Annotated in this window: 55 protein-coding genes and 1 tRNA gene (1 of these 56 cut by a window edge); 29 read left to right on the top strand and 27 right to left on the bottom strand. The window is 66.2% G+C overall.

What is annotated here, in order from left to right; all coding sequences use genetic code 11:
* The 10 genes from lapB to gyrA form a co-directional block, all read right to left on the bottom strand.
* Positions 1–124: the start of a lipopolysaccharide assembly protein LapB gene (lapB, locus tag JYP50_RS20235; RefSeq protein ID WP_206562381.1), read on the bottom strand. Its footprint begins 1091 nt before the window's first position; 124 of the gene's 1215 nt are visible here — the first part of the coding sequence; it begins with the start codon at positions 122–124; its stop codon lies beyond the left edge, outside the window.
* Positions 117–422, bottom strand: a complete 306-nt coding sequence (locus tag JYP50_RS20230; protein WP_206562380.1) for a LapA family protein — start codon at positions 420–422, stop codon at positions 117–119. The genes lapB and JYP50_RS20230 overlap by 8 nt, the downstream gene beginning before the upstream one ends.
* A gap of 229 nt (positions 423–651) precedes the next feature.
* Complete coding sequence (gene ihfB / locus JYP50_RS20225) at positions 652–948, bottom strand: integration host factor subunit beta (protein WP_206562379.1); 297 nt, start codon at positions 946–948, stop codon at positions 652–654.
* Positions 949–1115: 167 nt separating this feature from the next.
* Positions 1116–2792 (bottom strand): 30S ribosomal protein S1, encoded by a 1677-nt coding sequence (rpsA, locus tag JYP50_RS20220; RefSeq protein WP_206562378.1) that lies wholly within the window; start codon positions 2790–2792, stop codon positions 1116–1118.
* A 188-nt stretch (positions 2793–2980) separates the two neighbouring features.
* Positions 2981–3661, bottom strand: coding sequence for a (d)CMP kinase (gene cmk, locus JYP50_RS20215; RefSeq protein WP_206562377.1), 681 nt, complete (start codon positions 3659–3661; stop codon positions 2981–2983).
* Positions 3658–4962, bottom strand: a complete 1305-nt coding sequence (aroA, locus tag JYP50_RS20210) for a 3-phosphoshikimate 1-carboxyvinyltransferase (RefSeq protein WP_206562376.1) — start codon at positions 4960–4962, stop codon at positions 3658–3660. Before aroA ends, cmk begins: the two co-directional genes overlap by 4 nt.
* A gap of 26 nt (positions 4963–4988) precedes the next feature.
* Positions 4989–5894, bottom strand: coding sequence for a prephenate dehydrogenase/arogenate dehydrogenase family protein (locus JYP50_RS20205; RefSeq protein ID WP_206562375.1), 906 nt, complete (start codon positions 5892–5894; stop codon positions 4989–4991).
* A gap of 18 nt (positions 5895–5912) precedes the next feature.
* The gene (gene pheA / locus JYP50_RS20200) at positions 5913–7031 is read right to left on the bottom strand and encodes a prephenate dehydratase (protein ID WP_206562374.1); all 1119 of its coding nucleotides are present in this window, start codon (positions 7029–7031) and stop codon (positions 5913–5915) included.
* A gap of 84 nt (positions 7032–7115) precedes the next feature.
* Entirely contained in the window at positions 7116–8195 is a 1080-nt protein-coding gene (gene serC, locus JYP50_RS20195) for a 3-phosphoserine/phosphohydroxythreonine transaminase (protein ID WP_206562373.1), read from the bottom strand.
* 1 nt (position 8196) lies between these two features.
* Positions 8197–10758 carry a DNA gyrase subunit A gene (gyrA, locus tag JYP50_RS20190; RefSeq protein WP_206562372.1) on the bottom strand — a complete coding sequence of 854 codons (2562 nt, stop codon included), beginning with the start codon at positions 10756–10758 and terminating at the stop codon, positions 8197–8199.
* A 344-nt stretch (positions 10759–11102) separates the two neighbouring features.
* Here gyrA and JYP50_RS20185 point away from each other — a divergent pair, with 344 nt between their 5' ends.
* The 5 genes from JYP50_RS20185 to JYP50_RS20165 all read left to right on the top strand — a co-directional run bounded on the left by JYP50_RS20185 (position 11103) and on the right by JYP50_RS20165 (position 15555).
* A complete protein-coding gene (locus JYP50_RS20185) occupies positions 11103–12440 on the top strand; it encodes a TRZ/ATZ family hydrolase (RefSeq protein ID WP_206562371.1) in 1338 nt (445 codons plus the stop codon).
* Positions 12440–13204: a bifunctional 2-polyprenyl-6-hydroxyphenol methylase/3-demethylubiquinol 3-O-methyltransferase UbiG gene (gene ubiG / locus JYP50_RS20180; protein WP_206562398.1), complete on the top strand. Its 765-nt coding sequence runs from the start codon at positions 12440–12442 to the stop codon at positions 13202–13204. The genes JYP50_RS20185 and ubiG overlap by 1 nt, the downstream gene beginning before the upstream one ends.
* Positions 13201–13869: an HAD-IA family hydrolase gene (locus JYP50_RS20175; RefSeq protein ID WP_241263370.1), complete on the top strand. Its 669-nt coding sequence runs from the start codon at positions 13201–13203 to the stop codon at positions 13867–13869. The genes ubiG and JYP50_RS20175 overlap by 4 nt, the downstream gene beginning before the upstream one ends.
* A gap of 28 nt (positions 13870–13897) precedes the next feature.
* Positions 13898–14656: a YciK family oxidoreductase gene (locus tag JYP50_RS20170; RefSeq protein ID WP_206562370.1), complete on the top strand. Its 759-nt coding sequence runs from the start codon at positions 13898–13900 to the stop codon at positions 14654–14656.
* A gap of 125 nt (positions 14657–14781) precedes the next feature.
* Complete coding sequence (locus JYP50_RS20165; RefSeq protein ID WP_206562369.1) at positions 14782–15555, top strand: SDR family NAD(P)-dependent oxidoreductase; 774 nt, start codon at positions 14782–14784, stop codon at positions 15553–15555.
* Positions 15556–15640: 85 nt separating this feature from the next.
* Here JYP50_RS20165 and JYP50_RS20160 read toward each other — a convergent pair whose 3' ends face one another.
* The gene (locus tag JYP50_RS20160; RefSeq protein ID WP_347136882.1) at positions 15641–17344 is read right to left on the bottom strand and encodes an AMP-binding protein; all 1704 of its coding nucleotides are present in this window, start codon (positions 17342–17344) and stop codon (positions 15641–15643) included.
* 2 nt (positions 17345–17346) lie between these two features.
* On the bottom strand, positions 17347–18960 hold the full coding sequence (locus JYP50_RS20155) for an AMP-binding protein (RefSeq protein ID WP_206562367.1): 1614 nt from the start codon (positions 18958–18960) through the stop codon (positions 17347–17349).
* Positions 18961–19221: 261 nt separating this feature from the next.
* Here JYP50_RS20155 and JYP50_RS20150 point away from each other — a divergent pair.
* Positions 19222–19297, top strand: a tRNA-Thr gene (locus tag JYP50_RS20150).
* Positions 19298–19367: 70 nt separating this feature from the next.
* On the opposite strand, the gene JYP50_RS20145 is transcribed toward JYP50_RS20150, so the two are convergent.
* The 7 genes from JYP50_RS20145 to JYP50_RS20115 form a co-directional block, all read right to left on the bottom strand.
* A complete protein-coding gene (locus JYP50_RS20145; protein ID WP_206562366.1) occupies positions 19368–20675 on the bottom strand; it encodes a mechanosensitive ion channel family protein in 1308 nt (435 codons plus the stop codon).
* Positions 20676–20767: 92 nt separating this feature from the next.
* Entirely contained in the window at positions 20768–21358 is a 591-nt protein-coding gene (locus JYP50_RS20140) for a hypothetical protein (protein WP_347136879.1), read from the bottom strand.
* Between the two features lie 221 nt (positions 21359–21579).
* A complete protein-coding gene (gene rluB / locus JYP50_RS20135) occupies positions 21580–22485 on the bottom strand; it encodes a 23S rRNA pseudouridine(2605) synthase RluB (protein ID WP_206562365.1) in 906 nt (301 codons plus the stop codon).
* Between the two features lie 8 nt (positions 22486–22493).
* On the bottom strand, positions 22494–23429 hold the full coding sequence (scpB, locus tag JYP50_RS20130; protein ID WP_206562364.1) for an SMC-Scp complex subunit ScpB: 936 nt from the start codon (positions 23427–23429) through the stop codon (positions 22494–22496).
* A 2-nt stretch (positions 23430–23431) separates the two neighbouring features.
* On the bottom strand, positions 23432–24280 hold the full coding sequence (locus tag JYP50_RS20125; RefSeq protein WP_347136875.1) for a segregation and condensation protein A: 849 nt from the start codon (positions 24278–24280) through the stop codon (positions 23432–23434).
* 364 nt (positions 24281–24644) lie between these two features.
* A complete protein-coding gene (locus tag JYP50_RS20120) occupies positions 24645–25268 on the bottom strand; it encodes an L-threonylcarbamoyladenylate synthase (RefSeq protein WP_206562362.1) in 624 nt (207 codons plus the stop codon).
* Positions 25265–26122, bottom strand: a complete 858-nt coding sequence (locus tag JYP50_RS20115) for a PHP domain-containing protein (RefSeq protein ID WP_347136873.1) — start codon at positions 26120–26122, stop codon at positions 25265–25267. Before JYP50_RS20115 ends, JYP50_RS20120 begins: the two co-directional genes overlap by 4 nt.
* A 122-nt stretch (positions 26123–26244) precedes the next feature.
* Here JYP50_RS20115 and JYP50_RS20110 point away from each other — a divergent pair, with 122 nt between their 5' ends.
* The 6 genes from JYP50_RS20110 (at position 26245) to JYP50_RS20085 (ending at position 29952) form a co-directional block, all read left to right on the top strand.
* On the top strand, positions 26245–26880 hold the full coding sequence (locus tag JYP50_RS20110) for an inner membrane-spanning protein YciB (protein WP_206562361.1): 636 nt from the start codon (positions 26245–26247) through the stop codon (positions 26878–26880).
* A 13-nt stretch (positions 26881–26893) separates the two neighbouring features.
* Positions 26894–27193 (top strand): YciI family protein, encoded by a 300-nt coding sequence (locus JYP50_RS20105; RefSeq protein ID WP_206562360.1) that lies wholly within the window; start codon positions 26894–26896, stop codon positions 27191–27193.
* A 73-nt stretch (positions 27194–27266) separates the two neighbouring features.
* Positions 27267–27947, top strand: a complete 681-nt coding sequence (locus JYP50_RS20100; protein ID WP_241263369.1) for a TIGR04211 family SH3 domain-containing protein — start codon at positions 27267–27269, stop codon at positions 27945–27947.
* A gap of 46 nt (positions 27948–27993) precedes the next feature.
* Positions 27994–28566 carry a peptidylprolyl isomerase gene (locus tag JYP50_RS20095; RefSeq protein WP_206562359.1) on the top strand — a complete coding sequence of 191 codons (573 nt, stop codon included), beginning with the start codon at positions 27994–27996 and terminating at the stop codon, positions 28564–28566.
* Complete coding sequence (locus JYP50_RS20090; protein ID WP_206562358.1) at positions 28563–29330, top strand: pyridoxine 5'-phosphate synthase; 768 nt, start codon at positions 28563–28565, stop codon at positions 29328–29330. The genes JYP50_RS20095 and JYP50_RS20090 overlap by 4 nt, the downstream gene beginning before the upstream one ends.
* 55 nt (positions 29331–29385) lie before the next feature.
* Positions 29386–29952: a nuclear transport factor 2 family protein gene (locus tag JYP50_RS20085; protein ID WP_206562357.1), complete on the top strand. Its 567-nt coding sequence runs from the start codon at positions 29386–29388 to the stop codon at positions 29950–29952.
* Here the strand turns inward: JYP50_RS20085 and JYP50_RS20080 are convergent.
* Entirely contained in the window at positions 29918–30610 is a 693-nt protein-coding gene (locus tag JYP50_RS20080) for a 50S ribosomal protein L11 methyltransferase (RefSeq protein WP_206562356.1), read from the bottom strand. The genes JYP50_RS20085 and JYP50_RS20080 overlap by 35 nt on opposite strands.
* A gap of 99 nt (positions 30611–30709) precedes the next feature.
* Between JYP50_RS20080 and JYP50_RS20075 the strand changes: the two genes are divergently transcribed.
* Positions 30710–31375 carry a pseudouridine synthase gene (locus JYP50_RS20075; RefSeq protein WP_206562355.1) on the top strand — a complete coding sequence of 222 codons (666 nt, stop codon included), beginning with the start codon at positions 30710–30712 and terminating at the stop codon, positions 31373–31375.
* Here the strand turns inward: JYP50_RS20075 and JYP50_RS20070 are convergent, their stop codons facing one another.
* Positions 31376–32194 carry a sulfurtransferase gene (locus JYP50_RS20070; RefSeq protein WP_206562354.1) on the bottom strand — a complete coding sequence of 273 codons (819 nt, stop codon included), beginning with the start codon at positions 32192–32194 and terminating at the stop codon, positions 31376–31378.
* Positions 32195–32263: 69 nt separating this feature from the next.
* Here JYP50_RS20070 and JYP50_RS20065 point away from each other — a divergent pair, with 69 nt between their 5' ends.
* Entirely contained in the window at positions 32264–32767 is a 504-nt protein-coding gene (locus JYP50_RS20065) for a DUF2244 domain-containing protein (RefSeq protein ID WP_206562401.1), read from the top strand.
* A 108-nt stretch (positions 32768–32875) separates the two neighbouring features.
* Here JYP50_RS20065 and JYP50_RS20060 read toward each other — a convergent pair whose 3' ends face one another.
* Positions 32876–35263: an FAD-binding protein gene (locus JYP50_RS20060; RefSeq protein ID WP_206562353.1), complete on the bottom strand. Its 2388-nt coding sequence runs from the start codon at positions 35261–35263 to the stop codon at positions 32876–32878.
* 196 nt (positions 35264–35459) lie between these two features.
* Positions 35460–36560, bottom strand: a complete 1101-nt coding sequence (locus JYP50_RS20055) for an AraC family transcriptional regulator (RefSeq protein ID WP_206562352.1) — start codon at positions 36558–36560, stop codon at positions 35460–35462.
* A 201-nt stretch (positions 36561–36761) separates the two neighbouring features.
* Between JYP50_RS20055 and rimO the strand changes: the two genes are divergently transcribed.
* Positions 36762–38078, top strand: coding sequence for a 30S ribosomal protein S12 methylthiotransferase RimO (gene rimO, locus JYP50_RS20050; RefSeq protein ID WP_206562351.1), 1317 nt, complete (start codon positions 36762–36764; stop codon positions 38076–38078).
* A gap of 7 nt (positions 38079–38085) precedes the next feature.
* The gene (locus tag JYP50_RS20045) at positions 38086–38805 is read left to right on the top strand and encodes a 16S rRNA (uracil(1498)-N(3))-methyltransferase (RefSeq protein WP_206562350.1); all 720 of its coding nucleotides are present in this window, start codon (positions 38086–38088) and stop codon (positions 38803–38805) included.
* 18 nt (positions 38806–38823) lie between these two features.
* Here the strand turns inward: JYP50_RS20045 and JYP50_RS20040 are convergent, their stop codons facing one another.
* The gene (locus JYP50_RS20040; RefSeq protein ID WP_206562349.1) at positions 38824–41304 is read right to left on the bottom strand and encodes a TonB-dependent receptor; all 2481 of its coding nucleotides are present in this window, start codon (positions 41302–41304) and stop codon (positions 38824–38826) included.
* 283 nt (positions 41305–41587) lie between these two features.
* Between JYP50_RS20040 and JYP50_RS20035 the strand changes: the two genes are divergently transcribed.
* The 6 genes from JYP50_RS20035 to htpX all read left to right on the top strand — a co-directional run bounded on the left by JYP50_RS20035 (position 41588) and on the right by htpX (position 46779).
* Positions 41588–43591 (top strand): alkaline phosphatase D family protein, encoded by a 2004-nt coding sequence (locus JYP50_RS20035; protein ID WP_206562348.1) that lies wholly within the window; start codon positions 41588–41590, stop codon positions 43589–43591.
* A gap of 168 nt (positions 43592–43759) precedes the next feature.
* On the top strand, positions 43760–43942 hold the full coding sequence (locus JYP50_RS20030) for a hypothetical protein (RefSeq protein ID WP_206562347.1): 183 nt from the start codon (positions 43760–43762) through the stop codon (positions 43940–43942).
* A gap of 21 nt (positions 43943–43963) precedes the next feature.
* Positions 43964–44650, top strand: coding sequence for a VWA domain-containing protein (locus JYP50_RS20025; RefSeq protein WP_206562346.1), 687 nt, complete (start codon positions 43964–43966; stop codon positions 44648–44650).
* 8 nt (positions 44651–44658) lie between these two features.
* Positions 44659–45378 (top strand): molecular chaperone DnaJ, encoded by a 720-nt coding sequence (locus tag JYP50_RS20020; RefSeq protein ID WP_206562345.1) that lies wholly within the window; start codon positions 44659–44661, stop codon positions 45376–45378.
* A 93-nt stretch (positions 45379–45471) separates the two neighbouring features.
* On the top strand, positions 45472–45780 hold the full coding sequence (locus tag JYP50_RS20015) for a hypothetical protein (protein ID WP_206562344.1): 309 nt from the start codon (positions 45472–45474) through the stop codon (positions 45778–45780).
* 120 nt (positions 45781–45900) lie between these two features.
* Positions 45901–46779: a protease HtpX gene (gene htpX, locus JYP50_RS20010; protein ID WP_206562343.1), complete on the top strand. Its 879-nt coding sequence runs from the start codon at positions 45901–45903 to the stop codon at positions 46777–46779.
* 65 nt (positions 46780–46844) lie between these two features.
* Here the strand turns inward: htpX and JYP50_RS20005 are convergent, their stop codons facing one another.
* Entirely contained in the window at positions 46845–47555 is a 711-nt protein-coding gene (locus JYP50_RS20005) for a hypothetical protein (protein ID WP_206562342.1), read from the bottom strand.
* A 216-nt stretch (positions 47556–47771) separates the two neighbouring features.
* Here JYP50_RS20005 and JYP50_RS20000 point away from each other — a divergent pair, with 216 nt between their 5' ends.
* Both JYP50_RS20000 and JYP50_RS19995 read left to right on the top strand, forming a co-directional pair.
* Positions 47772–48500 (top strand): DUF1499 domain-containing protein, encoded by a 729-nt coding sequence (locus JYP50_RS20000; RefSeq protein WP_206562341.1) that lies wholly within the window; start codon positions 47772–47774, stop codon positions 48498–48500.
* Between the two features lie 8 nt (positions 48501–48508).
* Positions 48509–49564, top strand: coding sequence for a S1C family serine protease (locus JYP50_RS19995; RefSeq protein WP_241263368.1), 1056 nt, complete (start codon positions 48509–48511; stop codon positions 49562–49564).
* 36 nt (positions 49565–49600) lie between these two features.
* On the opposite strand, the gene JYP50_RS19990 is transcribed toward JYP50_RS19995, so the two are convergent.
* Positions 49601–50350 (bottom strand): SDR family NAD(P)-dependent oxidoreductase, encoded by a 750-nt coding sequence (locus tag JYP50_RS19990; RefSeq protein WP_206562339.1) that lies wholly within the window; start codon positions 50348–50350, stop codon positions 49601–49603.
* A 151-nt stretch (positions 50351–50501) separates the two neighbouring features.
* On the opposite strand from JYP50_RS19990, the gene JYP50_RS19985 reads away from it, so the two are divergent.
* The 4 genes from JYP50_RS19985 (at position 50502) to JYP50_RS19970 (ending at position 54370) form a co-directional block, all read left to right on the top strand.
* Positions 50502–51773 carry an acyl-CoA dehydrogenase family protein gene (locus JYP50_RS19985; protein WP_241263367.1) on the top strand — a complete coding sequence of 424 codons (1272 nt, stop codon included), beginning with the start codon at positions 50502–50504 and terminating at the stop codon, positions 51771–51773.
* A 20-nt stretch (positions 51774–51793) separates the two neighbouring features.
* Positions 51794–52933, top strand: coding sequence for an acyl-CoA dehydrogenase family protein (locus JYP50_RS19980; RefSeq protein WP_206562338.1), 1140 nt, complete (start codon positions 51794–51796; stop codon positions 52931–52933).
* Between the two features lie 42 nt (positions 52934–52975).
* Entirely contained in the window at positions 52976–53335 is a 360-nt protein-coding gene (locus JYP50_RS19975; RefSeq protein ID WP_206562337.1) for a nuclear transport factor 2 family protein, read from the top strand.
* 138 nt (positions 53336–53473) lie between these two features.
* The gene (locus JYP50_RS19970; protein WP_206562336.1) at positions 53474–54370 is read left to right on the top strand and encodes a tyrosine-protein phosphatase; all 897 of its coding nucleotides are present in this window, start codon (positions 53474–53476) and stop codon (positions 54368–54370) included.
* Between the two features lie 68 nt (positions 54371–54438).
* On the opposite strand, the gene JYP50_RS19965 is transcribed toward JYP50_RS19970, so the two are convergent.
* Positions 54439–54909, bottom strand: coding sequence for a Dps family protein (locus JYP50_RS19965; protein ID WP_206562335.1), 471 nt, complete (start codon positions 54907–54909; stop codon positions 54439–54441).
* A 153-nt stretch (positions 54910–55062) separates the two neighbouring features.
* Here JYP50_RS19965 and cls point away from each other — a divergent pair, with 153 nt between their 5' ends.
* Complete coding sequence (gene cls / locus JYP50_RS19960) at positions 55063–56502, top strand: cardiolipin synthase (RefSeq protein ID WP_206562334.1); 1440 nt, start codon at positions 55063–55065, stop codon at positions 56500–56502.
* Positions 56503–56830: the final 328 nt, after the last annotated feature.

The raw sequence follows: 56830 nt of genomic DNA, 5'->3' as shown, positions 1-56830 counted from the left end.
GGTAATACTGGCTGGGTAAATCTTTCGCGGCGCCCTGGGCCGGCACCGCGCGGCTGCGCCGCCCCATGTACCAGCCAATGCCGATGGCGGCAAACAGCAGGGCGAACAGCAGCAGGTCATTCACTGCCTGTGAGCCCCGCGGTGCGCAGGCGGTCCAGTTCGGCGTTGGCCTTTTGCAACTGGCGGCTGGTCGCGGAGCGGCCGGCGCGCAGTCGCAGGATGACAGCGCCCGAGGCGAGCATGCCGGCAACACCGCCGAGAGCGAAAGCGGACAAGACCCACAGGGCGAGGCTGTGGGACTCGAAAGTGTAAACCAGCAGATCCAGCGGCACGGGGTCGCGGTTCTGCAGCGCGAACAGTACCCCGGCGGCGAGCATGGCCAGGACGATCAGGAGGGAGAGGAGCTTGCGGAGCAGTTTCATGGTCTGGGGCCTGTTCGCATGTGTCGGGGGCGAAGGTGATACCCGTGTAGTCTCAGTTTTATCCGCCTGGCGGAGACCGAATGTATTCGGCCCCGCGGGAGTTGCGGCTGTGCCCGGCTGGCCGAATACATTCGACCCTACGGGAGCTTCGGTTGTGGCCCGGCTGGCCGAATGAATTCGGCCCTACGGGGGCTTCGTTCATGGCCCGGCTGGCCGAATGAATTCGGCCCTACAGTGCTCCTTGCAGGCCCAGGTTGACCCGCTCGCGCAACTCCTTGCCCGGCTTGAAGTGGGGCACGTACTTGCCGGTGAGCTCCACGGTATCGCCGGTTTTGGGGTTGCGGCCGCGGCGTGGCTCCCGGTAGTGCAGCGAAAAGCTGCCGAAACCGCGAATCTCGATGCGCTCGCCCACGGACAGCGCCTGCGACATGTGCTCCAGAATGGTCTTCACCGCCAGCTCGACATCCTTGGCGGAAAGCTGGGTCTGCTTGGCCGCTATGGTTTCAATCAGTTCGCTCTTGGTCATCCAGCCCCCTGCGCACGCGGTTCTTATCCACTGCCCGTCGATTGCAGGATATTGTGAACGCCTGGGACAATTTGCGCAAGTTGTTATTTTTTAACGAAAAAAGGGCCCCGAAGGGCCCTTTTTACAGAATCGGCGGCACGGCGGCCGCCTCAGGATCAGTGCATCGCTTAGGACTTTTCGCCCATCTGCGCCTTGATCAGGTCGCCAATGGTGCCCGGAGAGGTGGCCTCGTCCTGGTCCTTCAGGGACTTCACAGCTTCCTTCTCGTCGTCGTAGTCCTTGGCCTTCACGGACAGGGCAACGACACGGTTCTTGCGATCCACGGAGATGATCTTCGCCTCCACGGTGTCGCCAACTTTGAAGGAATTGCGGGCATCTTCCACGCGGTCGCGGCTGATATCGGAGGCTTTCAGTACGCCCTCGACGTCCTCGGCCAGCTTCACGATCACCGCCTTGGCCTCAACCTCGACCACTTCGCCGCTGACGATGGAGCCGCGATCATTCTCGGCCACATAGTCGGAGAAGGCGTCGCCGTCCAGCTGCTTGATACCCAGGGAGATGCGCTCGCGCTCCGGATCGATGGACAGGATGACGGTTTCGATCTCGTCGCCCTTCTTGTAGTTGCGCACCGCTTCCTCGCCAGCTTCGTTCCAGCTGATGTCGGACAGGTGCACCAGGCCATCGATATTGCCTTCCAGGCCGATGAAGATACCGAAGTCAGTGATCGACTTGATGCTGCCGGAGATCTTGTCGCCCTTGCTGTAAGTGGCGGCAAAAGCGTCCCAGGGGTTCTGCTGGCACTGCTTGATGCCCAGGGAGATGCGGCGACGGTCTTCGTCGATATCCAGCACCATCACCTCGACCTCGTCGCCCAGCTGGACAACCTTGGAGGGGTGGACGTTCTTGTTGGTCCAATCCATCTCGGACACGTGCACCAGGCCTTCCACGCCCTCTTCCAGCTCGGCGAAGCAGCCGTAGTCGGTGAGGTTGGTGACCCGCGCCATGACGCGGCTGCCTTCCGGGTAACGACCGGTGATTTCCACCCAGGGGTCCTCGCCCAGTTGCTTGAGACCCAGGGACACGCGGTTGCGCTCGCGGTCGAACTTGAGGACCTTGACTTCGATTTCCTGGCCCACTTCCACAATCTCGGAGGGGTGCTTGATACGCTTCCAGGCCATATCGGTAATGTGCAGGAGGCCGTCTACGCCACCCAGATCGACGAAGGCGCCGTAGTCGGTCAGGTTCTTCACGATACCCTTGATGGTCATGCCCTCTTGCAGGGCTTCCAGCAGGGCCTCGCGCTCTTCGCTGTTGGCCGCTTCCATCACGGCGCGGCGAGAGACGACCACGTTGTTGCGCTTCTGGTCCAGCTTGATGACCTTGAACTCCAGGTCCTTGCCTTCCAGGTGGGTGGTTTCGCGCACCGGGCGCACATCCACCAGGGAACCGGGCAAGAAGGCGCGGATGGAGTTGATGTCGACGGTAAAGCCACCTTTGACCTTGCCGTTGATAACACCGGTAACCACCTCTTCGGCCTCGTAAGCGGCTTCGAGCTCTTTCCAGGCCTCGGCGCGCTTGGCTTTCTCGCGGGACAGCTTGGTTTCACCGAAACCGTCTTCCACGGTTTCCAGTGCCACCTGTACTTCATCACCCACGCTCAGGGAACACTCCCCGGCAGCGTCGGTAAACTGGGCACGAGGAATCACGCCTTCGGACTTGAGGCCCGCGTGGACGGTGACCCACTCGTTGTCGATGTCGATAACGACGCCGGTGACAATGCTGCCCGGCTCCATCTCGACGGTTTTCAGACTCTCTTCAAAAAGTTCAGCGAAAGATTCGCTCATTCCACATTACCTGTAATAAAGTGATTGCGGTGGCGGGGCCATCGATCAATAACACAATCGCCGCGCTACCTGCTCCGTGCCGCCAGCCGGCCCGGGGTCAATGATCATTACCGTGCCCGGACCACTTCTGGGCCGGTCGCAGACACAGCTTACTGCTTCATCTAGAAGGAGATCGAGGCAAATAGCGGCTAAATAAGCCCTTTTGCCGCAACTTCCCTCATGGCCATCGCAAACACCTCCGCGACCGGAATCGCGGTGCTGTCGATCACGACGGCGTCCTCGGCGGGCAACAGGGGAGCGACCGGACGGCTTCTATCGCGCGCGTCCCGCTCCTCGATGTCCTCGAGAAGGCGCGGGAGACTAACATTTTCTCCCTTGGCTAGCAACTGATCATAGCGCCGCCGGGCGCGCTCCCCGGCCGAGGCGGTGAGGAAAAGCTTGAGCGGAGCGTCGGGAAACACCACGGTTCCCATGTCGCGACCGTCGGCCACCAGGCCCGGGGGCCGACGAAATTCCCGCTGGCGCTGCAACAGGGCCTCGCGCACCGCGGGAATCGCCGCCACGGTAGACGCGCCGCGCCCGCCCTCCTCGGTGCGGATGTCACGGCTGATATCGCAACCCTTGTAGGCCACCAGGATCTCGCCGCTGTCCGCGGCGCTAAAGCTCACCTCCAGGTGCCGCGCCACCGCGGCCACCGCCGCCTCGTCGCCCCAACTCACGCCCTCGATCAGGCAGGCCTGGCCGGTCACCCGGTACAGGGCGCCGCTGTCGAGAAAGTGCCAGCCCAGCCGCTCCGCCAGCATGTGGCTGAGCGTGCCCTTGCCGGCGCCGCTGGGGCCGTCGACGGTGATGACCGGGGCCGCTGTCATTCCGCCAGCGCCGAGACTTGCAGGCCCAGGCCGCGGGCCAGGGCGTCGAAGCCCGGAAAAGACGTGGCCACGTGATCGCAGTCGAGGATGCGGATCTCGCGCTCGGCGCGCAGCGCGGCGATGGCGAAGGACATGGCGATGCGATGGTCGAGGTAGGTGTGAATAACACCCCCGCCAAGGGTGCCGCCATCGATAATGATGCCGTCGTCGAGGATCTCGTTACGGATGCCCAGGGTGGTCAGGCCCTCGGCCATGGCGGCGATGCGATCGCTCTCCTTGACCCGCAGCTCCTCGGCGCCGCGCAACACGGTGCGGCCCTCGGCACAGGCGGCAGCGATGAACAGCGCCGGGAACTCATCGATCGCCAGCGGCACCTGGTCCGGGGGAATCTCAATGCCCTTGAGGGGCGCGTGACGCACGCGGATATCCGCCACCGGCTCGCCGCCCACTTCGCGCTCGTTCTTGAGGGTGATATCCGCGCCCATCAGGGTGAGGATGTTGAGCACGCCGATGCGGGTCGGATTGATGCCGACATGGGTAAGCAGCAGGTCGGAACCCGGAGCGATACTGGCGGCCACCAGGAAAAAGGCGGCCGAGGAAATGTCCGCGGGCACGTCGATATCGGCGGCCTTCAAGCTGCCGCCGCCGGCGAGGCTGATCACGCCGTTGTCGCTTTTCACTTCGTATCCAAAGCCCCGCAGCATGCGCTCGGTGTGATCGCGGGTGGGCGCCGGCTCGGTGACCGAGGTGCGCCCCGAGGCGTAGAGCCCCGCCAGCAGCAGGCAGGACTTCACCTGCGCCGAGGCCATGGGCAGGTCGTAGTGGATGCCTTGCAGCGCGTGGCCGCCGTGGATACGCAGCGGCGGGGTGCCCGCGTCGGCGCTGCTGATTTGCGCGCCCATGCGGGCCAGCGGGTCGATCACCCGCCCCATGGGCCGCTTGCACAGGGAGGCATCCCCGGTGAGCTCGCTGTCGAAGGCCTGGCCCGACAACAGGCCGCAGAGCAGGCGGATGGTGGTGCCCGAGTTGCCCAGGTCGATCGCGTGGGCGGGCGCCTTCAGCCCGTGCAGGCCGACACCCTCGATCGCCACCTCGCCGTCCTCGGGGCCGTCGATGCGCACCCCCATACCGCGAAAGGCCGCCACCGTGGCCAGGGCATCCTCGCCCTCCAGGAAACCGGTGACGTGGGTGGTGCCCTCGGCCAGCGCCCCGAGCATGATGGCGCGGTGGGAGATCGACTTATCTCCCGGTACCCGGGCCTCGCCGGTGATGGCGCCACCCGGCATCAGTTTGAATTCCATAGTTTCTCCCAGATCCCGCCGCGGGCTCAGTTGCGCTGTCGCGCCTCGAGCATGGCGGCAAATTCGTCCCGGGCGGCTTTCGCCCGGCTGAATGTCTGCAGCATGCCCTCGGCATCCTGCGTATCCACGGCCTTGCGCAGGGCCGCCAGGTGGCCGCTGAACTGGTCGATGGTGGCGAGGACCGCCTCGCGGTTGGCGATGGCGATATCCCGCCACATCACCGGGTCCGAGGACGCAATGCGGGTAAAGTCCCGAAAACCGCCGGCGGCGAAACGGAAGATATCGTCGCTCGCCGGGCTCTGGGCCAGGGCGTCCACCAGCGCATAGGCCAGCATGTGGGGCAGGTGGCTGGTGGCCGCCAGCACCGCGTCGTGACTGGCAACGCTCATATCCACCACCTCCGCGCCGGTGGCCAGCCACATGTCGCGCACCAGCTGCACGGCGGCGGGCTCGTTGTCCGCGTCGGGGGTCAGTATCACCCGGTGATTGCGGAACAGGTCGGCGCGCGAGGCCTCCACGCCACTGCGCTCGGATCCCGCGATCGGATGGCCGAGCACCAGGCGCGGCGGCATGCGCCCCCCCCACGCGCCTTGCGCGGCGCGCTGCAGGTTGCCCTTGACGCTGGCCACGTCGGTGATCACCGGCATCGCTTCCTCGCGGCCGGCGTACAGCGGCAAAATCCGCTCCAGCATGCCCGCGGCGACCAGGGTGGGGGTTGCCACCACCACCACGTCGGCGCCCTCGAGCGCGGCGTTCAGGTCCATGGTGTAGTCGTCGATGACCCCGAGTTCCACGCCGCGGGCCAGCGAAGCCTCCCGGTGACCGTGGCCGATGACCCGCGCGCTGAAGCCCCGGGCTTTGAGGGCCCGGGCCAGGGAGCCGCCGATCAGGCCGAGCCCCAGGATTACCGTGGTGTCGATACGCGCTGTCATAACAATCGATGCGGGCGCTTACAGAACCGCCCGGGGATAGGAGCCGAGGGGTTTGAGCAATATGGACTGCTCTTCGAGTTCGGAGACAATGGCACGGATATTGTCATCCTGCAAATGGCCCTCGAACTCAATAAAGAACACATAGGCCCACTTCTCGGTGCGCGAGGGCCGGGTATCGATCCGGGTCAGGCTCACGCCGGCCTTGCGGAAGGGGTCCAGCAGGCTGAACAGGGCCCCCGGCTTGTTGCGGCTGGAGACGATAATCGAGGTCTTGTCGCGGCCGCTGGGAGGCACCTCCTCGCGGCCCACCACCAGGAAGCGGGTGGTGTTGTCGGGGTAGTCCTCAATGTGCTCAGCCAGCTTGTCCAGCGCGTACAGCTCGGCGGCCATGTCCCCCGCCACCGCGGCGACGCCGGGAGTGCTGGCGGCGATGCGCGCCGCCTCGCCGTTGCTGCTCACCGCCTCGCGCTCGACATTGGGCCAGTGCAAATCGAGCCAGTTGCGGCATTGGGCCAGGGCCTGCTGGTGGGCGCAGATCTTGCGCACATCGCCCAGCTCGGTGCCCGGCCGCACCAGCAGGTGGTGCACAATGGCCATCTCCACCTCGCCCGAAATCTTCAGCGACGAATCCATGAAATTGTCGAGAGTGTGGCTGACCATGCCCTCGGTGGAATTCTCCACCGGCACCACGCCGTAGTTGCAGTCACCGGATTCCACCTGGGAGAACACCGCGTCGATGGTGTTCTGCGATACCGGAATGGCGGCGTGGCCAAAGTGCTTGATGGTGGCGGCCTGGGTGAAGGTCCCCTCGGGGCCCAGGTATGCCACTTGCAGCGGCTTTTCCAGCGCCAGGCAGGCGGACATGACCTCGCGGAAGATATGCGCGACGGTCTCCCCCGCCAGGGGGCCGGTGTTGCGATCCATAATGCGCTTGAGCACCTGGGCTTCCCGCTCCGGGCGGTAGTAAACCACCTCGGCCCCGGCCTCGCCCCGCTCCCGGGCCGCCCGCACCTCCTCCAGCTTGATGTCGGCCACGCGCTGGGCGCACTGCGCCCGGCGGTTGAGCAGCGCCTGGATTTCCTGGTCGATGGCGTCGATATCCGCCCGGACCTGTTCGAGAGTTCGCGTGTCAGCCATCTGCTTTCTACAAAACCGCTATGGTTGTTGCGCTTAATCCGGCTTCGGTGAGGCCAGCCCCGTTTCGCATACTTGCCAACGGCATCAGCCGTAACGCTGCTCGAAATCCTGCATAAAGGCGATCAGCGCGTCCACCGAGGCCTCGCTCACCGCGTTGTAAATGCTGGCGCGCATGCCGCCCACCGAGCGGTGACCCTTGAGGTTCAGCAGGTCCGCGCTCTCCGCCTCGGCCAGGAAGGTCTTGTCGAGGCTGTCGTCGGCCAGGGTAAAGGGCACGTTCATCAGCGAACGGCTGGCCAGCTCCACCGGATTGGCGTAGAAGCCGCTGCCGTCGATGGCCGCGTAGAGTTTTTCCGCCTTGCGGCGATTGATCGTCTCCATCGCCGCCAGGCCGCCCTGCGCCTTGAGCCAGTCGAACACCAGGCCGGCGAGATACAGGGCGTAGGTGGGCGGCGTGTTGTACATGGAGTCGTTGTCGGCCGCCACCTGCCAGTTGAGCATGGCCGGGCACAGCTCCGAGGCGCGGCCCAGCAGGTCGCGGCGCACGATGACCAGGGTCAGGCCGGCCGGGCCGATGTTCTTCTGCGCGCCGGCATAGATCGCGCCAAAGCGCGACACGTCGATGGGCCGGGACAGGATGGTGGAGGACATGTCCGCCACCAGCGGCGCGTCGACCTCGGGCACCCAGAAGTATTCCACCCCGCCGATGGTCTCGTTGGGGGTGTAGTGCAAGTAGGCCGCGTCCGCGCCCAGCTGCCAGCTTTCTTGCGCTGGAATGATGGAGAAATTGCTGTCCTCGGCGCTGGCGACCACATTCACTTCGGCGTAGCGCTTGCCCTCGGCGATGGCCTTCTTCGACCACTGCCCGGTGTTGACGTAGTCGGCGCTTCGCTTGTCGCCCAGCAGGTTCAGCGGTACCGCGGAAAACTGGGTGCTGGCGCCGCCCTGCAGGAACAGCACGGCGTAATCGTCGCCAATGCCCAGCAATTCGCGCAGGGCGGCTTCCGCGCGTTCGGCGATACCCACCACTTCCGGGCTGCGATGGCTCATTTCCATCACCGACAGGCCGGCGCCGTGCCAGTCGAGCATCTCCTCGCGGGCGGTTTGCAGGACCGACTCCGGCAGCGCTGCCGGGCCGGCGCAGAAATTGTGCTTGCGGCTCATTCTATTCCTCGTCCCCTTCGATCGCCGGCTCTTCCTCCGGCTCTTCAATCCGCTCGACCCCCACCAGGAACTCGCCGTCCCGGGTGCGGATCACGCGCACGCCCTGGGTGTTGCGGCCCAGCACGGACACTTCGTCCGCGCGGGTGCGCACCAGCGTGCCCATGTTGGAAATCAGCATCAGCTCGTCGCCGTCGAAGACCTGCACCGCCCCCACCATGCGACCGTTGCGCTCGGTGGTGGCCATGGCGATCAGGCCCTTGGTGCCGCGCCCCTTGGTGGGGAACTCGGTGACGTCGGTGCGCTTGCCGTAGCCGTGCTCGGAGGCGGTCAGCACGCGGCCGCCCTCCTGCGGGATGATCAGCGAAATCATCTTGTGGCCCTCGCCCAGGCGGATACCGCGCACGCCGCGGGCGGTGCGGCCCATGGCGCGCACGTCGTTCTCGCTGAAGCGCACCGCCTTGCCCTCGGTGGAAAACAGCATCACGTCGCTCTGGCCGTCGGTAATCGCGGTGCCCACCAGTACGTCGCCCTCTTCCAGCTCCAGGGCGCGCAGGCCCACGCTGCGGGGGCGGGAGAAGTCCGGCAGCGAAGTCTTCTTCACGGTGCCGTTGGCGGTAGCCATGAAGATGTAATAGCCCTCGGTGTATTCATGCACCGGCAGGATGGAGGTGACCCGCTCGCCGTCTTCCAGCGGCAGCAGGTTGACCATCGGCCGGCCGCGGGAGTTACGCCCCGCCAGCGGGATCTGGTAGACCTTGAGCCAGTACACCTTGCCCAGGTTGGAAAAACACAGAATATTGGCGTGGGTGCTGGCGATCAGCAGGTGCTCGACGAAGTCCTCGTCCTTCACCGCCAGGGCCGACTTGCCGGTACCGCCGCGGCGCTGGGCCTGGTAGTCCGACAGCGGCTGGGTCTTGGCGTAGCCGCCGTGGGAGATGGTCACCACCCGGTCTTCCTCGGTGATCAGATCCTCCACGGTCAGGTCGTGCTGGGAGGCGGTGATCTCGGTGAGGCGGTCGTCGCCGTACTCGGTGACGATCTCTTCCAGCTCCTCGCGGATCACCAGCTTCAGGCGGTCCGGATCGGCCAGGATCTCCAGGTAGTCGGCGATCTCCGCCAGTTTCTCCTGGTACTCGTTGAGCAGCTTTTCGTGCTCCAGGCCGGTGAGGCGGTGCAGGCGCAGATCGAGGATGGCCTGGGCCTGGGCCGGCGACAGGTAGTACTGCCCGTCGCGCAGGCCGTAGTGGGGCTCCAGGTCCTCGGGACGGCAGGCGTCGTCGCCGGCGCGCTCCAGCATGGCGTTGACGTCGCCCGGCGCCCAGGAACGGGCTATCAGCTGCTCCTTGGCTTCCGCCGAGCTCGGCGAGGCCTTGATCAACTCGATTACCGGGTCGATATTGGCCAGGGCGATCGCCAGGCCCTCGAGGATATGGCCGCGCTCCCGCGCCTTGCGCAGCAGGTAGACCGTGCGCCGGGTCACCACCTCGCGGCGGTGGCGGATAAAGGCTTCCAGCACCTGCTTGAGGTTGAGCACCTTGGGCTGGCCGTCCACCAGCGCCACCATATTGATGCCGAACACCGATTGCAGCTGGGTCTGGGCGTAAAGATTGTTGAGCACCACGTCGCCGATCTCGCCGCGGCGCAGCTCAATGACCACGCGCAGGCCGTCCTTGTCGGACTCGTCGCGCAGCTCGGTGATGCCCTCGATCTTCTTCTCCTTGACCAGCTCGGCAATGCGCTCAATCAGGCGCGCCTTGTTCAGCTGGTAGGGAATCTCGTGCACGATGATGATGTCACGGCCCCTTTTCTCGTCCGTGATCACCTCGGCCCGGGCGCGCACGTAGATGCGACCGCGGCCGGTGCGGTAGGCCTGGATGATGCCGGCGCGGCCGTTGATGATGGCGCCGGTGGGGAAGTCGGGGCCCGGGATGTGCTCCATCAGCTCATCCACGGTCAACTCGGGGTTGCCCAGCAGGGCCAGGCAGCCGCTGACCACCTCCCGGAGGTTGTGCGGCGGGATATTGGTGGCCATGCCCACCGCGATGCCGGAGGAGCCATTGACCAGCAGGTTGGGCACCCGCGTGGGCAGCACCTCGGGGATGCGCTCGGTACCGTCGTAGTTATCGACGAAGTCCACCGTCTCCTTGTCGAGATCCGCCAGCATGGCGTGGGAGATCTTGCGCATGCGGATTTCGGTGTAGCGCATGGCCGCGGCGTTGTCGCCGTCGATGGAACCGAAGTTGCCCTGGCCATCCACCAGCATGTAGCGCAGGGAGAAGGGCTGGGCCATGCGCACGATGGTGTCGTACACCGCGGAGTCGCCGTGGGGGTGGTATTTACCGATCACGTCACCGACCACGCGGGCCGATTTCTTGTAGGCCTTGTTCCAGTCGTTGTTCAGCTCGTTCATGGCGAACAGCACCCGGCGATGCACGGGTTTGAGGCCGTCGCGCACATCCGGCAGGGCGCGCCCGACGATCACGCTCATGGCATAGTCGAGGTACGACTGTTTCAGCTCGTCTTCAATATTGACGGGCAGGATTTCTTTGGCTAACTCACCCATTTACTGCGAATTCCTTCAGCGAAAGCAGGGGGCCTTATTGTTCGCCCGAGGCGGGATTACAGCGAATGTGGGCCTGCCCCCAAGGCGAAGCCGCACGCATCTAGAGCAAACCACTCGCCTATAAAACGAGCCGCACGCGCCTCGACACAAACCGCCGATTATACGGAAGAAGCGGAACTGCCGCCATGCTTTTGCCGATTTTGGCCGCCGTTCGGGCAGCCGGGGGCCTTTTGCGGTTATACTGGCGCGCGTACTGAAGCGGCGCCGAGAAGGCCGCCGCGATTGATCGTATTTTGAACAGACCGTGCCGACCCAGCCCGACTACAGCCAGGAAACCCGCACCGATGTCGCCGCCTGCCGAAACCGTGGACACCCTCATCCATCCCGGATGGATCATCCCGGTGAATCCCGCCGGGGAGGTGCTCACCGGCTACAGCCTCGCCATCCGCGGCGAGCATATCGCCGCCCTGCTGCCCCGGGAGGAAACCCGCCACTGGCAGGCCGATCGGGAGCTGGAACTGCCGGATCACGCGGTGCTGCCGGGCCTGGTCAATGCCCACGGCCACGCCGCGATGAGCCTGCTGCGCGGCTTTGCCGACGACCGGTCCCTGATGCCCTGGCTGCAGGAGGACATCTGGCCGGCGGAAGCGGCCCATGTCAGCGAACAGTTCGTGGCCGATGGCGCGGAGCTGGCAGTGGCGGAGATGATTCGCGGCGGCACCACCACCTTCAGCGACATGTATTTCTTTCCCGAGGCCACCGCCCGGGTGGTGCAGTCCAGTGGCATGCGCTGCCAGCTGGCGATTCCCATTATCGGTTTCCAGACCGCCTGGGCCCGCGACGCCCGGGAATGCATCAGCAAGGGGCTGGCGCTGCGGGACGAGCTCAAGCACCGCGAGCGCATCACCGTGGTGTTCGGCCCCCACGCCACCTATACCGTGCCGGAGCCGGACCTCGAACGGGTCGCCACCCTGGCGGCGGAACTGGACCTGCCGGTGCAAATCCACTTGCACGAAACCGCCGGCGAGGTACTGCAGGCGGTGGAGGAGCGCGGCGAGCGCCCCATCGACAGCCTGCAACGCCTGGGCCTGCTGGGCCCGCGCACCCAGTGCGTGCACATGACCGACCTGGGGGAGCAGGACATCGCCCTGCTGGCGGCAAGCGGCGCCCATGTGATCCACTGCCCGCAGTCGAACATGAAGCTAGCCTCGGGCTCCTGCCCGGTGGACAGGTTGCAGGCCGCCGGGGTCAACCTGGGCCTGGGCACCGACGGGGCGGCCAGCAACAACGGGCTCAACATGTTCCTTGAGATGCACACCGCCGCCCTGCTCGCCAAGCTGCGCAGCGGCGACGCCACCGCCCTGCCCGCCGCGTCGGCCCTACACATGGCCACCCTGGGCGGCGCCCGGGCGCTGGGCCTCGACGACCGCATCGGCAGCCTGGAAGCGGGCAAGCAGGCGGACCTCATCGCGGTGGACCTCGGCGGCCCCGAGACCCAACCGGTGTACAACCCGCTGTCACAGCTGGTCTACGCCTGCAACGGCAGCCAGGTCACCCACAGCTGGGTGGCCGGCCGCCCCCTGCTGGCCGAGCGCCAGCTCACCACCATTGACACGCGCGCCCTCAATGCCCGGGTTACCCGCTGGCAGGGCGCCATTGCCGGACACAGGACCACCGCATGATGAGCGAGAGCACGACCGCCGACGGCGCCGACACTGTCGATAGCCCTACCGACAACGCTAGCGACAGAAACGTCGACCCCCAGGAAATCGCCAAGTTCGAGGCCCTGGCCTCGCGCTGGTGGGATCGCGACAGCGAATTCCGCCCCCTGCACGAGATCAATCCGCTGCGGGCGAACTTCATCGACGAACTGTCGCCGGTGGCGGGCAAGCGCCTGGTGGATGTGGGCTGCGGCGGCGGCATTCTCGCCGAGGCCATGGCCCAGCGCGGAGCAAAGGTGACCGGCATCGACATGGGGGAGGCGCCGCTCGCGGTGGCGCGCATCCACCAGCTGGAGTCCGGGGTCGAGGTGGACTACCGCCAGTGCACCGCCGAAACCCTGGCCGCGGAGCAGCCCGGCGGTTTCGACGTCGTCTGCTGCCTGGAAATGCTCGAACACGTACCGGACCCGGCCTCGGTGGTGTCCGCCTGCGCCGAACTGGCCGCCCCCGGGGGCAACCTGTATTTCTCGACCATCAACCGCAACCCCAAGGCCTTCGCCTTCGCCATCGTCGGCGCGGAGTACATCCTCAAGCTCCTGCCCACCGGCACCCACGAATACAACAAGTTCATCAAACCCTCGGAGCTGGCCGGCTGGATACGCGACGCCGGCCTGCAGCTCCGGGAGATGACGGGGCTCACCTACAACCCCCTCAGCAAGCGCTACAAACTGCACCCCACCGACGTAACGGTGAACTACATGGTGCGCGCGGAGAAACCCGCATGATGGCCCGCAAACACCCTCTCCAAGCCGTTATCTTCGACCTCGACGGCACCCTCATCGACACCGCCAGCGAATTCGTGGTGGTGGTGCAGGCCCTGCGCGCCGAGCACGGCCTGGGACCGCTGCCCGAGGACCGCATCCGCGCCTCGGTGTCCAACGGTGCCCGCGCGCTGGTGGCCCTGGCCCTGGACATCACCGAGGACGCCCCGGAATTCGAGGACCGGCGCCAGCGCTTGCTGGCACTGTACAGCGAGGTGCTGGGCACCACCGCCGCGCCCTATCCCGGCATTACCGAGTTGCTGGGCGCGCTGGCCGAGCGCGGCATCGGCTGGGGCATCTCCACCAACAAACCCCGGGCCTACACCGCGCCCCTGCTGGAGGCCCTCGCCATTCGGCCCGCCGCCGGCAGCGTGGTGTGCCCCGACGACGTGGCCCAGCGCAAGCCCCACCCGGAATCGCTGTACCTGAACTGCCGGCAGCTGGACTGTAGCCCCGCGGGGGCCATCTACGTTGGCGACCACCGCCGGGACATCGAGGCCGGGCGCCGGGCCGGCATGCACACCATCGCCGCCCTCTACGGCTATATTGAGCCGGGCGACGACCCGGCCAGCTGGGGCGCGCACCAGAGCGTCGCACGCAGCGGCGACCTGCAAGCGCTGATTCTCTGAACCCGCCCTATCCGCAAGGACCACAGACATGAGCAGCACCATCAATCCCCGGGAATACCGGGCGCGGCCCGACCTGCTGGCGGGCAAGCACATCCTGGTCACCGGCGCCGGCGACGGCATTGGCCGCGTCGCGGCCCAGGCTTACGCCGCCCACGGCGCTACGGTCATCCTGCTGGGGCGCACCGTCGAGAAGCTGGAAGCGGTCTACGACGCCATCGAAGCCGCCGGCCATCCCCAGCCCGCCATTTTTCCAATGGATCTCGCCACCGCCGGCGAGGAGCAATGCCGCGAGCTGGCCGCGGCCCTGGAGGAGAACTTCGGCCACCTGGACGGCCTGCTGCACAACGCCAGCGTGCTGGGCGAGCGACGCCCCATCGAGAGCGCCACCTACAAGGCCTGGCAGGAAGTGATGCAGGTCAACGTGAACGCCCAGTTCCTGCTCACCCGCCACCTGCTGCCGCTGCTGCAGGCGGCGCCGACCGCCTCGATCGTCTTCACCTCTTCCGGTGTCGGCCGGCGCGGCAAGGCCTACTGGGGCGCCTACGCGGTATCCAAGTTCGCCACCGAAGGCCTGATGCAGGTACTGGCGGCGGAGCTGGAAAACACCTCCCGGGTACGCGTGAACAGCCTCAATCCCGGCGCCACCAACACCGCCATGCGCCGCTCGGCCTACCCGGCGGAAAACCCCACCGACAACCCCTCGGCGGAGGACATCATGCCCGTCTATCTCTACCTGATGGGAGCGGACAGCGCCGGCGTGCACGGCCAGGCGCTGGACGCGCAGTAAAGTACCGCCGCCACCGCGCCCCCGGCCGAAAACCCGGGCTCTGTCCGGGAGCCGACATTTTCAATGCAAGCAAGTGCCTATACTGTCTGGCCGGGTGAATCACCGAGCGATAGCAGGCAGGCACGATGGAAAACTTCAACAAAGCACTGGTTACCGGGTGCGGCCGCGGCATCGGCGCGGCCGTCGCCCGTGAATTGTCGGCACGATCAATCGAGCTGGTCGCCCTCAACCGCTCCCGGGAACCGCTGGAGGGGGTGATCGAGAGCCTGGGTGACTCCGCGCCGATCAGCCCCTACTACATCGATGTCACTGACTTTGAGGCGCTGGACTCCCTGCTCGGGGACATCTGCGACGCCCATCCCGATATCGACCTGGTTATTCTCAACGCCGGACTGGACCGGCCGCAGCGCATCGAGTCCTTTGACTGGCGCATCGCCCGGCAGCAGATCGACACCAACCTCACCGCCAACTACGTGTTCGCCGCGCGCCTGCTGCCCCGCCTGCTCGAGCGGGGCGCGGGGCGTTTTGCGGTAGTCTCCAGCCTGGGCTCCTACGCCGGCTGCCCCTATGAGCACGCCTACAACGCCAGCAAGGCGGGAGCGCGAATGCTAATCGACGGCCTGCGGGCGGAGTTGCTGCATACGCCGATCGGCGTCACCGGAATCTACCCGGGCTTCGTCGCCACCGAGATGATCGCCGGCAACGCCTTCGATTCCTCCTCGGCGATCGCGGTGGATGAGGCCGGACGACTCATCGTCGAGGGCCTGGCGCGGGGACAGGACGAAGTCACCTTCCCGGCGGAGATGGGCCAGTTGGTATCCCAGGTCGTGGCCATGCCGCCCCGCGAGCGGGCCGAAGTGGTGCGCAAACTGATGAGCAGCGAGTTCAATACAGCCTGAGAGGCTGCCACCAGCGGCTCGCAGACAGCATTCGCGAAAGCTCCAACGGAGGCTCCCGGCGCCATCCATACCGGGAGCGGTTCTGTCATGCGCTGTTATCGTGGCGGGACAACTCGTCCAGCATCTGCTCGCGCATGCGGAATTTCTGTATCTTGCCGGTCACCGTCATCGGGAACTCATCCACGAAACGCAGCACCGCCGGCACCTTGAAATGGGCGATGCGGTCGCGGCAATGCGCCAGCACCTCCTCCTCGGTGAGACTCTCGCCCTCCTTCAGGTGAATCCAGGCGCAAACCTGTTCGCCGTATTTTTCATCGGGGATACCGAACACCTGGGCATCCTGGACCTGTGGCAGGGTATAGAGAAACTCCTCGATTTCCCGGGGATAGATATTCTCACCCCCGCGGATGATCATGTCCTTGATGCGGCCGACAATGTCGACATAGCCATCGTCATCCATCACCCCCAGATCACCCGAATGTAGCCAGCCCTCGGCGTCGATGGTCTCCCGGGTGCGGGCGTCGTCGTCCCAGTAGTAGCGCATCACCGAATAACCCCGGGTACATATCTCGCCGCGCTCTCCCCGCGGCACCACCGCGCCGTCCTCCCCCACCAGCTTCACTTCCAGGTGAGGCCCCGCGCGGCCCACGGTATTGACCCGCTTGTCGAGGGGGTCGTCCACCGCGGTCATGTGGTTCACCGGACTGGTTTCGGTCTGGCCGTAGGCGATCAGGATGTCGCTCATGTGCATGCGCCCGATGACCTGCTTCATCACTTCCACCGGGCAGGGCGCCCCGGCCATGATGCCCGTGCGCAGCGACGACAGGTCATACCGCCCGAAATTGGGGCAGTCCAATTCGGCGATAAACATCGTGGGCACCCCGTGCAGCGCGGTACAGGCTTCCGCCTCCACCGCCGCCAGGGTCGCCTCCGGCTCGAAGGCCTCGGCAGGGAACACCGCGGCGCTGCCGTGGGTCACGCAGGCCAGGTTGCTCATTACCATGCCAAAGCAGTGATACAGCGGCACCGGGATACACAGCCGGTCTGCGGAAGTGAGCAACATGCCGTCGCCGACCACCTTGCCATTATTGAGGATATTGCGGTGGCTCAGGGTGGCGCCCTTGGGGTTGCCGGTAGTGCCGCTGGTGAACTGGATGTTAATGGGGTCGTCCGGCGACAGGCGGCCGGCGATGGCTTCCAGCTCGCGGTAGTGATCCTCGCCGCCCATGGCGCAGACCCCATCGAAATTAAACATACCGGGCGAGGGTTCGGCGCCCATGCGCACCACGACCTCCAGGTGCGGCAGGCGCGCGCAATCCACTCGCGAGCCCGCATCGGCGTCGCGCATCTCCGGCGCCAGCTTGTAGAGCATCTCCAGGTACTCGCTGGACTTGAAGCGCTCGGCGGTGACCAGCGCCCGGCACTGCACCTTGTTCAACGCGTACTCCAGCTCGTGCACCCGGTAGGCGGGATTGATGCACACCATGATCGCGCCGATACGCGCAGTGGCGAACTGGGTCAGGCACCACTCCACACAGTTTGGCGCCCAGATGCCCACCCGGTCCCCGGGCTCGACGCCCAGGGCCAACAGCCCGGTGGCCAGGCGGTCCACCTCCCGCAGGTATTCCCGATAGCTCCAGCGCACCCCCTGGTGGCGCACCACCAGGGCCAGCTGGTCGGGGTACCGTCGCGCGATGCGCTCGAGGCAGACGCCAATGGTTTCCTCAAGAAGCGGCTGGTCGCGGGGCCCCTCGGCCGCGCTGGGACGTGACGGTTCGGCCTTGCTCACGGTTATTCCCTCCATTCGGCGTCGCGCAACTCCACGCGACGGATCTTGCCGCTGACAGTCTTGGGCAGTTCCTCCACAAAAGCAATTTTACGCGGATACTTGTAGGGCGCGGTCACCCGCTTGACGTGATCCTTGATCTCCCGTTCCAGCTCGGGCCCCGCTTCATAGCCGCCAGCCAGCACGATAAAGGCCTTCACCACTTCGCCCCGGTCCGGATCGGGGCTGGCCACCACGGCCGACTCGATCACCGCCGGATGTTCCAGCAGCGCGCTCTCTACCTCGAAGGGGCCGATACGGTAACCGGCGGAGAGAATCACATCGTCGGCGCGACTGACAAACCAGAAGTAACCGTCCTCGTCACAACGCGCGCGATCACCGGTGATGTACCAGTCGCCGCGGAAGCAGGCCGCGGTTTTTTCCGGTTGCCCCCGGTACTCCTTGAACAGGCCCAGCGGCGGCGCCGGCTTCACCCGCACCGCGACGTCGCCCTCGGCACCCGGGGGCAGGGGATTACCGGCATCGTCGATCACCGCCAGCTCGATACCCGGCGACGGCTTGCCCATCGACCCGGGCCGGGCCGCGACGTCCAGCATGTTGCCGCACAGCAGGGTGGTTTCGGTCTGGCCATAGCCGTCGCGAATGGTCAGGCCCGTGGCCCGCCGCCAGCGCTCGATCACTTCCGGGTTGAGGGGCTCGCCGGCGCCCACGCAGCTGCGCAACTTGTCAAAGGCATAGTCCGCCAACGGCTGCTGTACAAACATCCGGTAGACCGTCGGCGCGCCGCAGAAGGAGGTAATGGGATAGCGCCCGAACATCGCCAGGCTGGCAGCCGGGTCGAAGCCGGAGGTGTGGTGCACGAACAGCGCCGCCCCGCGCAACCAGGGTGCGAAATAGCTGCTCCAGGCCGCCTTGGCCCAGCCGGTGTCACTGATGTTCCAGTGCAGGTCATCGTCCGAGAGGTCCAGCCAGTAGCGCCCGGTGGTTTCATGCCCCAGGGCGTAGAGGTGATTGTGAATGCACATCTTCGGGTAACCGGTGGTTCCCGAGGTGAAGTAACACAGGGCATCCTCTTCGGCGGCGGTGTCGACCGGGGTGAACGCCGCGGATGCCGAGACGCTCGCGCCATCGTAGTCAATCCAACCCTCGCGCGCCCCGCCCACCAGGATACGGCTGTGCAGGGTGTCGCAGTCTGCGGCCACGGCATCGACCTTGTCGGCGCAGGAGGCATCGGTAACCACGCAGACCGCCTCGGCGGCACCGACACGGTAGGCGATATCCTTGGCCGACAATTGCGTGGTGCCCGGCGCCGCCACCGCGCCCATCTTCAGGCAGGCCGTAACCACCTCCCACCAGGCCACCTGCCTGGTAAGCAGCACAACGACGCGATCACCCCGGCGGACGCCCGCCGCGGCCAGCATATTGGCGACTCGCGACGAGCGTTCGCTGAAGTGGTTGAAGTCCAGCTCACGCTCGGTGCCGCTGTCGTCAACCCAGAGCATGGCCCGCTGGCCGGGCCGTTCCCGCGCCAGCCGGTCGACGGTATCGCGGGCAAAATTATAGTGATCCGGGCGGTCCCAGGCGAACTCGCGCCGGGCCGATTCGTACTGCGCAGTCATGGTGGTTAGCATCTCCTAAGGCCCCGTCGGGACCGACCGGGGCAGTAAAACAGGCCTCGGGGGCACTAGCCACCCTACCTTGGTCGAAGGATACTCCCCTTGCGGTAACAGGCCATGAGCATTTTCCGTCATGCCTGCGCCCCGACCCAGCGCCGCCCCCAATTTGCGGAGTGTGGTGGATTGGGAAGCGGTGGCGGTTCGCGGCGGAAAACGGGGCAGGTGATTGACGCCGGTGTACAGTGCGGTAAACTTCGCGCCCATGCCGGCATAGCTCAGTTGGTAGAGCAGCGCATTCGTAATGCGAAGGTCGTAGGTTCAACTCCTATTGCCGGCACCATTTCCCAATGGGTCTATTCTGACCACATAGGTAGCCGTCTTTCCAATCGAAAGTCTTCCCCGCAGCAGCACTAGGCGGGCTGCTGCCCACCGTCCTGCTCCGGCTCGTCCGGCACAATCACCGAAGCGATTGCCGGGGCATTGCCGTCGCGCACCGCGCGATAGGCCGGCGAGGTGATCTCGATCTTATGGCCGTGGAACTCGTCCAGGATATTGGCGTGCAGCTCGGAGTAGATGCGCGGAAGCTCCCCGGACTTGCGGGTCCAGCCATTCACTTCGTACACCACGTAATTGTCTTCCAGGGACACCTGTAGCACGAAGGGTTCCGGATGGCTCGAAATGTCCCTGGTGCGCCGGGCGGCGCTAATCAATAGCTCGTTGACGGTCTGCCAGGGCACGTCGTAGCCGATGCTGATACAGCTGTGGACCAGCAGGCCGGTCTGCCCCATGTTCTTGCTGTAGTTGATGACGTTGTTGTTCAGCACCATGGAATTCGGAATGGACACGATCACGTTTTTCAGGGTCTGGATGCGGGTGACGAACGTGCTGCGCTCCACCACCCGGCCGCGGACATCCGACACCGTGACCTGGTCGCCCACCTGGAAGGCGCGGGTGTAGGTAAGGACCACCCCCGCCACCACGTTCGCCACCGCGGTGGTGGAACCGAGCGACACCAGCACCCCGACGAAGATCGAGATGCCCTGAAAGGCCGGGGAGCTGGACCCCGGCAGGTAGGGAAAAATAATCACCGCGGTAAGGGCGTAGATCAGCAGGCGGATCAGGCCGAAGCTGGTGTGGGCCCATTCGGGGTAGAAATTGCGGATGTGAATCCGGCGCCCGGCGATGCCGTCGAACACCAGGCCGATGATGCGGATGGTGTAGCGCGCCACCACCAGGATGACCGCGATCGTCACCAGATTGGGCAGGTAGGACACAAAGCCCGTCCACACGTACTCCAGGGCGTGATAGACCAGCAATATCAACTGCACCGCCAGGGACATGGTCCAGTCCGAGGTCAGCAGAACCCCAATCAGGGCGGCGACGCCCAGTACCAGCGACAGCAGCCAGCTGACCCCGCGCCAGACATTCAGCCAGAAGTGCTTCATCTCCTCGGCGGACACCAGGTCCTGCGCCTGCCAGCGCAGGGCCTTGAATCGGCCACTTGGAAGCTCTTCCAGAAAGTGCAGGCGCCGGCTGATCAGCAGGCGGGCAAGCAACAACAACAAGATCGAAATGCCGGCCAGCGACGCGGCAATCACCAGCCGCAGCAGGGGGTCGGTGTCGTCCAGGTGGGAAAAAAAAGCCAGTAGCGCCTCCGCCTCCGGCAGGGTATCGATCAAGGCCTCAACGGGCTGTTCGCCCACGGCAGGGTCTGGCATGGCGTTGTTGGCTTGTAGTTTTAATGAGGCCATCATAGCAGCCCCCCCGCGATGCGCCAGCCCGGCCGCCGCCGGTTATACGAGGTGAGGCACTAGCCGCCCTCGATCGCGGCCAGCGGCACCCGGTACTCCTCCGCGCCATCCACGATCACATGCCAGGTGTCACCGTACAGCTGCGCGTCGACCTGCCTGCCCTTGGTGGCATTCACGTAGTCGGCCATAAAGTTAAACGTAAATTCCTCGCCCCCGGGACTGGTCACCACGATCGAAGCCTGGCCGCCCTCCATGCGCAGAATACCCGCGGGGCAACTGGCCATATCGTCGCTGTCCAGGGTTCTGCAGGGCAGCAAAGTCGTGGCGTCGTAGTCCGCGGTAGTGTAGGGCTCCGTGGGATTATTGGCGTCCGCGACCTGATCGGCCTCACCGGCATCCCAGTAGACGTAGACCGATTCATGGGGAAACCGGAAGATCAGTCCCGCGCTACCGAGGCCGGACTGCCGGTACACCGCCCCGCCCTGCGCATCGCGAAAGTTACCGGGCGCATCGCCGACCGGCTCCAGGCGATGGACCACGCCATCCGCTCGCGAAATGGTGATATAACCCTGCCGTTGGGAAAACCGGCAGGGGCCGCTGTTGTCGCTGTGGTCCTCGCCCGCGGAATAAATATCACAGCGGGCGGCCACGCTATCGGCCAGGGCGGGCGGGACGATAGTCAGGATCGCTGCGGCTAAGAGCCACGCACCCGCGCGCGGGAGAACGGGTTCAGTCGGACGAATCATTGGACGATCTCCGGAGCAATCTCAGTAGCATACAGGCTACAGCGCACAATAATCACGGCGCCCCCTGGCAATCTGGCAAACCTCGAGCGGCGGACAACCGCCGCCGGGAGCAGCCCCTCCCCTACCTACCTGGCGCGCTTCCCGGGCTTGCTCTTTACGGGTTTACGGCCGGGCTTCTTGGCCACGCCCCGCCCCTCGCGCTTGCCGAACTGGCGCTCCATCTTTTCGCGCTCCTTGCCGGAGGCGCGGCGCACCTTCTTCTGGGGCAGGTCCGCCATGCGGTAGAGGCTCTTGATTTCCTTCGATTCCAGCTCGGTCCACTGGCCCTGCTTGACCCTGGAGGGAATGAACACCTCGCCGTAGCGCACCCGCTTGAGACGCGACACGGTCAGGCCCTGGGATTCCCACAGCCGGCGCACCTCGCGGTTGCGCCCCTCCATGATCACCACGTAGTACCAGTGGTTGATGCCGTCGCCGCCGCCGTCCTGGATATCGGTGAAACGCGCCACGCCGTCCTCCAGCATGACCCCCTCCAGCAGGGCATCGAGATGCTCCTGGCGGACATCGCCCATCACCCGCACCATGTACTCGCGCTCGATGTTGGAGGACGGGTGCATCAGGGCGTTGGCCAATTCGCCATCGGTGGTGAATAGCAGCAGGCCGGAGGTATTGAAATCGAGCCTGCCGATGGAAATCCAACGGCCCGACTTGAGCTTGGGCAGGCGCTCGAACACCGTGCGCCGGCCCTGGGGATCCTTGCGGCTGCACACCTCGCCGGTGGGCTTGTGGTAGAGAATGCAGCGGGTTTCCTCCGCGGGCGGGCGCTCCAGGGGCCTGCCATCGATGGCGATGCGCGCGCTGTCGTCCACCCGATCGCCGAGCCGGGCGGGCTTGCCGTTGACGGCGATGCGCCCTTCCTCGATCCAGCGCTCCATTTCCCGGCGGGAACCGAGGCCGGTGCGGGCCAGGACTTTTTGTAACTTCTCACCGCTCTTGTCGGCGGGGAGGTCCGGTTTGGCTTGTTTTGACATAGGCTGCATCAGGCGCGCTCGGGGTGGTCGTCACCGTCCCCGGCGCCGGCCGGGTCGGGGTTTGCCGCTGGCGGTTCGTCGCCATCGGTATCGGTATCGGTATCGGTATCGGCGTCGGGCGCCCCGGCCGGGATCACGGTTTCACCCGCCTGCGCCATGTCGTCCACGGCTGGCGCCGCCGGTTCGTCACCGTGGCGGTCCACGGCCGCGGCCCCGGGCCCGGTATCGGCGTTGTCACTATCCGGGTCGTCGCTGCCGGTGCCCGCGACAGCGCCTTCGACAGCCACGCCGACACCCTCAACATCGGTGCCACCGACCACCGCCAGGGCCTGTTGGGGCGAGGCCTCCGCTTCGGCTGGCGCATTGGCGGCCTCGGAGCCGACCGGGTCGGAGAAGCCCAGCTCGGCGTTGAGGGTTTCCAGGTCGCGGATCTCGGCCAGGGCGGGCAGCTGGTCCAGGTTCTTGAGGTTGAAATAGTCCAGGAACTGGCGGGTGGTGGCGTACATGGCGGGCCGCCCGGGTACGTCCCGATGCCCCACCACGCGAATCCACTCCCGCTCGTGCAGGGTCTTGATGATGTTGGAACTCACCGCCACGCCGCGAATTTCCTCGATCTCGCCCCGGGTAATGGGCTGGCGGTAGGCGATCAGGGCCAGGGTCTCCAACAGGGCGCGGGAATACCGCTGCGGCCGCTCGTGCCACAGCCGGGCCACCCAGGGGCTGAGGTTCTGCCGCACCTGGAAGCGGAACCCGCTGGCCACCTCCTGCAGCTCAAAGCCGCGCTCCTCGCAGCGCGTGGCGACCTCCGCCAGGGCCTCGCGGATGGCGGTGTTGTCCGGGCGCTCATGGTCCTCGAACAACTCGCCGATCTGGGCCACGGACAGGGCCCTGCCGGCGGCCAGCAGGGCGCCCTCGATAATCTGTACCAGGTTGACTTCCGACATGCTCACTCGGACCGGGCTTTCACGTGAATGGGCCCGAAGGGCTCGCTCTGTACGATTTCCACCAGGGACTCCTTGATCAATTCCATCACCGCCAGGAAGGTAACCACCACTCCCAGGCGCCCCTCGTCCGCGGAAAACAGCGCCACAAAGGGCACGAACTGGACACCGGACAGTTTCTCCAGCACCTCGGACATGCGCTCGCGAGTGGACAGCGCCTCGCGCTGGATGTGATGACTCTCGTACATGTCAGCCCGGCGCAGCACCTCGCCCAGGGCCAACAGCAGCTCGCGCATGTCCACTTCGGGGTCGGGCCGGGTGCGATTGAGGTCGGGGGGGTTGGCGCTCGCCACCCAGGTGTCGCGCTCCTGTCGCGGCAGCTCCTCGATGTCCTCGGCGGCCTTCTTGAAGCGCTCGTATTCCTGCAAACGGCGGATCAGCTGGGCTCGGGGATCCTCTTCCTCCTCGTCCACATCGGTGGAGCGCGGCAGCAGCATGCGCGACTTGATCTCCGCCAGCATGGCGGCCATAAGCAGGTACTCTGCCGCCAGCTCGAACTTCATGGCATCCATCAGGTCCACGTAGGCCATGTACTGTTCGGTGATCTTCGACACGTCGATCTCGAGGATATCGAGGTTCTGGCGGCGAATCAGGTAGAGCAGCAGGTCCAGCGGGCCCTCGAAGGCCTCGAGAAAGACCTCCAGCGCCTGGGGCGGGATATACAGGTCCTTGGGCAGCTCGGTAATCGCCTTGCCCATGACCACGGCGAATGGCATTTCGCCCTGCTGGGGCGCCTGGGCGCCGGGCTGCGGCGTCTCCTCCCCGGTCGGGGCCTGCGGATGGGTCTCGTTCACGCGTTCACCTGCCATATATTGGGGCGAGTATACCTGAACGCGGCGGGAATTTGGTCGAATGAATGACCCAAAAAGCGGGGCCGGCCCTCGACCCCACGCGGTCCGGGTGCATTCCCCCTGTAGGGCGGAATCCATTCCGCCGTGGTCGAATGAATTCGACCCTACACGGTCGGGGGGTATTCCCCTGTAGGGCGGAATTCATTCCGCCGTGGTCGAATGAATTCGACCCTACACGGTCGTGGGGGTATTCCCCTGTAGGGCGGAATTCATTCCGCCGTGGTCGAATGAATTCGACCCTACACGGTCGGGGGGGTATTCCCCTGTAGGGCGGAATTCATTCCGCCGTGGTCGAATGAATTCGACCCTACACCGCAAATGGCTCGGGGTCGCCCTTGCCCTGGCGCGTCACCACCGGCAGGTCGTCCGCCAGGTCCACCACCGTGGTGGGTTCCATGCCGCAGTAGCCGCCGTCAATCACCAGGTCCACCTGGTGTTCCAGTAACTCGCGAATGTCGTAGGGGTCGATCAGCGGGTATTCATCGCCGGGCATGATCAGGGTCACGCTCATCAGCGGGTAGCCCAGGTCCGCCAGCAGGGCCTGGGCGATGGCGTTGTCGGGCACCCGCAGGCCCACGGTCTTGCGCTTGGCGTGCATCAGTCGCCGCGGCACCTCGGAGGTGGCCCGCAGTATGAAAGTATAAGGCCCCGGCGTGGCGTGCTTGAGCAGGCGGTAAACCGTGTTGTCCACGCGCGCGTAGGTGGCAATTTCCGACAGGTCGCGGCACACCAGGGTGAAATTGTGGCGGTCGTCCAGCTGGCGGATACGCCGGATACGGTCCAGGGCCTGTTTGTCGCCGATGTGGCAGCCCAGGGCGTAGGCGGAGTCGGTGGGATAGACCACCACGCCACCGCCGCGGATGATATCCACCGCCTGGCTGATCAGCCGCGCCTGCGGGTTCTCCGGGTGGACCTGGAAAAACTGGCTCACAGCGCTGCCTCCCGGGAAGTCGCGGGGCCCTGCCAGCGCTCCCACACGCAGGGCAAACCCTCAGGCGCCCTGAACTCCACCCCGAGCTGCGGCCCGAAGGTGCTGTCGCGGTGGTAATCACTGCCGGCGGAAACCGCCAGGCAGCACTCCCGGGCGAGACGGCGCAGTTGCGCGGTCTGGTCCGGCGTCTGCCGGCCGTTGACCAGCTCCAGCGCGGTCCCCCCGGCGGCCCGGAAATCCGCCACCAGGCGGCGCAATTTACTGGCGGTCAGCTTGTACTTGAGGGGGTGGGCAACAATGGCGACGCCGCCCGCGGCCACGATCCAGCCGGTCACCTCCGCCAACTCCGGCCAGAACGCCTTCACGTCCCCCGGCTTGCCCTGGCCCAGGTATTTGTCGAAGGCCTCGCCAACCGTCGCCACATGCCCCTGGGCCAACATCCAGGCGGCGAAATGCGGCCGCCCCAGCTGGCTGTCCCCGGCCTCCGCCACGGCCCCGTCGAGGGCCCCGGGAAAGCCCAGTTTATCCAGCCGGCGGGCGATTTTGGCGCCGCGCTCGTGGCGGGCAGTGGCGAGACGCGCCAGGCCCTCGCGCATGGCGGGGTGCGCCACATCCATGCCCAGGCCGACGATATGCACGGTAACCCCGGACCAGCGACAGGAGAATTCGACCCCCGACACCAGGGTCAGGTCCTCGCCAAGGGCGGCGTCGCGCACCGCCAGGTAACCTTCCACGGTGTCGTGGTCGGTAATGGCAAAATAGCGGATATTGCGCGCCACCGCCCTGGCCAGCAGGTCGGCGGGGCTCAACTCCCCGTCAGAGGCGGTAGAATGGGTGTGGAAGTCAATCAGCACAGACCGTACACTCTCGTTCCCGATTATTCAGCGTTGCCGGTATCGGCTGCGGGGCGCCCACGGGGCGCGCCACGGCCGTGTAGAATGCGCATGGTAACACGCCGGAGCCCGCCACAAGCCCTATGAGACAACTCGCCGAATTTATTCCCATCGCCCTGTTCTTCATTGTCTACCAGATGAAGGGCGAGACCCTCGCCGTTGGCGACTGGAGCTATACCATCGACGGCATTTTCAGCGCCACCGCGGTGTTGATGATCGCCACCGTGCTGCAGGTGCTGCTCACCTGGGTGATCACCCGCACCCTGGAGCGCCGACTGCTGTGGCTGCTGCTGGCGGTGTGCGTGTTTGGCGGCGCCACCCTGGTCTTCCGCAACGAGGCCTTCATCCAGTGGAAGCCCACCATCTTCAACTGGGTGCTGGCGCTGGTGTTCGGGGGCTCACAATTCATCGGCGGCAAGAACCTCATGGAGCGCACCCTCGGCAGCCAGTTGCGCCTGCCGCACGCGGTGTGGGCCCGCCTCAACCTGCTGTGGGTGGCCAACTTCATTATTGTCGGCGCGCTCAACCTGGTGGTGGCCTACGGTTTCAGCGAGGAAGCCTGGGTGAGCTACAAACTCTACTCCGCCATCGGCTTCACCGTGGTACTGACCGTGATCACCGCGCTGATGATCGGGCCCCACCTGAAGGACCAGGACGACCCCGACCCGGCCGGCGGCGATGGCCGCGGCGAAGCCCGCGACAAAGCCACCAACAAATAACAGGAGCCACGCCATGTACTACGCCATCATCTGCGAGGATGTCGACAACAGCCTGGCCCTGCGCCAGCAGGCCCGCCCGGCCCACCTGGCGCGCATCCAGGCGCTGGTCGACGAGGGCCGCCTGTTGGTGGCCGGCCCCCACCCGGCCCTGGACACCGAGGAGCCCGGCGAGGCGGGCTTCACCGGCAGCCTGATCATCGCCGAGTTCGACAGCCTGGAGGACGCCACCACCTGGGCGGACACCGACCCCTACGTGGACGCCGGCGTGTTCCGCCACGTGGTGGTTAAACCCTACAAGCGGGTTCTGCCCTGAACCGCGGGCAAACCGTGTTATTCTAGGGGCCCACGGATTCGACCCAACCAACCGATCGATCAAGGAAACTGTCTTGCTTCGCATTACATCCCTTTTCGCGCTGCTGTATCTCGGCCTGGGCGCCGGCCTCGCCCTGGCCCAAGAGAACCGCTATATCAGTGACACCCAATACATCCCGCTGCGCAGCGGCGCGGGCAACGAGTACCGCATCGTGCACCGCGGCCTGCCCTCCGGCACCCGGCTGACGGTCCACGAGGAAAGCGCCGATGGCGAATGGGCCCGCATTACCACCGCCGGCGGTGACGAAGGCTGGCTGCGAGCCCAGTACCTGATGACGCAGGAGCCGGCCGAAAGCCGCCTGCGCCGTGTCCAGGCCCGCGCCGAGCAACTTGAGGCACAGAACCGGGAGCTCGGCGAGCAGGTGACGGCCCTGCAATCCGAACGCAGCGAACTGAGTACCCAGGTCAGCGATACCGGCAGCAACCTGACCCAGGTCACCGAGGAGCTGGCCCACCTGAAACAAATCTCCGGCAAGGCGGTCCAACTGGACGCGGACAATCGCCGGCTGGCCGAGGAATCCGAGAGCCTGCGGGCCGAAGTCGACACCCTGGAAGCGGAAAACCAGCGCCTGCAGGACAAGCTGCAGAGCAGCGCCTTTATCGACGGCGCCCTGGCGGTGTTACTGGGGGTGATCATCACCCTGGTGGTACCGCGGCTGTGGCCCAAACGCCGGCGCAGTTCCGGCTGGGCCTGAGCGACCCACCCACACTGACCGATTGAACGGCCCGAGGAAACCCGACATGCTGAGAGCCCTGACCCTCACCCTGACGCTATTGCTGGCGCCCTTCGCCGGCGCCGCCGAAAGCGGCCTGCCCAACCCCCAGGTGGTGATCAAGACCAGCCAGGGCAACATCACGCTGCGCCTGTTCCGGGACAAGGCACCGGTCACGGTGGAGAACTTCCTGAACTACGTGGAAGCCGGTCACTACGACGGCACCATCTTCCACCGGGTGATCCCCAACTTCATGATCCAGGGCGGCGGCTTCATGCCGGACATGAGCGAAAAAGAGACCGGCGAACCCATCGTCAACGAGTCGGGGAACCGCCTGCACAACATCCGCGGCAGCGTCGCCATGGCCCGCACCGCGGACCCGGACTCCGCCACCGCCCAGTTCTTCATCAACCAGCGCACCAACCTGCGCCTGGACTGGGCCCCCGGCCAACCCGGTTACACCGTGTTCGGCGAGGTCACCGACGGCATGAACGTGGTGGACTACATCGCCACCTCCCCGGTGGGGAATGTGGGCGGCCACAGCGACGTGCCGGTGGAGCCGATCATCATTCAAACCATCGAGCGCAAGAGCCTGCTGTGATCGCCCTCTCGGTCAACCTCAACAAAATCGCGCTGATCCGCAATTCCCGGGATACGCGCAACCCGGACATCCCCGCGCACGCACAGATGTGTATCGACGCGGGCGCGAACGGCATCACCGTCCACCCCCGCCCCGACCAGCGCCATATTCGCGCCAGCGATTGCTTTGACCTGGCGGCCATGCTCAACGTGGAATTCAACATCGAGGGCAACCCCATGGCCGGCCCGCGCAAGAGCGGGCGGGACGGGGTCGGCGACTACCCGGGCTTTATGGAACTGGTGCGCGAAATCAGGCCGGCCCAGTGCACACTGGTACCCGACGGTGATGCCCAGCTCACCTCCGACCACGGTTTCGACCTCAAGCGCGACGGCGACACCGTGGCGCCCCTGATCGCAGAACTCAAGTCGCTGGGGATCCGCACCAGCCTGTTCATGGACCCGGACGAGGAACAAATCCGGCTGGCGGCGCAAACCGGCGCCGACCGTATAGAACTCTATACCGAGTCCTACGCCCGCGCCTATGAGCGCCGGGACGATGTGGCTACCATACTCGGGCAATTCGCGCGCGCCGCGGAGGTGGCGGCGGAACAAGGGCTCGGCGTGAACGCCGGGCACGATCTGGACCTGCACAACCTGCCTGGTTTCGCCGCCGGGGTCCCCGGCCTGCTGGAAGTCTCCATCGGCCACGCCTTGACGGTGGACGCCCTGCGGATGGGCCTGGCGGTAACCGTCGCCGCCTACCAGCGCGCGCTCGGAAAAACATGAGCCGGCATCCCTAGACACATCGCAACGGGGCCGGACGCGACACAAGGAATACCCCATGTCCGACCCCTCCCCCCTGGACCCGCGCCTCGAGGCGCTGCTCGACAAACAGGCCATCACCGAACTGGTGTACGCCTATTGCAACGCCGCCGACCGCCACGACAACGACAAGATGCGCAGCCTCTATCACGAGGACGCCATCGACGAGCACGGCCAGTTTTTCCAGGGCCCGGCGATGGAATTCATCGATGCGCTGCCGGGCATCCAGGAAAACATGCTGATCCTGCACCACAATGTCACCACATTGAACATCGTGCTGGATGGCGATCGCGCGGAGGGCGAGGTGTATATCCTGGCTTTCCACCAAGTGGCGGTGGACGGCGGCGCCATGGACGTGCTGATTGGCGGACGCTACTTCGACAAATACGAAAAACGCGACGGCGTATGGAAATACACCCACCGCGCGGTGGTGGCCGACTGGGTAAAGGTGGACCCGGAAACCACGGTGGACCTCGAGCACCCGATGATCGAGGGCTCGCGTATCGGCACGCCGGGACAGGCGGACCCCTCCTACAGCTTTTTCGAGATCTTCAATTGGGGCAAGGGGCCGCACCAGTACCGGTAACCACTTCCCCCAGGTAGATGCGCACATCGCGAAAGGCCGCCGACTCGTCCAGGTCGGGCAGGGTGTGCGCCTCCCGGGCGGCGATCTGGCGGTAGCCCGGGGCGCGGAAGTCCTTGACCCTGGAGTCGGCCAGCAACACCCGGTCCGCGCGCAGCAGGAAGCGCTCCAGCCAGGCCAGGTTGGCCCTGTCGTAGAGTACATCCGCCACGATCAGCAGCTCGACCTCCCCCTTCACCGCATCAAAGTTATCGCAAAGCTCCAGGGACACCCCGTTCAGCGCGGCGTTGGCGGCGGTCGCCGCCAGGGCGTCGGGATCGATATCACAGGCCACCACCTCCCGCGCCCCGGCGAGCGCGGCGGCGATCGCCACCACCCCCGATCCACAGCCAAAGTCGAGCACCCGCTTGCCGCGCACCCAGTCCGGGTTCGCGAGCAACCAGTCCGCCAGCACCAGCCCCGAGGCCCAGCAAAAGACCCAGTACAGGGGGTTGTTCATCACACGCTGCACAGTGTCGGCATCGAGTTCGCCCTGGGGATAATCGGCGTTTAGCAATTGCAGCGACAGGGGCGCGGCAATGGGCAGCGGCGTGGTTTCCAGTCGAGCCGCGGGCAGGATGGCGCACAGGCGCCGCTGGAGCTGGGCGAGGGCTTCGTTCACAAGATGCTCGGTCTGTCTTCGGGGAGCGGCATTATCCGCGCCTGAGACCCGGCGCGCCAGGGTGGCCCGCCACGGGGAATCCCGCTAGCATAGCGCGCCATGTCCGACGCCCTGCCCCCCTACATCGTCCCCCACAGCCAGGAACCGATCCTCGTGCTGCACGAGGACGAGCACCTGTTGCTGGTGCGCAAGCCGGATTTACTGTTGAGCGTTCCCGGCCGCCACCCCTTGAACAAGGATTGCCTGATCACGCGCTTGCAGCGGGATTACCCCAGCGCCAGTATCGTGCACCGCCTGGACCTGGACACCTCGGGCATCATGATCATTCCCCTGACCCGCGAGTGCCACGCCCATATCAGCCGCCAGTTCCAGCAGCGCCGGGTGGAGAAGACCTACACCGCGGTGGTGTGGGGGGAGCCGGCGCGGGACAGCGGCGAAATCGACCTGCCCATCGCCTGCGACTGGGACAACCGTCCCCGGCAGCTGATCTGCCACGAGCGCGGCAAGCAGGCCCTCACCCGCTACCAGGTACTGGAGCGGCGGGGCGATCGCAGCCGCCTGGAGCTGTCGCCGGTGACCGGCCGCTCGCACCAGCTGCGCATCCACATGCGCGAACTGGGCCACCCCATCCTCGGCTGCGACATGTACGCCCACCCGGAGGCGCTGGCGATGGCCGATCGCTTGATGCTGCACGCCACCCGCATCGGTTTTGAACACCCCGCCACGGGTACCTGGCTGCGCGGCGAATCGCTCCCTGATTTTTAGTCAGAGGTAGCTACACCAGTCCGACCAGCTGCCCGGGTAGAGCCGTGGCTCGTGGTGACCCAGGCGGACCAGGGTGAACAGATTGACACAGGCGGTCACCCCCGAGCCGCAGTAGACCACCAGGGCCTCGGCCTCCAGCGCCTCCCCCCAGTGCTCGCGCAGGCCCTCGGCATCGCGCAGGGCTCCCGCCGCCGTGGTGGCGCCCTGCCAGGGACGGTTGAGCGCGCCGGGGATGTGTCCGGCCACCGGGTCGATGGGCTCCTCCAGGCCCTCGTAGCGGCGGGGTTCCCGCGAGTCGATCAGCCAGGCCCCGGCGGCCTGGGCCTCGCGCAGGCCGGCGATATCACAGCAGCCCGTCCAGTGGCCGACATCCGGCGCCTCGCAGGGATCGGGTTCGGGCACCAGGGTTTCCGGCTCTCCACCGGCCGCCAGCCAGGCGCTGTAACCGCCGTCCAGCAGCCGCGGCGGCCGGTAGCCCAGGCTGCGCATCATCCACCACAGCCGCGCGGCGAAGGCAAAGCCGTTGTCGTCATAGGCGACAACCTCGCTGCCCCGATGGATGCCCAGGCCCGCCAGGGTCGCGGCGAAGCGCGCCGGCTCGGGCAGCGGGTGACGGCCGCCGTGCTCGGCCGGCGGCGCCGACAGGTCCCTGCCCAAATCGAGGTAGAACGCCCCGGGAACATGACCCGCGTCGTAGGCTGCGCGGCCCGCGTCCGGATCCGCCAGCGAGTAGCGGCAGTCCACCACCAGGGCCCGCGCCAGGGCCTCCCTGTCATCCGGGGCCACCAGCGACGCCTGCGCCTCAAGACTGTCAACCATGACGGATACCTCCTGCTCCAATGCCGTAAGTCAGCTAAACTTAACAGGAAATGTCACCGGAAGCGCCCCGTGGTTACCTCCCGCCGACACAAGCACCGATTGACCATCGTCGCCAGGCCCAATCACTCGGCCAGCTGGCGCGCGAACAAACTGGTGCTGCTGGTGCTGGCCGTGCCCTCCCTCGGCATCGCCACCGGTTTCGCGCTGGCGGGGGCCTGGCCCATCCTGCCCATCGCGGGGCTGGAACTCGCGGCCCTGGGCGGCGCGCTCTACCTGGTGAACTGGAAGCTGCAGTACCGGCACATCATCACCTTCGACGACGAGCGGGTGCGGATCGAAAAGGGCTACTACCTGCCCCGGCAGAGCTGGCAGTTTCCCCGCGAGAACACCGGGATCAGCGTCGACCGCGAGCGCCACCCCTGGGAGGGGCCCGGCATCTGCCTGCACAGCCGCAGCGAGCGCGTGCCGGTGGGGGACTTCCTCAATCGCGACGACTGCCTGGCGCTACTCACCCTGCTGCGCGGGGAATTGCGCGTGCGCGGCCACGGCGACCGGCTGGAGCGCCTGTTTTAGGACCCGCCCGGGGCGGGCCACTATCCAGTCGTGGAATTGACGCGCCGGTATTGCCCGGCGCGGTCGACGCACTCCCTTGCGCGCCCCCGCCGGGCAACACCGCCGGCGTCAAAAACTGCCGGTATCCGGCTTGGCGATAAAATCGTTCTGGTCGAGGGCCTGCACCGGCTCGCAATCGCTGTCGCCGCCAAAACACCAGCTGGGGTGGGACACGAAGCTGTTGGAGACATTGGCGTTGTGGTGCCGGTTGTAGAGGTCGTAGCGATAGCTCTGCCCGGCCACCATGTCCACGCAGCCGGCGGGGCGGCGGGGGCTGGCGTTGTAGCCGACTTCCGCCACCTGCGACTTGTTGATCCACACCGAGGAACAGCTGTTGCGGCCGGTGACGATGGTGGTACCGGGACTGCCGTTGTCGGTGCCGAAGCAGTAGCGCCCCGTGGCCGGCGCCACGAACTCGGCGGAGAACATCACCTCCCAGGAACGGTTCCAGTTGCCCGCGTTGCCGCCCCAGGCCGGGTTCCAGTTGAAGGTGGCGGCGGTGTAGGTGTGATTTTCCGAGGCGTAGTCCCAGCCGGCGCGCATGTTCTGCGCCTGCTCGGCGCCGAAGTTGCCTTTCATTTCATTCCAGTCGTCGGCGTTGCCGCAGCTGCCGTCGGCGAAGAAACCGTCGCCCCAGCCGAGATCGTCGATGCGCGCGTACATACCCGAGAAGTTGTTGGGGTGCTTGTCGGCGCAGTCGCTGATGCCGTCGCCATCGCTGTCCAGGCCGGCGCAGGCGCCGTAGTAGGCCTGGGCGAAGTCGCCGCCTTCCTGGGGCGACACGAAACCGGCGTCCCGGGTGAAGGTGTTGCTGAACACGCCGTAGGGGTCGAGCTGGGCAATCGCCTGGTTAAAAGTATTGCGCTCCGGGGCGTTGCGCGCCTGCAGGGCGGGCAACTGGAACACCCACTCGTCGTTCTTGCCCCAGTGCGGCCAGTAGTCAAAGTTCTCCACCAGGTGGGTCACGATCTCCCGGTAGGGGGTGTTGACGTGCGCCTCGAGCCCGGCCTCGTCCAGGCCGTAGCCCCAGTACTCCACGAACTCCAGGTGCACCATGCGCTCGCCGTCGACAATACCGTTGCGGGCGTGGTTGCCGGAGATCAACAGGCCGTCGTCGGCGTTGTCGAAGCGCATGATGGTGCCGATCAGGGGCTGGCAGATGCCGTCCCGGTTGTAGATGCTGTTGAGGTACTGCACCGCGTCCTGGATCTGGCTGAAGGGCATGGCGCCCTCGTATTCGAGCTGGGAGAAGCTGGGCTGGTTATCCAGGAATTTCTCCGGCTGCAGGGTGATCATGCGGTGGGAGGGCCCGGTGAGCACCGTGTGCCGCGAGGCCACCGGCGACAGCGGTTCCGGGCCCTCGGTGATCACCAGCGGCGGCTGGTCGCGGTACAGCGCCAGTCGTGTGTTCTCGATGCTGCACTGCTGGCCCTGGTTGCACATGGCGAACTGCAAGCCAGGCACCGCGAAGGTGGTTTCAATGCCCGACAGGTTGGGCGTAAACAGCTGGTTTTGCGCATAGGGGCTGTCCACCGGGTTGGCGGTGCGGCTGCCGCACAGCAACTGCACCTCGTCCTGCCCCGGGAACCAGGTGAGGAACACGTAATCACAGCCGGCCACCGCGGCGTCCACCCCGCCATCGGCGACGAAGCTGGTTTCATCCACGTAGCGCACTTCCATGGCGATATTGAACTGCGGCTCCAGTTTCAGGCGCGCCCGCGCCACATAGCCCAGCAGGCCGAGGTTGGTTTTCAGCGCCGACCACAGCTGGGGATCGCTCACGCCGGTCGTGCCCTCCGAGTAGGTGGCAAGGGCGCCGTCGGGGCCAACCACGTCCAGCGCCACGACGGCCGAGGAAATGGTGGAGGAGGACTGCAGCGAGGAGCCGTGGGCGCCGGTGGCGATGGCGCCGCCCACGCTGATGCCGCCGAAACCGGTGGCGCCGAAGCCGTGGCTGAAGCCCTGGGCCGCGAGGTTTTCCTGCAAGTCGTTGATCTCCACCCCCGCCTCCACATTCACCGTGTGGCTGTAAGCCTCGAAGCTCTCGACGGGGCCGATCGCGTTGAGGTGGGTGGAGCGAATCACCGCCGAATTGCCGTCGCCGCAGATGATGCTGGTGGCGGAGTGGCTGGTCCCGGCGGGCTTGACCTTGAGGCCGGAGCTCACCACCGCGCGCACATCCTCCTGCAGCTCGGCCACCGACAGCGGCTCGTAGATCGGTGCCGGCGCGCAGGCCATGCCCTGGGTGTAATAGGCCATTACCTGGCTGCCCGGATCGGCGCAATCCTCGGGGCAGTTCAGCGCGTTTTCGCCGAGCTCCGCGTCGCAATCGTTGTTGCGGCAGGAGGACGCCAGGGTCGACAGCGCGGGGCAGGATTGCGCCTGGGTCTCGGCGGCTACCAGCCAGAGGCTGAACAGCGCCGCCATCCAGGGGAAGTGTGCCAGGGGTGATCGCATGGTCTCGGTCTCCTTGCGCCCACGCGCCGGCGGTGCGCCGGAGCGGGAGCGTGTCGTTATTGTTGTTGGCCGCCCATCCCCACGGACAGGTGCCAGGCACCTTCCACCATAGCGCGCGAGGCGTCCCGGTCAATCGCAAAAATACAACTCATCCAATTGATTTATATAGATTTTTTGAAAAGACTCCGGCCGGGTGTCAATTCCAGACAGGCATCCCGGGCACGCTGTCCGCTTTCGATACCCGGGCCCCGCCGCCGGCGCGCCAGCGCCGCCGCCACTCCTGGGGCGTGAATCCGGTCCAGCGGCGCACCGCGCGGCGGAAATTGGACGGGGAGTCAAAGCCCAGGTCCCGGGCCACGGTGTTGACGCTGCGCCCCGGGTCCCGCAACTGCAGCAGGGCGCGATCGCGCGCCACCTCGTCCTTGAGCTGCTGGAAATTGCTGGACTCGTCCCGCAGGCGGCGGTGCAGCGTGCGCTCGTGGCAACCCAGCGCCCGGGCCACCTCCGCCATCGACGGCGCCGGCCCCGCGCACTCGGCCAACATGCGCCGCACCCGGGCAGCCATGGGCTCGCCGCGGTCGAACTCCGCCAGCAGCTCCCGACACACCCGCTCGCAGGCCCGGGCGGTGATCTCGTCGGAATTGGGCAGCGCCCGGGCGAGGATGCCGGTATCGAACACCAGTTCGGTGGTGGCCGCGGCAAAGCGGACCGGGCAGCCGAACAGTTGCGGGTAGCGCGCGCCGTAGTCGGGCTCGGGGTAGGCCAGGCGCAGTTCCAGCAGCTGGGTCTGGCTGCCCACCAGCGCGTGATTGAAGCGCAGGAACCCGGCCAGCAGCATTTCCAGGAAGAAGCGGCGGCCGGTTGTACCGGGCAGGGCCTCGTCAATGCGGATCAGCCCCCGCCCCTGCTCGTGGTGCAGGCTCATGCGCGCCATGGTGCCGTAGTACAGGCGCTGGAAGGTCAGCGCCAGATTGACCGCCTGCAGATCGGTGGCGGCGCTCAGCATCGCGTAGCCGATCGGCCCGTACTCGGTCACCCCCGCCGCCTCGCCGTAGCACAGCCCGAGATCGGCGCGGCCGCTCTGCGCCACTGCGTTCTCGTAGACCCGCAACAGCGCACCGGCATCCACCACACGGGGATCGTCGCCGCCGTCCACGTCGGACGCGGTCAAACCGCTGCCGCGCAGCAACACCGGCGCATCCAGCCCCAGGCTTTCCAGGTGGCGCAATGTCGCGCCGACGCGGCTGGCGAAGATACAGTAACCCGTGCCAACCGCGGCGCGCCGGCCCTCAGTCATGGCATCCCTCACCCGGGTATCCCCCGCTGTTATTGTTGTGAGGCCACTATAGCAGCCGCGCCGACGGCCCCGCAGCGGTCAGCCGCCCCCCGCCGCCAGGCCGCAAGCCGTGGTTCAGCGAGCAATACCGCTACAGACAGTGGCAGCCGCGGCCGGTATAATTCGCGCCCCTTTTCCGGCTCAAATCCCGCAGGTTATCCCATGTCCAGCAACAAGGTTGGCTTTGTCAGTCTCGGCTGCCCCAAGGCCCTGGTCGATTCCGAACGCATCCTCACCCAGCTCAAGCTGGACGGCTACGACATCGTGCCCAGCTACCAGGACGCGGAGCTGGTGGTGGTCAACACCTGCGGCTTTATCGACAGCGCCAAGCAGGAATCCCTGGACGCCATCGGCGAGGCCCTGAGCGAGAACGGCAAGGTGATCGTCACCGGCTGCATGGGCAAGGGCGACGACGCCGCGGCCATCCGCGCGCTGCACCCCAAGGTACTGAGCGTCACCGGCCCGGCCGCCTACGAGGAGGTGGTGGGCGCGGTGCACCAGTACGTGCCCCACACCCCGGTGCACGACCCCTACGTGGACCTGGTGCCGCCCCAGGGCGTGAAGCTGACCCCCCGCCACTACGCCTACCTGAAAATCTCCGAGGGCTGCAATCACCGCTGTTCCTTCTGCATCATCCCCAGTATGCGCGGCGACCTGGTAAGCCGGCCCATCGGCGATGTGATGGAAGAGGCGGAGCGGCTGGTGAAGGCCGGCGTGCGCGAGCTGCTGGTGATCTCCCAGGACACCAGCGCCTACGGCGTGGACTTGAAATACCGCACCGGCTTCTGGAACGGCCGGCCGCTGAAGACGCGCATGCAGGAACTGTGCGAGGCGCTGGGCGAGTTCGGCGTGTGGGTGCGCCTGCACTACGTCTACCCCTACCCCCACGTCGACAATGTGATCCCGCTAATGGCCGAGGGCAAAATCCTGCCCTACCTCGACATCCCCTTCCAGCACGGCAGCCCGGCGGTGCTCAAGCGCATGAAGCGCCCCGCCGCCGCGGAAAAGGTGCTGGACCGCATCCAGCACTGGCGCGGCATCTGCCCAGACCTCACCCTGCGCAGCACCTTCATCGTCGGCTTTCCCGGCGAGACCGAACAGGATTTCGAGATCCTGCTCGACTTCCTGCGCGAGGCGCAACTGGACCGGGTGGGCTGTTTCCAGTACTCCCCGGTAACCGGCGCCGCCGCCAACGACCTGCCGGATCCGGTGCCGGAAGAGGTGAAGCAGGAGCGCTGGGAACGCTTCATGGCCCTGCAACAGCAGATCAGCGCCGACAAACTGCAGGCCAAGGTGGGCAAGACCATTGAAATCCTGATTGACGAAGTCGACGCCGAGGGCGCCGTGGGGCGCTCCACCGCGGATGCGCCGGAGATCGACGGCAAGGTCTACCTCGACGGCATCACCGATCTGCAGCCCGGCGATTTCGTGGAGGCGGAAGTCACCGCCGCCGACGAGTACGACCTCTGGGCGGGCTAGGCAGCTCTTGAACCTGCTGCTGTTCACCGCCGACGACCTGCTGGCCCCCGGCCGCCTGGCGGTCAGCGACCGCCGCCTGCAACACCTGCATACGGTGCACCGCGCCCGGCCCGGCGACACGGTGCGGGTGGGAGAAACCGGAGGCTTGATGGGCCAGGGCGTACTGGTCGAACTGGACCGCCAGCGCGCGGTGATCGAATTCAGCCTCGACACCCCGCCGCCCGCCAAACTGCCGGTCACCCTGCTGCTGGCCCTGCCGCGGCCGAAAATGCTGCGGCGCATCCTGCGCAGTGCCGCCGAGTTCGGCGTCGAATCCCTGGTCCTGATCAACAGCTACCGGGTGGAGAAAAGCTACTGGCAGACGCCGGTGCTACAGCCCGGCACCGTACGCGACTACCTGCTGCAGGGGCTGGAGCAGGCCCGCGACACGGTACTGCCGGCGGTGCACCTGGAACCGCGCTTCAAGCCCTTCGTCGAAGACCGCCTGCCGGCGCTGCTGGCCGGCCGGCGGGCATTACTGGCACACCCCCGGGACGACGCCCCCCTGCCCCCGACAGACAACCGGGACGCGCTGGTGGTGGCCATCGGCCCCGAGGGCGGTTTCATTCCCTACGAGGTGGAAAAACTGCTCGATAGCGGCTTCGAGGCGGTCGCCCTGGGCCCCCGCATCCTGCGGGTGGAAAACGCGGTCAGCAGCGTATTGGGCCGGCTACTGCCGGCCCCATAGTCCCCCGAATTCCCATAATTAGAAGCGGTACTCCAGCTCCGCGCCGTACATCCGCGGGGGCGCGTAGGCCACGCCGCCCACGCCTTCGGATTCCACCAGGGCGGTGCCGCCGACAATGTACTCCTCGTCGGTCAGGTTGGTGCCGTAGAGGGAACCCACCCAGCGCTCGTCATTGGAAATCCAGGTTAGCCGGGCGCTCAGTTCAAACTGCTCGTCCTCGAACCACAGTCCGGATTCGCAGCTGGTGGCGTCGAAGCAGAAGTCCATGTCCAGCTTCCAGCTGGCCTGCACCCGCGGCATAAACACGCCAACACCGGTTTCCAGGGTGTACTGGGCCGCCAGCATGTAGGTCTGCTCCGCCAGGCGGGGCAGGTTCTCGTCCGAGCGATCCTTCGGGCAGGCATCCACCTCCAACAGGGTCAGGTTGGCCCGGGTACAACCGGGCGGCGGCGGCACGGTGGTATCCGCTACCTGAAGCTGGGTATCGTCGAACTCCTGGATGTCGCCATCGGCCAGGGTCATATTGAAGGTGACCAGCAGGTTCCGGGTGGCAAGCCAGGTGGTTTCCAGTTCCAGGCCATCGATGCTGGACTTGGCGGCATTGATGGTCGCCCCGGTGGGGGAGTTGGTTTGGGGATTGATCACCAGCGTGGTCAGCTGGCGGTTGGTGTAGTCGGTGGAGAACAGCGCGCCGTTGATCCGCAGGCGCCGCTCGAGCAGGTCCAGCTTGAAGCCCAGTTCCCAGTTCTCCACCTCCTCGGGCTCGAACTCCTCCAGATCACCGGTGGGCGCCTCGGACAAACCGCCGGAGAGGAAGCCCTCGCTGTAGGTCAGGTACAGGCTGCCCTGGTCGATCCAGTCGGACTCGCCCATCAGGTACTGCAGGCTGGCCATCGGGGTCACGTCACTGTTGTCCGTCTTGCCGCGCGCACGGTCCGTAACGACCATGTCGAAATCGGGATTGTACTCAAAGGAGGGGCGCTGAACGGAAAACAGGCCGCCGCCAAGGGCCACCACCGGACCGCCATTGGCGTCCAGTGTGGCCGGATCCAGATTCCAGTTTACCCGCTCCAGCTCGCGCTCCTCGTCGGTGTAGCGCAGCCCCAGGGTAGCCCGCCAGTTGTCGTTGAACTCCCACTCCACCTGGCTGAAGGCCGCCCAGGCCGAGTTATCCGCCGCCAGGCCCGTGGCGGTGGCATTGAGGAAAAACAGGTTGCCGATCGCGGGATCGAAAGGGCCGAGGTAGTTCAGGTTGATCCGCCCCTGGGTTTCCTCGCTAAACCAGTACAGGCCGGTGACATACTGCAGGCGCTCGTCGAAAGCGCTGCCCACCAGCTGTAGCTCCTGGCTGTACTGGTCGGTTTCCGCCGGGCCGCTCAAGCTCGGGTGCACGCTGTTGGTGCGGTGCAGGAAGGGTACGCCAATATGATCGAGTTCATCGTTTTGCGAGGCCTCGGTGTAGCGCCAGGCGGTAATGCTTTTCAGGCTGAGGCTGTCATTGATCGCCCATTCCGCGGTCAGCGAGGCGCCCTTGTTCTCCGACTCGTAGTCGCCGCCGAGGTCGGAGATCACCGTGTTGCCATCCCCCGCTTCCGCGGCTTCCTGGCAGTGTTCGTCCACGGTCTTGCCGGTGGCCGGCACAATTGCCAGGGTGTTAAAGACCGCGGCCTGCCAGCCCTCCACACTCGGCACCAGCTGGCATTTCTGCGGGCGCATGGTCTGGTCGGTCTTGGCCCAGTTCAGGTTCAGGTCCAGGGTGAGGTCGTCGGTGGGCACGAAACGGGTCTGCCAGACCAGGCTCTGGCGATCCTCGTCCATGTAGTTCTCGCCATCGAACAGGTTATCGATGTAGCCGTCGCGGGAGCGGGCGACGCCGGACAGGCGGGTCCACAGCGTATCGGTCACGGGGACATTGACCACGAAATCGCCGTCCAGGCGATCCAGGTTGCCCACCCGCATGCCGACGGAGCCCTCGAACACGTCGGTGGGCTTGTTGGTGGTGAACACCAGGGCGCCGCCGGTGGTGTTCTTGCCGAACAGGGTGCCCTGGGGACCACGCAGCACCTGCACCGACTGCACATCGTTGAGATCCAGCAGCGCACCGTCCGGCCGCCCCACGTACACCTCGTCGATATAAATGCCCACCCCCGAGTCTATATTGGCGCCGGAGTTGCGCTGCCCCACGCCGCGGATATAGACGTTGGCCAGCGGCGCATTGCCATTGGCGCTGGCGACATCGATGCTCGGGGCGATCTGGTTGAGGTCCGCCAGGTTGCGCACCCCGGCGTCGCGCAGCGCCGAGGCGTCGAGGGCAGTGACCGCCACCGGTGTTTCCTGCAGGCTCTCGGCGCGCTTGCGCGCGGTGACCACGACCTCCTCCAGCACCAGGTCCTGCGCGCCGGCGGGCGTGACCTGAAGGGCGGAGGCCACCGCCGCCGCAAGCAATACACAGGGCCTGGGCGCGAACAGGGACTTGGGGATACACGGTAAAACGGGCATGGCACACCTCGACGTTATCGTTATGTTTCGCTGTACGCGGTGCACGGCAAATGCCGCACCGCCACAGCTTCGGTAATTGCCTGCCCACATTAGAACCAGTTTCCACAGCGGCAACAAGACTCAAACCCGCCCGCTACCGGGACCACCGCAAATGATCATGCTAACGATCCAGACTGGTTCAACTATCGCAACCGAGCGGCGACGCCGCGATTCCCCGCCCGGCGTTTCAATCCCCGGGCCGCTGGGATACATTAGCGATTAAAGTTCCTGCACGGCGCGCACTATGCCCCTCTCCCGACGCCAATTGCTGGCACTGATGTCCAGCGGTACCTTTGTTGTCAGCACCCGCGGGCTGGCCGCGCCTTTTGCGCCGGCACCGGCCGCGGCCCTGCCGCTGCGCTTTCCCCAGGGCGTTGCCTCGGCCGACCCGAGGCCCGACGCGGTGATGCTGTGGACGCGCGCGGTACCCCCCGCCGGCGAGTCCCGCGCGGAGGTGCAGCTTCAAGTGGCCACCGCGGCGGACTTCGCCAATCCACTACTGGTATCGACGCTGGCGGCCAGCGCCGACAACGACTACACCTTGCGCGCCTACGTCGATGGCCTGCAGCCGGATACCCGCTACTACTACCGCTTCCTCGGCGCCGACGCCACGGTCTCGCGCGTGGGACGCACGCGCACCGCGCCGGAACCCGGCCAGCCGCGGCGGGTTCGCGTGGCTTTCGCCAGTTGCCAGAACTATGAACAGGGCTACTACGGCGCGTGGGCGCGCATGCTCGCCGACGACGAGGCGGCAGCGCCCGACCAGCAGATTGATTTCGTGCTACACCTGGGCGATTTCATCTACGAGCGCAGCTGGCACAAACGCCTGGACGGCTCACCCAACCCACGCGTACTGCCCCCCTTCCCCGATGGCAAGCACGGCGAGGACAACCGCCATGCGGTTTCCCTGGCGGACTATCGCCATCTCTACCGCACCTACCTGAGCGACCCCTGGCTGCAGGCCGCCCGCGCGCGCTGGCCCTTTGTGAGCACCTGGGACGATCACGAGTTCAGCGACGACAACTTCCAGAGCTACAGTTCCTATCACCACCAACCAAAGCTGGAGGCCCAGCGCAAACTCGCCGCCAACCGCGCCTGGTTCGAGTATGTTCCCAGTGTGCTGGACCAACTCGACGGCCAGCCCGCCCACGACCTGCGGCCCACCGAATTCACCGGCGACGAACAGACCGACAACCAGCGCGCCCGGGACAGCCTGCGCATCTACCGTCGCTTGCGCTGGGGCAGGCACCTCGATCTGTTGCTGACCGACGCCCGCAGCTACCGCAGCCCGCCCTGCCTGGAATCCGGCATGGCGGAAAAGCTGGGGCTGCCGATGAATACGGTACCGCTGATCGCTATCGCCGATGGCGGCAGCGGCTACGACGGCGGCCAGCCACCGGCCCGACTGCCCTACGGCGACGGCGCCACCCCCAACCCCGCCATGGCGCGCCCTCCCGGCACCTGCCTGGGAGCCGAACAGCGGGACTGGCTGCTCGCCAGCGCCAGGGATTCCAGCGCCACCTGGAAACTCTGGGGGAACTCCATCCCCCTGCTGCCACTGCGCGTCGACCTGTCCAGTGTCCCCTTCACCGACTACGAGGACAGCGTGTTCAGTATCGACGCCTGGCAGGGCTACCCGGGCGAGGCGACGCGAATTGTCAATGCCTTGCAACAGGCCGGCGTCACCGGGCTGGTGTCCCTCTCGGGAGACCACCACATGCACGGCGCCGGGCTCATCCACGCCGATGGGCACGACCCCGCGGCAGCACCGGTGATCGCCGATTTCAGCTGCGCCGGCATCAGCTCCTCCTCCCTGTACGACAACGTCCACGCCATCGCCGGCGAGGACCATCCCGATTTTGCCGCACTGGTCGAGGCCAGCCACGACGGCCGCACCTTCCCCAACTGGAACATGACCCTGCTGCAGGGCGTACTCGCCGCCTACAGCTTCCACCGCACCGGCAGCCCGCGCCTGGCGCGGTGGCTCGGCCCCAATGCCGCCAACCCCGGCCTGGCCTTCGTTGACAGCACCGCCCACGGCTATGGCATCGCCGAGTTCAGCGCGGAACAACTGCGGGTATCGCTGGTTTGTGTCGCGGAGGTGGACCGCACCTTCGAGGTGGCGCCGCCGGCGCGCTACACCGCGCGTTTCACCCTGCCGCTGTGGCGGGCCGGGGAGCCGCCCCGCCTGCAGGGCCCGGATTTCCTCGGCGAGCCCCCCTTTCCCTTTTCACCCACGAGCGGGTAAGCTGGCTAAAAATCCGGCGGCAACGCGAACTTCCGCTATCACAGCGCTGTCACAATCAGGTACTAGGCTGGTACTGCGACGGCCGCCCGCCCCCGGCGGGCCAGGATAGAGCCACCGCGGCGCGACTTGCGCGCTGCGGGCACGGAAGAAAAGACAACAGGAAACCCCATGAACACAGGTAACAGATCATTTGACGCCACCGAGCTGTGCAGCCGCAAGCTGTGGCAGCTGGTGAACAACCGCGAACACGCCATCGGCGAGCGCGAATTGCGGCAGGCCGTGCACGAGCTGACCGAGCGCCGCCACTACCTCCAGGAATTGCAGCAAATCGGCAAACTGGGGCAGCACTAGCCAAGGCAACACCCAGTTCCCATGGCCCGCCCCCCCTCGCGCCGCGCCAGTTCCGCCGACATCACCCGCTTCCTCGGCGCCAGTCGCGCCATCAGCCAGGTCGCCCGGCACCAGCCGCGCCTGCTGTTCGCCATCGACGCCACCGCCAGCCGCCAACCCACCTGGGACACCGCCAGCCACCTGCAGCAGCAGATGTTCCGCTCTACCCGGGATATCGCCACCCTGTCCGTCCAGTTGTGCTACTACCGGGGCTTCGGCGAATTCTTCGCCAGCCCCTGGCTGAACGACAGCCAGGCCCTGGCGAAGCTGATGGCCGGGGTATACTGCGAGGGCGGACATACGCAGATCGCCCGCCTGCTGCGCCACGCCCTGGAGGAACACCGGCGCAACCCGCTGCGGGCGCTGGTGTTCATCGGCGATGCCATGGAGGAGAGCCCCGACGCCCTGTGCCAACTGGCGGGGGAATGCGGCCTGCGCCAGCTGCCCCTGTTCCTGTTCCAGGAGGGTGATATCGTCCCGGTACGGGAAACCTTCCAGCGCATGGCGCGCCTTGCCGGCGGCGCCTGGGCCCGGTTTGACAGCGCCAGCGCGCACACCCTGGCCGAGTTGCTCGGCGCGGTGGCCCGCTACGCCAGCGGCGGCCGCAAGGCGCTGGAAAACAATCCCTCACAGAGTGCTAAACTGCTGCTCCAGCAACTCAAACCCTGAGGAAACCGGTGTCCCGTCTTCTCCTACTGCTGGCCATCGCGGCCGTCGTCTACATCCTTTACCAGCGCGCACGCAACCAGCCGCCCCACAAGCGCCGGGCCGAGTACATCAAGCTGGGGCTGGCGGTGGCCGTGGTGGTGGTCATCGGCCTCACCCTGACCGGCCGCATGCACTGGGTGGGAGCGGCGCTGACCGGCCTGCTGGTGGCCATGCGCCAGCTACTGCCCACCCTGGTGCGGCTGTTCCCGATGCTGTCGTCGCTGAAATCACGCGCCGGCCAGGGCGGGCCCCAGCAATCCACGGTGGAAACCGAGGTGCTGCGCATGCGCCTCGACCACGGCAACGGCAACCTCAGCGGCGACGTGCTCAAGGGGCCGTACCAGGACTGGTACCTCGATGAAATGGACCGCGACCAGCTGGACGAGCTGATGGCCTACTGCCAACAGCAGGACGCCGACTCGGCCCAGTTGCTGCAGGGCTACATGGAGCAGCGCTTTCCGGGCGGGGCTGGCGACACCGGCACCGGGCAGCAGCAAGGGAATGGCGGAAGCGATGGCGGCATGAACCGCCGCGAGGCCCTGTCCATCCTGGGCCTCGACGAGAGCGCCAGCGACGACGACATCGTCGCCGCCCACCGCACCCTGATGCAGAAGCTGCACCCCGACCGCGGCGGCAGCGGCTACCTGGCGGCCAAGATCAACGAGGCCAAGGACTTCCTGCTGGGATAGTCCCGGGCGGGTGGAGCGCACCGCCTGACAGGCCGTGCGATTGCACGTAAACTGCCCGCCGCACATTTATCGACAGGAGCACAGCATTCCACCATGAGCGACGTGTTTGTCATCCGCAACCAGCATGGACACTACTGGGGCAAAAGCAAGGCCTGGGTCGACGGCTCCGACCCGCGCGCGGTGCTGCGCGTGAAGCACCAGGACGAGGGCATCAACACCCTGGTCGAACTCAGCGCCAAGGACGTGACGCTGCGCGGCGAAGTGATGCCAGCCGAACTGGGCCCCAAGGGCGAGCCAGTGCTGGAGGTCAGCGACACTCCCCTGCCCCAACCCGTCGCGGAAGCTGACGGCGGGGCCGACGCTGGCGACAGCGACAGCGCCGCCAGGGGTGCCGAAGCGTAGCCCGGCAATCATTTCCCGCGAAAGGCGCCCGCAGGCGGGCACTTGAAAAAGCCCCCAATGGCGTCATATTCAATGGATCACAAGGCCCGCGAACGGGCGTCATAAGGTAGCAAACCAGCGATGAGAATCCTGCTTTTCCTGGCAACCAATATCGCGGTGCTGGTTCTGGTCAGCATCGTGTTCAACCTGCTCGGCCTGGAGGGCATCCTGGCCGCCAACGGGGTGGACCTGAATCTCGGGCCGCTGCTGGTGTTCTGCGCCCTGTTCGGTTTCGGCGGCTCGCTGATCTCGCTGTTCCTGTCCAAGTGGATGGCCAAGCGCGGCACCGGCACCTACATCATCGAACAGCCCCGCAACCGCGAGGAACAATGGCTGGTGGACACCGTGGCCCAACTGGCCGGGGAAGCGGGAATCGGCATGCCCGAAGTGGGCATCTTCCCCTCCGAGGCGGCCAATGCCTTCGCCACCGGCTGGAACCGCAACGACGCCCTGGTGGCGGTGAGCGCGGGCCTGTTGCAACGCTTTCGCCCCGAGGAGGTGCGCGCGGTGCTGGCCCACGAGATCGGCCACGTCGCCAATGGCGACATGGTCACCCTGACCCTGATCCAGGGCGTGGTGAACACCTTCGTGATGTTCCTGGCCCGTATTATCGGCCACACCGTGGACCGGGTGGTGTTCAAGACCGAACGCGGCTACGGCATCGGCTACTACGCGGTAACCATCGTGACCGAAATCGTACTCGGCTTCCTGGCCAGCATGATCGTGTTCTGGTTCTCGCGCTGGCGCGAGTACCGCGCGGACCACGCCGGCGGGCAACTGGCGGGCAACGCGGCCATGATCGCCGCCCTGCAGCGCCTGCGCGCGGAACAGGGGCTGCCCCAGGACCTGCCCGGGGAGCTGACCGCCTTCGGCATCACCGAGAAGATGAAAGAGGGCCTGTCCAACCTGTTCCGCTCCCACCCGCCGCTGGAAGACCGGATTCGCGCGCTGGGCGGTTAACCTCATACAGCGCCCGGCCGCCACAAGCCGGCCGGGCGCTGTGCTCAGTCGTCGGCCCGCAGCAGTCACCCGCCGAACACGTACTCGCTCATCGGTATCACGTCGATCCGGTCGAAGTCGATAAAGCGGGCGCAGCTGTCCATCATCGCCTTGACCCGCGCGGCCAGCTCGGTGTCGTCCGCGGCGCCGTAGAAGGCGTGGTCGGAGGTCATCGCGGCCGCGGGGAAGTTTTCCTCCACTATCGCCGCGGGCACCGCGGGCACCGCGTCGTCGCCACGCAGTACCCGCACCACCACATTCTGGCGATAGCCGAAGGTGCCCTGGGTGTCGATGGCCACCCGGGTGTGGCTGCCCTGCCAGACCGACAGCCACTCGTCGCGGCCCAGGCGCGGTGGAATCTCCAGAAATACCACCTGGCACATCCCCGGCACGCGTCCGTCGGCGGCCGGCGGCTGCGTGGTATTGACGATGGGCTCCGCCTCGGTGACCAGCAGGGTGTGGAAGTCCTCGCAGGCAGCGGCGAGCAGGGCCTCCTGGTCCGCGCGCTCGCCGCCGTTATCCAGCCACAGCGACAACACCGCCTGCGGTAGCGGCTCGCGGCGCGCCACCCGCTTGCCCGCCGCCGCGGCCACCGCGCCATCGGCCACCGTCAGGCGCACCGCCCGGGTGCCCGGCAGGGCCCGCAGGGCGGGAATGGTCTCCCCCAGCAGCCGGTCGCGCAGCGCGTCCCCATCGGTCCCCGCCCGCGCCCACAGGGGATAAACCAGTTTTTCCATGTCGCCTCCTCGATCCGCTCACAAACCACGCCCGCCATCGCCGCGACGACCGTCGCGCGGCGGGGCCAGTGCCCGAGTAGAACAGCTGGTCGGCGCAAGCTCAATCGGCCCGAAGGGATCGCCCGTCGCTGGCGAGTACTGTTGAACCATTCACGCAACGGCGCTGTCCCTGTACATGACGCCGCTCTGGTACAGTGGGGCGAGGAGGAACAGGCGATGAACACAACAGCGCGCAGTCCCGCGGGACTGACATGGTTGCGCGGCGCGGCGATCGCCGCCCTGCTCACCCTCCCGGCCTCGGTACTCGTGGTACGACTCGGCTGGTGGCAGCCGGGCCTGCTGCTCTACGCCGCCGCCTGCCTGGTATCGGTGGCGGCGCTGGCCCTGGCGGTGATCGCCGGCCTGTTGCCGCGACTGCGGCGACATCGCGGCGCCCTGCTGACCCCGGTCCTCGCGGCGCTACCGGGCAGCGTGCTGCTCGCCACGGTGCTGGCGGGGCGCGGGGATCATCCGCCCATCCACGATATCAGCACCGATCTGACGCGACCGCCGGTGTTCTCCCACGCGCCGGCCCTGCGCGGCCGCGAGGCCAACTCCCTCGAACCCAACCCGCAAACCCACGCGGCCCAACGTGCCGCCTATGCCGATATCCAGCCACTGCGCAGCTCGCTGGCCCCGGAGGCCGCCTATGCGCGGGCCGTGACGACCGCCGAGCAGCTGGGCTGGGAGGTGGTCTATCAGGCCCCCCGAAAGGGCGAGCTTGAAGCCGTGGCAACCACCCCCATTATGGGTTTCAAGGATGACGTGGCGATTCGCCTTCGCCCGTCCGGGGACGGCGGCACGCGGGTGGACCTGCGCTCCGTGTCCCGGGTCGGGGTCGGTGACCTCGGCGCCAACGCGGCGCGAATCCGCGCGTTTATCGAGCAGTATTCACAAGGAGAATGACAAACACCATGCGCACCCTGTTCAGCCTATTCGCACTGCTGGCGGCCCTGCTGGGCCCGGCGTCCACCCTCGCCGCGCCGGACTACCTGAGCTTCGCCACCGAGGACGAGGCCAACAGCACTGAAATCTTCAGCAAGGCCAGCCCCGCGGTGGTCTACGTCACCAACAAGGCCCTGCGCCGGGACTTTTTCTCGCTGGACATCCATGAAATTCCGCGCGGCTCCGGCAGCGGCTTCGTGTGGGACGACAGCGGGCTGATCGTCACCAATTTCCACGTGATCGCCGGCGCCCACCGGCTGACCGTTACCCTCCAGGACCAGAGCGAGCACGACGCCGAGGTGGTGGGCATCGCCCCGGAAAAAGACCTCGCGGTGCTGCGCATCACCGACCCGCCGAAGGACCTGGTCACCCTGCCCCTGGGCGACTCCTCGGAGTTGACCGTGGGCCGCAAGGTGCTCGCCATCGGCAACCCCTTCGGCCTGGACACCACCCTCACCACCGGCGTGGTCAGCGCCCTCGGCCGCGAGATCAAGGCGCCCAGCAACCGCACCATCCGCGGCGTGATCCAGACCGACGCCGCGATCAATCCGGGCAATTCCGGCGGCCCCCTGCTCAACTCCCTGGGCCAGCTGGTGGGGGTGAACACCGCCATCTACAGCCCCAGCGGGGCCAGCGCCGGCATCGGCTTCGCAATCCCGGTCAATACGGTGCGCGACGTGGTGCCGCAACTGATCGCCTACGGGCGCATGCAGCGCCCGGTAATGGGCCTGGAACTGGCCAGCGATCGCTGGATTCGCCGCTACCGCATCGACGGCGTGCCAGTGGTCCGGGTATTCCCGGGACTGCCGGCGGCGGAGGCCGGGATCAGCGGCGCCTACCGCAACAGCCGCGGGGAGGTCGTACTGGGGGATATCATCACCCGCATCGATGATCGGGAAATCGACAGCAACGACGACTTCCTGAGCGTGTTGGAAAAGCACCAGCCCGGCGATCGCCTGGAGGTGGAGCTGCGCCGGGGGCGCGACACCCGCAGCGCCACGGTGGTACTCACGGAACCACAGTAAGGGACCCCACACCCCTGCCGGGGCAATAGGGCCCGGTCAGGACAGGGTGCCGCCGTCCACCCGCACATCCTCGCCGGTGATGTGAATCGCGTCCTCGGAAGCGAGCATGGCGATCACCCCGGCGATGGCCTCCGGCCCCTTGGGGCCGGACAGGGACATGATGCGGGGCATGAGTTCGAAATCCATGGTGTCGGGCCAGTCGATGCCCTCGGTCATTCCCGAATTGATATCCCCCGGGCAAACGCAATTGGCGCGCACGCCCTGCTTGGCGAAATCCACCGCGATACTGCGGGTCATGGCGAGCACCCCACCCTTGCTGGCGCAATAGGCGGCGCCACAGGGCAGGCCCGACAGCGCCGCCGTGGAGGCGGCATTGACGATACTGCCGCCGGTTTTCACCAGGTGGGGCAGCGCCTCGCGGCACAGCAGCATGGTGCCGGTGAGGTTGATATCCAGCACCCGCCGCCATTGCGCCAGCTCGATCTCGCGGGCGTCGTCGAAACGCAGTATGCCCGCCATGTTGATCAGCGCGTACAGGCTGCCGTAGTGCTCGATACAGGCTTCGACGCAGGCGATCACCTGCGCCTCGTCACTGACGTCACAGGCATGGGCGGTAGCGGTGCCTCCGGCCTCGGCGATTTCGGCAACGGTCGCCGCCAGGGTCCCGGCATCCAGGTCGACGCAGAACAGCGAGCCACCCTCGGCGGCAATACGCAGGGCGCTGCCCTTGCCGATACCGCTGCCGGCTCCGGTCACCAGTACCACCTTGTCTTCGAATCGGCCCATCGCGCACTCCTTTTTATGATTATTCACTCCCGGCAGCATGCGCCCGCCCGCCATAGGGGTCAACGCGGCCCGGTTCGCGGCACTGTACCGCGCCCCGCCAATTGCCCGCGCGGGCCCCGCCTGTGCTGTATTGTCACCAGCGGTGACTGATATGGTCATTGCCTCGGCGGGGGCGGCCGTTAAGCTGGCCCGGATCGACGACCGTCCCCAACAACCCGAGCAGGAGACCCTCCGCGTGCAAGACCTGGAACAGTTTCGCCTGGAAGTGCGCCAGTGGCTGCAGGACAACTGCCCCGAGAGCCAGCGCCAACCCGCCACCCCGGAAGAACAGTACTGGGGGGGCCGCGGCGGCCACTTCCCCAGCGACGACGCCCGGCTGTGGTTCGAACACATGCGCGATCGCGGCTGGACCGCCCCGGAATGGCCCGAGGCCTACGGTGGCGGCGGCCTGGACCCGCGGCAGGCGCGGGTGCTCAAGGAGGAGATGAAGCGCATCCAGGCCCGCACCCCGCTGTACAGCCTGGGGGTGTGGATGCTGGGTCCGGCCCTGCTGGAGTTCGGCAACGAAGCGCAAAAACAGCGGCATATCCGCGCCATCGTCAACGGTGAAATTCGCTGGTGCCAGGGCTACTCGGAACCGGGCTCGGGCTCGGACCTCGCCAGCCTGCAGACCCGGGCCGAGGACAGGGGCGATCACTACCTGGTCAACGGCAGCAAGATCTGGACGACCTCCGCCGACAAATCCGACTGGATATTCTGCCTGGTGCGCACCGATCCCGCGGCCAAGAAACAGGAGGGCATCAGCTTCCTGCTGATCGACATGGCGAGCCCGGGGGTCAGCGTGACCCCGATCGAACTGATCAGCGGCGAATCCGAGTTCTGCCAAACCTTCTTCGACAACGTCAAGGTACCCAAGGAAAACCTGGTCGGCGAACTGAACCAGGGCTGGAGCATCGCCAAGGCGCTGCTGGTCCACGAACGCAAGCTCATGTCCGAACTGGGCAGCGACTCGCCCCGCCAGCAGGTGGCCCCCACCGCCGCAGCCAGGGAATACCTGGCCTTCGACAACGGCCGTATCGCCGACGCGCAACTGCGCTCGGACCTGGTGGACTACGACATGCAGATGCACGCCATCGGCCTGACCCACTTCCGCTGCTTCGAGGAAAAAGCCGCCGGCGTGCAGAGTCCGGCGCCGCTGGTGATGAAATACCTGGGGACGGAGGCGGAAAAGGTCAAAAGCGAGTTGCTGCTGGCCATCATGGGCAGTCGCGGTCTCGGCTGGGAGGGCGACGAATTTACCGCCGCGGAACTCGATACCCTGCGACTGTGGGCCATGTCCAAGGCCATGACCATCGCCGGCGGCACCTCCGAGGTTCAGCTCAACGTGATCGCCAAGAACGTACTGCGGTTACCCCAATCCTGAGCCCAACAGAGGTAGAAAACATGGCACTTGTCTTGAATGAAGAACAGCGACTGCTCAGGGATACCGCCCGCGAGTTCCTGGACCAGCGGGCCCCGGTGGCGGCGCTGCGTAAACTGCGCGACAGCCGCGACGCCACCGGCTACGACCCGGCCCTGTGGCGGGACATGGCGGAGCTGGGCTGGGCCAGCATTATCCTGCCGGAACAGTACGGAGGCCTCGAGTTTGGCTTCACCGGGCTCGGCGTGGTGCTTGAGGAATGCGGCCGGAGCCTGAGCGCCTCGCCCTTGTTCGCCACCGCCGTGGTGGGCGCCTCGGCAATCCTGTTGGGGGGCAGCGAGGCGCAGAAGGCGGCCCTGCTGCCATCGCTGGCGGCGGGCGATACCACCCTCGCCCTGGCGCTGGAGGAAACTCATCACCACCGCCCCCACCATATCGCCGCCACGCTGGAGCGCGGCGACAACGGCTACCGGCTCAACGGCCACAAATGCTTCGTCGCCGACGGTCACAGCGCCGACCACCTGTTGGTGGTGGCCCGCAGCAGTGGCGATACCGGCGACCGCGACGGCCTCAGCCTGGCGCTGGTGGCGCGCGACGCGCCCGGGGTGCGGTGCCAGCGCACAATCATGGCCGACAGCCGCAACGCGGCCAACCTGCGCTTCGAGGATGTGGCGATCGCCGAGGACGCCATTATCGGTGAGGCCGGCGCCGCCTGGCCCCTGCTGGAGCAGGTCCTGGACCGCGGCCGGGTGGCCCTGGCGGCGGAAATGCTGGGCCTGTCCCGGGAAGCGTTCGAGCGCACCGTGGCCTACCTGAAGGAACGGGTACAGTTCGGCGTACACATCGGCTCCTTCCAGGCCCTGCAACACCGGGCGGCGCAGCTGCAGGCGGATATCGAGCTGTGCCACTCGGTGGTGCTGCAAGCCCTGTCCAGCGTCGACGACAATCCGCAACAACTGCCTTTGCTGGCCAGTCTCGCCAAGGCCAGGCTGAACGAGCTGGCGAAGCGGGTGACCAACGAGGCGGTGCAGATGCACGGCGGCATCGGTGTCACCGATGAGCTGGAGATCGGCTTCTTCCTCAAGCGCGCCCGGGTGGCGATGCAGCTGCTGGGCGATACCGGCTACCACAAGGACCGCTACGCCAGCCTCTGTGGCTATTGATTGAAACATTCACGCCTACAAACGGGATAAGGACACAAACCCATGGAAAGCCAGGACAAACTCGCCATCGTCGACCGCTACGTCGAAGCCTTCGCCAACAACGACCTGGGTATCATTCGCGAGCTGTTCGCCGATGACGCCACCGTCGAAGACCCGGTGGGCAGCGATATTCACCGCGGTATCGAGGCGATCTGCGCCTTCTACGAAGGCGCCCTGGGCGCCGGCCCCACACTGGCACTGAGCGGCGTCCCGCGCTGCGCCGGCAACGCGGTCGCGTTCCCCTTCCAGGTGCGCATGCCCGGCATGAGCCTGGACGTGATCGACGTGTTCGAATTCAATGACGCCGGCAAGATCGCCAGCATGAAAGCCTATTGGGGCCCGGACAACGTCCACAAAGGCTAAACCGCGCCGCGGCTTTTTCCCGCCGCCCGCGCGATCGGGGTGCCCCGATTGCGCGGGCGGTGCTATCCTGCGCCGGTTCAACTGTCACCGGGCCGACGGACCACCGATGGCCGCATCGCAGACAACCACGAGGCGGATGTGAAGAAACCAATTCTGTGGGCGGGCTTTGCCGCCGCGCTGCTGCTGTTTAGCGCCATCCAGTTCGTACCGTCCACACCGGTGGCGGTGCCCGCGGCGCTACCGGAGGCACAGCGCGCCGACCACCGCGTGCTGGGCTTCGAGGGGATCGACAACTTCCGCGACCTGGGGGGCTACCGCACCGAGGACGGCAAACAGGTGCGCTGGGGCAGGCTGTACCGCTCGGGCGCGCTGGACGAGGCCAGCCGCTGGGACCTCGATCAATTGCAGCGGCTGGATCTCGCGCTGCTGATCGACTTCCGCTCGCGGCAGGAAAAGGCGGAGGCCCCCGACAAACTTCCCGAACCGCCCGGTTTCCAGGTGCTGGAGATCCCGACCCTGGACGCCGGCAACTCCGCCATGGTCGGCGAGGTCATGGCGCGAATCGACAGCGGAAACTTCGACGGCTTCGACCCCGACGCGCTGATGGTCGAGGCCAACCGCCAGTTCGCCACCACCTTCACCCCCCAGTTCCGCCAATTCGTGCGCGGCGTGCTGCAGGCCGGGGGCAAACCCGTGCTGTGGCACTGCACCGCCGGCAAGGACCGCACCGGTTACGCCGCCGCCATCCTGCTGCGCCTGCTGGGCGTGCCCCGGGAACAGATCATGGCGGACTACATGGCGAGCCGCGAGCCGGCCCTGGAGGCCCACGGCAGGGACCTGCTGATGCTCCGGCTGTTCAAGGGCGAGGAGGCCGCGGACAATATCCGCGTCATCATGGGCGTGGAGGCCCACTGGCTAGAGGCGGCATTCGCCGCCATCGACGAGCACTGGGGCGGGTTCGACAACTACGCGCGCGACGGCTTGGAGCTGGCCCCCGCGGATATCGCCGCACTCAAGGCCCAGCTACTTTACTGATTCGCCGGCGCAACGGATACGCCAGCTCGCCGGGTGAGCGACACGCCCGGCGGTGGCGAAGGGAGCGCCTACTTGTTCAGGGCGCGCAGCATCCAGGCGGTTTTCTCGTGGATGCGCATGCGATCGGAAACCAGCGCCGCGGTGGACTCGTCGTCCCCGTCCTGGGCCAGCTGCAGCACATCGCGGCAGGTCCTCACCACCTGCTCGTGCCCCTTGACCAGAAGATCCACCATGCGCTCCGCTTCCGGCACGCCATCGACCTCCTCGATGGCGCTGAGGCGGGCAAATTCCTTGTAGGTGCCCGGCGCGGCCACGTCCAGGGTGCGAATACGCTCGGCGATCTCGTCCACGGCGGTGGCCAGCTCCGTGTAGTGCTCCTCGAACATCAAGTGCAATTCGCGAAACTTCGGCCCGACAACGTTCCAGTGGAAATTATGGGTCTGCAGGTAAAGCGTGTAGGAATCGGCCAGCAGGCGGCTCAGGCCCTCGGCGATTTGCAGCCGGTCTTCCTTGTTGATACCGATATCGATCGTAGTCATGGTGGCTTGTCTCCTCGTGTAACGGCGGGACCATATTGACCCGCGAACAATCAGTGTGCATGTGCAATGTTAACGCAGTTCAACCGGCGCTGCCTTGCGCCAGCTCAATTGGCGGATGTATCGGCGACGGTTAACGGCTAGACTAGGCACGGCATGAACCTGCAAATGTACAGCGAGGTCATCGCCGCGGTCGCCGTGTTGTTCTACCTCACGGCCATCCTGTCCGCGGTCGAGGCCATCATGAGGGTGCGCACCGCCCAGGGCGCCATTGCGTGGGCCATTTCCCTGTTGACCGTGCCCTACATCGCCCTGCCCTGCTACTGGATATTCGGTCGCACCAAGTTCGAGGGCTATCTGGAACAGAAACAGGAAATCGAGCGGCAGACCCGCCAGTTGCTGCAGCGCACCCATAACGCCCTGGACGACTACCTGCTCGACTACCCCAACGACCTCCCGTTGTACAACAGCCTGTACAATCTGAGCCGCACACCGGCCACCCGCGGCAATCACGTCGAGCTGCTGATCAATGGCCAGGCCACTTTCGACAGCATTCTGGGCGGACTGGAAACCGCCCGACGCTACATACTGATTGAGTTCTATATCATCCGCGACGACGACCTCGGCGCACGCTTCACCCGCATCCTGTCGCAGAAGGCGCAGTCCGGGGTCAAAGTATTCCTGCTGTACGACGAAATCGGCAGCCGCAACTTCCACCGCACCCGCATGTGCAAGCAGCTGCGCCAGACCGGCGTCCGGGTGGCGGCCTTCAACACCACCCAGGGCCACCGCAACCGCTTTCAGCTCAACTTCCGCAACCACCGCAAAATTGTGGTGGTGGACGGCGAGCAGGCCTGGGTGGGGGGGCACAATATCGGCGACGAATACCTGGGGCTGAGCAAGCGCCACGGCTTCTGGCGGGACACACACCTGCGCCTGCGGGGGCCCGCGGTACTGGGCACAGAGCTGGCCTTCGCCACCGACTGGCGCTGGGCCACCCGCTCGCCGCTGGATATCCAGTTGCGCCTGGAATCCCGCCCCTGCGGCGACGCCAACGTGTTGGTTTTCGCCTCGGACCCGGCGAGCACCATGGAAGAAGCCGGGTTGATGTTCCACCAGGTGATCGTGGAAGCGAGGCACCGTATCTGGATCGCCAGCCCCTACTTCGTACCCGACCGCGGCATCATTTCAGCGCTGCAGCTGGCCGCGCTGCGCGGGGTGGACGTGCGGCTCATCATTCCCGACCAGCCGGACGGCCCGGTGGTGGGCATGGCCAACTGGGCCTTCACCCGGGAACTGCTGCCCGCCGGGGTCAAGGTCTACCGCTACCAGGGCGGGTTCATGCACCAGAAGGTGCTGCTCATGGACAACACCGTCGCCGGGGTGGGCACTGCGAATTTCGACAACCGTTCCTTCCGCCTGAATTTCGAAATCACCCTGCTGGTGCACAACGCGGAGTTCTGCGACCAGGTTCAGACCATGCTGGAGGAAGACATCAATCACTCCAGGCGGGTCACTCCGCAGGAGATCGCGGACAAACCGCCCTGGTTTCCGCTGGGCATGGGTATCGCGCGCTTGTTTGCGCCCATATTGTAGGGTCACGGACCCAATATTGCGCCGCGCCCGGTGGTCGAATGAATTCGACCCTACAGGGGGTGGCGTGCGCTCCCTGTAGGGCGCAATTCATTGCGCCACGCGCCCGGTGGTCGAATGAATTCGACCCTACAGGGGGGTGGCGTGCGCTCCCTGTAGGGCGCAATTCATTGCGCCACGCACCCGGTGGTCGAGTAAACATCTGCGTTCTTAGAACGCAGACTTGCTTTTAGCCCCCTATAAGGGGGCTGTGAAGCCAGCCTTCTTAGAAGGCTGGCCCAAGTTGTGCCATCTTCAGATTATCGACGTAAGTCCATACGGACTTGTTTCT

Source organism: Parahaliea mediterranea, assembly GCF_017255185.1.
Taxonomy (GTDB): Bacteria; Pseudomonadota; Gammaproteobacteria; order Pseudomonadales; family Halieaceae; genus JAFKCZ01.
The sequence above is the reverse complement of the archived record's forward strand: the minus strand, read 5'-3'. Positions and strand labels throughout refer to the sequence as shown.

Bases quoted from the DNA above. Each gene is read 5' to 3' on its own strand.
- JYP50_RS20230 (WP_206562380.1), bottom strand. From the start codon at position 422: ATGAAACTGCTCCGCAAGCTCCTCTCCCTCCTGATCGTCCTGGCCATG.
- ihfB (WP_206562379.1), bottom strand. From the start codon at position 948: ATGACCAAGAGCGAACTGATTGAAACCATAGCGGCCAAGCAGACCCAG.
- rpsA (WP_206562378.1), bottom strand. From the start codon at position 2,792: ATGAGCGAATCTTTCGCTGAACTTTTTGAAGAGAGTCTGAAAACCGTC.
- cmk (WP_206562377.1), bottom strand. From the start codon at position 3,661: ATGACAGCGGCCCCGGTCATCACCGTCGACGGCCCCAGCGGCGCCGGC.
- aroA (WP_206562376.1), bottom strand. From the start codon at position 4,962: ATGGAATTCAAACTGATGCCGGGTGGCGCCATCACCGGCGAGGCCCGG.
- JYP50_RS20205 (WP_206562375.1), bottom strand. From the start codon at position 5,894: ATGACAGCGCGTATCGACACCACGGTAATCCTGGGGCTCGGCCTGATC.
- pheA (WP_206562374.1), bottom strand. From the start codon at position 7,031: ATGGCTGACACGCGAACTCTCGAACAGGTCCGGGCGGATATCGACGCC.
- serC (WP_206562373.1), bottom strand. From the start codon at position 8,195: ATGAGCCGCAAGCACAATTTCTGCGCCGGCCCGGCAGCGCTGCCGGAG.
- gyrA (WP_206562372.1), bottom strand. From the start codon at position 10,758: ATGGGTGAGTTAGCCAAAGAAATCCTGCCCGTCAATATTGAAGACGAG.
- JYP50_RS20185 (WP_206562371.1), top strand. From the start codon at position 11,103: ATGTCGCCGCCTGCCGAAACCGTGGACACCCTCATCCATCCCGGATGG.
- ubiG (WP_206562398.1), top strand. From the start codon at position 12,440: ATGAGCGAGAGCACGACCGCCGACGGCGCCGACACTGTCGATAGCCCT.
- JYP50_RS20175 (WP_241263370.1), top strand. From the start codon at position 13,201: ATGATGGCCCGCAAACACCCTCTCCAAGCCGTTATCTTCGACCTCGAC.
- JYP50_RS20170 (WP_206562370.1), top strand. From the start codon at position 13,898: ATGAGCAGCACCATCAATCCCCGGGAATACCGGGCGCGGCCCGACCTG.
- JYP50_RS20165 (WP_206562369.1), top strand. From the start codon at position 14,782: ATGGAAAACTTCAACAAAGCACTGGTTACCGGGTGCGGCCGCGGCATC.
- JYP50_RS20155 (WP_206562367.1), bottom strand. From the start codon at position 18,960: ATGACTGCGCAGTACGAATCGGCCCGGCGCGAGTTCGCCTGGGACCGC.
- JYP50_RS20145 (WP_206562366.1), bottom strand. From the start codon at position 20,675: ATGCCAGACCCTGCCGTGGGCGAACAGCCCGTTGAGGCCTTGATCGAT.
- rluB (WP_206562365.1), bottom strand. From the start codon at position 22,485: ATGTCAAAACAAGCCAAACCGGACCTCCCCGCCGACAAGAGCGGTGAG.
- scpB (WP_206562364.1), bottom strand. From the start codon at position 23,429: ATGTCGGAAGTCAACCTGGTACAGATTATCGAGGGCGCCCTGCTGGCC.
- JYP50_RS20110 (WP_206562361.1), top strand. From the start codon at position 26,245: ATGAGACAACTCGCCGAATTTATTCCCATCGCCCTGTTCTTCATTGTC.
- JYP50_RS20105 (WP_206562360.1), top strand. From the start codon at position 26,894: ATGTACTACGCCATCATCTGCGAGGATGTCGACAACAGCCTGGCCCTG.
- JYP50_RS20095 (WP_206562359.1), top strand. From the start codon at position 27,994: ATGCTGAGAGCCCTGACCCTCACCCTGACGCTATTGCTGGCGCCCTTC.
- JYP50_RS20085 (WP_206562357.1), top strand. From the start codon at position 29,386: ATGTCCGACCCCTCCCCCCTGGACCCGCGCCTCGAGGCGCTGCTCGAC.
- JYP50_RS20075 (WP_206562355.1), top strand. From the start codon at position 30,710: ATGTCCGACGCCCTGCCCCCCTACATCGTCCCCCACAGCCAGGAACCG.
- JYP50_RS20070 (WP_206562354.1), bottom strand. From the start codon at position 32,194: ATGGTTGACAGTCTTGAGGCGCAGGCGTCGCTGGTGGCCCCGGATGAC.
- JYP50_RS20060 (WP_206562353.1), bottom strand. From the start codon at position 35,263: ATGCGATCACCCCTGGCACACTTCCCCTGGATGGCGGCGCTGTTCAGC.
- JYP50_RS20055 (WP_206562352.1), bottom strand. From the start codon at position 36,560: ATGACTGAGGGCCGGCGCGCCGCGGTTGGCACGGGTTACTGTATCTTC.
- rimO (WP_206562351.1), top strand. From the start codon at position 36,762: ATGTCCAGCAACAAGGTTGGCTTTGTCAGTCTCGGCTGCCCCAAGGCC.
- JYP50_RS20040 (WP_206562349.1), bottom strand. From the start codon at position 41,304: ATGCCCGTTTTACCGTGTATCCCCAAGTCCCTGTTCGCGCCCAGGCCC.
- JYP50_RS20035 (WP_206562348.1), top strand. From the start codon at position 41,588: ATGCCCCTCTCCCGACGCCAATTGCTGGCACTGATGTCCAGCGGTACC.
- JYP50_RS20030 (WP_206562347.1), top strand. From the start codon at position 43,760: ATGAACACAGGTAACAGATCATTTGACGCCACCGAGCTGTGCAGCCGC.
- JYP50_RS20025 (WP_206562346.1), top strand. From the start codon at position 43,964: ATGGCCCGCCCCCCCTCGCGCCGCGCCAGTTCCGCCGACATCACCCGC.
- JYP50_RS20015 (WP_206562344.1), top strand. From the start codon at position 45,472: ATGAGCGACGTGTTTGTCATCCGCAACCAGCATGGACACTACTGGGGC.
- htpX (WP_206562343.1), top strand. From the start codon at position 45,901: ATGAGAATCCTGCTTTTCCTGGCAACCAATATCGCGGTGCTGGTTCTG.
- JYP50_RS20005 (WP_206562342.1), bottom strand. From the start codon at position 47,555: ATGGAAAAACTGGTTTATCCCCTGTGGGCGCGGGCGGGGACCGATGGG.
- JYP50_RS20000 (WP_206562341.1), top strand. From the start codon at position 47,772: ATGAACACAACAGCGCGCAGTCCCGCGGGACTGACATGGTTGCGCGGC.
- JYP50_RS19995 (WP_241263368.1), top strand. From the start codon at position 48,509: ATGCGCACCCTGTTCAGCCTATTCGCACTGCTGGCGGCCCTGCTGGGC.
- JYP50_RS19990 (WP_206562339.1), bottom strand. From the start codon at position 50,350: ATGGGCCGATTCGAAGACAAGGTGGTACTGGTGACCGGAGCCGGCAGC.
- JYP50_RS19985 (WP_241263367.1), top strand. From the start codon at position 50,502: ATGGTCATTGCCTCGGCGGGGGCGGCCGTTAAGCTGGCCCGGATCGAC.
- JYP50_RS19980 (WP_206562338.1), top strand. From the start codon at position 51,794: ATGGCACTTGTCTTGAATGAAGAACAGCGACTGCTCAGGGATACCGCC.
- JYP50_RS19975 (WP_206562337.1), top strand. From the start codon at position 52,976: ATGGAAAGCCAGGACAAACTCGCCATCGTCGACCGCTACGTCGAAGCC.
- JYP50_RS19965 (WP_206562335.1), bottom strand. From the start codon at position 54,909: ATGACTACGATCGATATCGGTATCAACAAGGAAGACCGGCTGCAAATC.
- cls (WP_206562334.1), top strand. From the start codon at position 55,063: ATGAACCTGCAAATGTACAGCGAGGTCATCGCCGCGGTCGCCGTGTTG.